At 69.2% G+C, this 56,206-nt stretch carries 54 protein-coding genes (2 of these 54 running past the window's edge); 33 read left to right on the plus strand and 21 right to left on the minus strand.

Annotation, left to right across the window (positions count from 1 at the left end; translation table 11 throughout):
* The 4 genes from HUA76_RS19980 to HUA76_RS19995 form a co-directional block, all read right to left on the minus strand.
* Positions 1-343, minus strand: partial view of an ABC transporter permease gene (locus HUA76_RS19980; protein ID WP_174461806.1) — the start only. 1,766 nt of this gene lie to the left of the window's left edge; only the first 343 of its 2,109 coding nucleotides appear in the window; the start codon lies at positions 341-343; its stop codon lies beyond the left edge, outside the window.
* A gap of 1 nt (position 344) precedes the next feature.
* On the minus strand, positions 345-1,094 hold the full coding sequence (locus HUA76_RS19985; protein ID WP_141648440.1) for an ABC transporter ATP-binding protein: 750 nt from the start codon (positions 1,092-1,094) through the stop codon (positions 345-347).
* Positions 1,091-1,591 carry a GbsR/MarR family transcriptional regulator gene (locus HUA76_RS19990; RefSeq protein ID WP_141648439.1) on the minus strand — a complete coding sequence of 167 codons (501 nt, stop codon included), beginning with the start codon at positions 1,589-1,591 and terminating at the stop codon, positions 1,091-1,093. The genes HUA76_RS19985 and HUA76_RS19990 overlap by 4 nt, the downstream gene beginning before the upstream one ends.
* A gap of 206 nt (positions 1,592-1,797) precedes the next feature.
* Entirely contained in the window at positions 1,798-2,424 is a 627-nt protein-coding gene (locus tag HUA76_RS19995) for a hypothetical protein (protein WP_174457195.1), read from the minus strand.
* A gap of 327 nt (positions 2,425-2,751) precedes the next feature.
* On the opposite strand from HUA76_RS19995, the gene HUA76_RS20000 reads away from it, so the two are divergent.
* From HUA76_RS20000 to HUA76_RS20135, 28 genes are all read left to right on the plus strand, one after another.
* Positions 2,752-2,982: a hypothetical protein gene (locus tag HUA76_RS20000; protein ID WP_371745608.1), complete on the plus strand. Its 231-nt coding sequence runs from the start codon at positions 2,752-2,754 to the stop codon at positions 2,980-2,982.
* A 132-nt stretch (positions 2,983-3,114) separates the two neighbouring features.
* The gene (locus HUA76_RS20005) at positions 3,115-3,681 is read left to right on the plus strand and encodes a hypothetical protein (protein ID WP_141649236.1); all 567 of its coding nucleotides are present in this window, start codon (positions 3,115-3,117) and stop codon (positions 3,679-3,681) included.
* Between the two features lie 90 nt (positions 3,682-3,771).
* Positions 3,772-4,206 (plus strand): tetratricopeptide repeat protein, encoded by a 435-nt coding sequence (locus tag HUA76_RS20010; RefSeq protein ID WP_141649237.1) that lies wholly within the window; start codon positions 3,772-3,774, stop codon positions 4,204-4,206.
* Positions 4,207-4,228: 22 nt separating this feature from the next.
* Positions 4,229-4,624 (plus strand): hypothetical protein, encoded by a 396-nt coding sequence (locus HUA76_RS20015; RefSeq protein ID WP_141649238.1) that lies wholly within the window; start codon positions 4,229-4,231, stop codon positions 4,622-4,624.
* 7 nt (positions 4,625-4,631) lie between these two features.
* Positions 4,632-5,468, plus strand: coding sequence for a sigma-70 family RNA polymerase sigma factor (locus tag HUA76_RS20020; protein WP_141649239.1), 837 nt, complete (start codon positions 4,632-4,634; stop codon positions 5,466-5,468).
* Positions 5,350-5,910 (plus strand): ATP-dependent helicase HrpB, encoded by a 561-nt coding sequence (locus HUA76_RS20025; protein WP_246137878.1) that lies wholly within the window; start codon positions 5,350-5,352, stop codon positions 5,908-5,910. Before HUA76_RS20020 ends, HUA76_RS20025 begins: the two co-directional genes overlap by 119 nt.
* 104 nt (positions 5,911-6,014) lie before the next feature.
* Positions 6,015-6,827, plus strand: a complete 813-nt coding sequence (locus HUA76_RS20030) for a type III secretion protein (RefSeq protein WP_174457193.1) — start codon at positions 6,015-6,017, stop codon at positions 6,825-6,827.
* A gap of 74 nt (positions 6,828-6,901) precedes the next feature.
* Entirely contained in the window at positions 6,902-8,977 is a 2,076-nt protein-coding gene (locus HUA76_RS20035) for a hypothetical protein (RefSeq protein ID WP_174461807.1), read from the plus strand.
* A 24-nt stretch (positions 8,978-9,001) separates the two neighbouring features.
* The gene (locus HUA76_RS20040; RefSeq protein ID WP_141647476.1) at positions 9,002-9,676 is read left to right on the plus strand and encodes a FliH/SctL family protein; all 675 of its coding nucleotides are present in this window, start codon (positions 9,002-9,004) and stop codon (positions 9,674-9,676) included.
* 16 nt (positions 9,677-9,692) lie between these two features.
* Positions 9,693-11,006 (plus strand): type III secretion system ATPase SctN, encoded by a 1,314-nt coding sequence (gene sctN / locus HUA76_RS20045; RefSeq protein WP_174461808.1) that lies wholly within the window; start codon positions 9,693-9,695, stop codon positions 11,004-11,006.
* Between the two features lie 46 nt (positions 11,007-11,052).
* Positions 11,053-11,541, plus strand: coding sequence for a flagellar assembly protein FliH (locus HUA76_RS20050; protein WP_141647478.1), 489 nt, complete (start codon positions 11,053-11,055; stop codon positions 11,539-11,541).
* Between the two features lie 33 nt (positions 11,542-11,574).
* A complete protein-coding gene (locus HUA76_RS20055) occupies positions 11,575-12,471 on the plus strand; it encodes a flagellar hook-length control protein FliK (protein WP_174461809.1) in 897 nt (298 codons plus the stop codon).
* The gene (gene sctQ, locus HUA76_RS20060; protein ID WP_174461810.1) at positions 12,468-13,886 is read left to right on the plus strand and encodes a type III secretion system cytoplasmic ring protein SctQ; all 1,419 of its coding nucleotides are present in this window, start codon (positions 12,468-12,470) and stop codon (positions 13,884-13,886) included. The genes HUA76_RS20055 and sctQ overlap by 4 nt, the downstream gene beginning before the upstream one ends.
* Before the next feature lie 97 nt (positions 13,887-13,983).
* Complete coding sequence (locus HUA76_RS46295; RefSeq protein ID WP_305794243.1) at positions 13,984-14,907, plus strand: flagellar biosynthetic protein FliO; 924 nt, start codon at positions 13,984-13,986, stop codon at positions 14,905-14,907.
* Between the two features lie 13 nt (positions 14,908-14,920).
* Entirely contained in the window at positions 14,921-15,748 is an 828-nt protein-coding gene (gene sctR, locus HUA76_RS20070) for a type III secretion system export apparatus subunit SctR (RefSeq protein WP_174457188.1), read from the plus strand.
* Positions 15,749-15,762: 14 nt separating this feature from the next.
* Entirely contained in the window at positions 15,763-16,026 is a 264-nt protein-coding gene (gene fliQ, locus HUA76_RS20075) for a flagellar biosynthesis protein FliQ (RefSeq protein ID WP_174457187.1), read from the plus strand.
* A complete protein-coding gene (locus HUA76_RS20080) occupies positions 16,023-16,841 on the plus strand; it encodes a flagellar biosynthetic protein FliR (protein WP_174457186.1) in 819 nt (272 codons plus the stop codon). Before fliQ ends, HUA76_RS20080 begins: the two co-directional genes overlap by 4 nt.
* 25 nt (positions 16,842-16,866) lie before the next feature.
* Positions 16,867-17,946 carry a type III secretion system export apparatus subunit SctU gene (gene sctU, locus HUA76_RS20085; protein WP_174457185.1) on the plus strand — a complete coding sequence of 360 codons (1,080 nt, stop codon included), beginning with the start codon at positions 16,867-16,869 and terminating at the stop codon, positions 17,944-17,946.
* A gap of 46 nt (positions 17,947-17,992) precedes the next feature.
* A complete protein-coding gene (locus tag HUA76_RS20090; RefSeq protein ID WP_141647468.1) occupies positions 17,993-18,274 on the plus strand; it encodes an EscU/YscU/HrcU family type III secretion system export apparatus switch protein in 282 nt (93 codons plus the stop codon).
* 53 nt (positions 18,275-18,327) lie between these two features.
* Positions 18,328-18,804, plus strand: coding sequence for a hypothetical protein (locus HUA76_RS20095; RefSeq protein ID WP_141647467.1), 477 nt, complete (start codon positions 18,328-18,330; stop codon positions 18,802-18,804).
* Between the two features lie 3 nt (positions 18,805-18,807).
* Complete coding sequence (locus tag HUA76_RS20100) at positions 18,808-19,272, plus strand: SycD/LcrH family type III secretion system chaperone (protein ID WP_141647466.1); 465 nt, start codon at positions 18,808-18,810, stop codon at positions 19,270-19,272.
* A gap of 117 nt (positions 19,273-19,389) precedes the next feature.
* A complete protein-coding gene (locus HUA76_RS20105; protein ID WP_174461811.1) occupies positions 19,390-19,989 on the plus strand; it encodes a hypothetical protein in 600 nt (199 codons plus the stop codon).
* A 157-nt stretch (positions 19,990-20,146) separates the two neighbouring features.
* A complete protein-coding gene (locus tag HUA76_RS20110) occupies positions 20,147-20,365 on the plus strand; it encodes a hypothetical protein (protein WP_141647464.1) in 219 nt (72 codons plus the stop codon).
* A gap of 165 nt (positions 20,366-20,530) precedes the next feature.
* Positions 20,531-20,980, plus strand: coding sequence for a hypothetical protein (locus HUA76_RS20115; protein WP_174461812.1), 450 nt, complete (start codon positions 20,531-20,533; stop codon positions 20,978-20,980).
* Between the two features lie 89 nt (positions 20,981-21,069).
* Complete coding sequence (locus HUA76_RS20120) at positions 21,070-21,549, plus strand: tetratricopeptide repeat protein (protein ID WP_141647462.1); 480 nt, start codon at positions 21,070-21,072, stop codon at positions 21,547-21,549.
* Positions 21,550-21,644: 95 nt separating this feature from the next.
* Positions 21,645-23,768 (plus strand): type III secretion system export apparatus subunit SctV, encoded by a 2,124-nt coding sequence (gene sctV, locus HUA76_RS20125; RefSeq protein ID WP_141647461.1) that lies wholly within the window; start codon positions 21,645-21,647, stop codon positions 23,766-23,768.
* Positions 23,769-23,924: 156 nt separating this feature from the next.
* A complete protein-coding gene (locus HUA76_RS20130) occupies positions 23,925-25,001 on the plus strand; it encodes a DUF1521 domain-containing protein (RefSeq protein WP_174457183.1) in 1,077 nt (358 codons plus the stop codon).
* A 52-nt stretch (positions 25,002-25,053) separates the two neighbouring features.
* Complete coding sequence (locus tag HUA76_RS20135; protein ID WP_246137666.1) at positions 25,054-25,578, plus strand: tetratricopeptide repeat protein; 525 nt, start codon at positions 25,054-25,056, stop codon at positions 25,576-25,578.
* A 56-nt stretch (positions 25,579-25,634) separates the two neighbouring features.
* Here HUA76_RS20135 and HUA76_RS20140 read toward each other — a convergent pair whose 3' ends face one another.
* A complete protein-coding gene (locus tag HUA76_RS20140; protein ID WP_174457182.1) occupies positions 25,635-26,678 on the minus strand; it encodes an FHA domain-containing protein in 1,044 nt (347 codons plus the stop codon).
* Positions 26,679-26,715: 37 nt separating this feature from the next.
* Entirely contained in the window at positions 26,716-27,777 is a 1,062-nt protein-coding gene (locus tag HUA76_RS20145; RefSeq protein WP_174457181.1) for a lipopolysaccharide assembly protein LapB, read from the minus strand.
* Positions 27,778-27,877: 100 nt separating this feature from the next.
* On the opposite strand from HUA76_RS20145, the gene HUA76_RS20150 reads away from it, so the two are divergent.
* Complete coding sequence (locus HUA76_RS20150) at positions 27,878-28,396, plus strand: outer membrane beta-barrel protein (RefSeq protein ID WP_141646955.1); 519 nt, start codon at positions 27,878-27,880, stop codon at positions 28,394-28,396.
* 4 nt (positions 28,397-28,400) lie between these two features.
* On the opposite strand, the gene HUA76_RS20155 is transcribed toward HUA76_RS20150, so the two are convergent.
* Positions 28,401-29,198: an RDD family protein gene (locus HUA76_RS20155; RefSeq protein ID WP_174462005.1), complete on the minus strand. Its 798-nt coding sequence runs from the start codon at positions 29,196-29,198 to the stop codon at positions 28,401-28,403.
* Positions 29,199-29,400: 202 nt separating this feature from the next.
* On the opposite strand from HUA76_RS20155, the gene HUA76_RS20160 reads away from it, so the two are divergent.
* The gene (locus tag HUA76_RS20160; protein WP_141646953.1) at positions 29,401-32,523 is read left to right on the plus strand and encodes a cyclic nucleotide-binding domain-containing protein; all 3,123 of its coding nucleotides are present in this window, start codon (positions 29,401-29,403) and stop codon (positions 32,521-32,523) included.
* A gap of 13 nt (positions 32,524-32,536) precedes the next feature.
* Here HUA76_RS20160 and HUA76_RS20165 read toward each other — a convergent pair whose 3' ends face one another.
* Entirely contained in the window at positions 32,537-34,399 is a 1,863-nt protein-coding gene (locus HUA76_RS20165; RefSeq protein ID WP_174461813.1) for a hypothetical protein, read from the minus strand.
* A gap of 44 nt (positions 34,400-34,443) precedes the next feature.
* On the opposite strand from HUA76_RS20165, the gene HUA76_RS20170 reads away from it, so the two are divergent.
* The gene (locus HUA76_RS20170) at positions 34,444-36,003 is read left to right on the plus strand and encodes a bifunctional UDP-sugar hydrolase/5'-nucleotidase (RefSeq protein ID WP_141646951.1); all 1,560 of its coding nucleotides are present in this window, start codon (positions 34,444-34,446) and stop codon (positions 36,001-36,003) included.
* Between the two features lie 78 nt (positions 36,004-36,081).
* Here HUA76_RS20170 and HUA76_RS20175 read toward each other — a convergent pair whose 3' ends face one another.
* A complete protein-coding gene (locus HUA76_RS20175; RefSeq protein ID WP_254614349.1) occupies positions 36,082-37,536 on the minus strand; it encodes a DUF1570 domain-containing protein in 1,455 nt (484 codons plus the stop codon).
* 132 nt (positions 37,537-37,668) lie between these two features.
* On the opposite strand from HUA76_RS20175, the gene HUA76_RS20180 reads away from it, so the two are divergent.
* Positions 37,669-38,685, plus strand: coding sequence for a stage II sporulation protein M (locus HUA76_RS20180; RefSeq protein ID WP_141646950.1), 1,017 nt, complete (start codon positions 37,669-37,671; stop codon positions 38,683-38,685).
* 91 nt (positions 38,686-38,776) lie between these two features.
* Positions 38,777-39,226, plus strand: coding sequence for an inorganic diphosphatase (locus HUA76_RS20185; protein WP_141646949.1), 450 nt, complete (start codon positions 38,777-38,779; stop codon positions 39,224-39,226).
* Here the strand turns inward: HUA76_RS20185 and HUA76_RS20190 are convergent.
* The 12 genes from HUA76_RS20190 to HUA76_RS20245 all read right to left on the minus strand — a co-directional run.
* Positions 39,183-39,725, minus strand: a complete 543-nt coding sequence (locus tag HUA76_RS20190) for a GNAT family N-acetyltransferase (RefSeq protein ID WP_174461814.1) — start codon at positions 39,723-39,725, stop codon at positions 39,183-39,185. The two genes, HUA76_RS20185 and HUA76_RS20190, sit on opposite strands and share 44 nt — an antisense overlap.
* An 11-nt stretch (positions 39,726-39,736) precedes the next feature.
* Positions 39,737-41,044, minus strand: a complete 1,308-nt coding sequence (locus tag HUA76_RS20195) for a DUF58 domain-containing protein (protein ID WP_174461815.1) — start codon at positions 41,042-41,044, stop codon at positions 39,737-39,739.
* The gene (locus HUA76_RS20200) at positions 41,041-42,039 is read right to left on the minus strand and encodes a MoxR family ATPase (RefSeq protein WP_174461816.1); all 999 of its coding nucleotides are present in this window, start codon (positions 42,037-42,039) and stop codon (positions 41,041-41,043) included. The genes HUA76_RS20195 and HUA76_RS20200 overlap by 4 nt, the downstream gene beginning before the upstream one ends.
* Positions 42,036-43,319 carry a DUF4350 domain-containing protein gene (locus tag HUA76_RS20205; protein ID WP_174461817.1) on the minus strand — a complete coding sequence of 428 codons (1,284 nt, stop codon included), beginning with the start codon at positions 43,317-43,319 and terminating at the stop codon, positions 42,036-42,038. Before HUA76_RS20205 ends, HUA76_RS20200 begins: the two co-directional genes overlap by 4 nt.
* Positions 43,312-45,204 (minus strand): DUF4129 domain-containing protein, encoded by a 1,893-nt coding sequence (locus HUA76_RS20210; protein WP_174457177.1) that lies wholly within the window; start codon positions 45,202-45,204, stop codon positions 43,312-43,314. Before HUA76_RS20210 ends, HUA76_RS20205 begins: the two co-directional genes overlap by 8 nt.
* A 3-nt stretch (positions 45,205-45,207) precedes the next feature.
* Positions 45,208-45,477, minus strand: a complete 270-nt coding sequence (locus tag HUA76_RS20215) for a hypothetical protein (RefSeq protein ID WP_141646943.1) — start codon at positions 45,475-45,477, stop codon at positions 45,208-45,210.
* A gap of 63 nt (positions 45,478-45,540) precedes the next feature.
* Positions 45,541-47,115, minus strand: coding sequence for a transcription termination factor Rho (gene rho, locus HUA76_RS20220; RefSeq protein ID WP_141646942.1), 1,575 nt, complete (start codon positions 47,113-47,115; stop codon positions 45,541-45,543).
* A gap of 257 nt (positions 47,116-47,372) precedes the next feature.
* A complete protein-coding gene (gene sppA, locus HUA76_RS20225) occupies positions 47,373-49,853 on the minus strand; it encodes a signal peptide peptidase SppA (protein ID WP_174461818.1) in 2,481 nt (826 codons plus the stop codon).
* A gap of 48 nt (positions 49,854-49,901) precedes the next feature.
* Positions 49,902-51,113 (minus strand): PEGA domain-containing protein, encoded by a 1,212-nt coding sequence (locus HUA76_RS20230; protein WP_174457175.1) that lies wholly within the window; start codon positions 51,111-51,113, stop codon positions 49,902-49,904.
* Positions 51,114-51,168: 55 nt separating this feature from the next.
* Positions 51,169-52,707, minus strand: a complete 1,539-nt coding sequence (locus HUA76_RS46300; protein WP_174461819.1) for a PEGA domain-containing protein — start codon at positions 52,705-52,707, stop codon at positions 51,169-51,171.
* A gap of 97 nt (positions 52,708-52,804) precedes the next feature.
* The gene (locus HUA76_RS20240) at positions 52,805-54,736 is read right to left on the minus strand and encodes a type IIA DNA topoisomerase subunit B (RefSeq protein ID WP_141643842.1); all 1,932 of its coding nucleotides are present in this window, start codon (positions 54,734-54,736) and stop codon (positions 52,805-52,807) included.
* A gap of 12 nt (positions 54,737-54,748) precedes the next feature.
* Positions 54,749-56,206: the 3' portion of a DNA topoisomerase (ATP-hydrolyzing) subunit A gene (locus tag HUA76_RS20245; protein ID WP_141643843.1), read on the minus strand. It continues 915 nt past the right edge of the window; the window shows 1,458 of its 2,373 coding nt (coding positions 916-2,373); its start codon lies off the right edge, out of view — the gene reads right to left on this strand; it ends in the stop codon at positions 54,749-54,751.

The following is a 56,206-nucleotide window of genomic DNA, read 5'->3' on the forward strand; positions in this document are numbered from 1 at the left end:
GCGCGCCGCTGGTGCCCATGGGCACCACCGTCTTCACGTTGGGGTGCTTCTCCAGGACGGGCTTGATGCGGCTGAAGTCGTCCAGCACCGCCAGGTCCGGCTCTCCGCTCATGCCGCCGTACAGGCTCAGCTCGTCCTTGGAGTCGTCCGAATAGACCTGGAGGTGGCCCGCGACGCTGCCGATGATGCTGCGGCTCATCGCGCTGTCCATGCTGTCGAGCAGCGCGCCGCCCACCACCACCAGCAACGTGCCGAAGAAGATGATGCCGCCGATGAGGATGTTGATCTTGCTGGTGAACAGGTTGCGGAAGGCCACCTGCATCAGCAACCGGAGCTGGCCCATGTCAGTGACCCTCCGCGCCCACGGCGAGGGCCCGCTTCGCCTCGGAGGGGGTCAGCCGGTCCAGGATCTTGCCGTCCGCCAGACGCACCACGGCGTTCGCGTGGTTCATCACCTTGGCGTCGTGGGTGGAGAAGATGAAGGTGGTGCCTTCCTTCTGGTTCAGCTCCTTCATCAGGTCGATGATGTGCTGGCCCGTCACCGAGTCCAGGTTGGCGGTGGGCTCGTCCGCCAGCACCAGTTGGGGCCGGGTGACGAGCGCGCGCGCCACGGCCACGCGCTGACGCTGGCCGCCGGACAGCTCGTTGGGGCGGTGCTTGGCGTGATGGGCCAGGCCCACCTGCTCCAGCAGCTGATTCACCCGCTCCTTGCGCTGGTTCTTGTCCAGCTTGCGCTGGAGCAGGAGCGGGAACTCCACGTTCTGGAAGACGCTGAGCACCGACACCAGGTTGAAGCTCTGGAAGATGAAGCCGATGGTGTGCAGGCGCAGGTGCGTGAGCTGCCGCTCCGTGAGCTGCTTGGTGTCCTGGCCGGCGACGCTGACGACACCCGACGTGGCGGTGTCCACGCAGCCGATGAGGTTGAGCAGCGTCGTCTTGCCGCTGCCGGACGGGCCGGCGATGGAGATGAACTCCCCGGGATGCACCTGGAGATCCACGCCTCGCAGCGCCGGGACGACCACCTTGCCGAGGGTGTAGTCCTTGGTCACGTTGGTGATGGAGACGATGGGAGATTGCGCGACTGCGGCGTTCATGCGGTGCGTCCTTTCGATGCCTTGGGGGTGCGGGGCGAGGGGCGGGCGCCGCGCGAGGCGCGCCACCGCTCGGCGATGCCGGCCATTTCGGCCAGGTAGAATTCACAGAAGTCCGCCGCCTCGAGCAGGTGCTGCTTGTGCGCGAGCTGCGGCGCGCGGAGGGCCTCCTGGCACACGCGGACAAACGCCTTCACGCTGTCCTCCGCGGTGCGAAGCCGGCTCTCCCAGCCGTCGTTGTTCACGACGTAGTAGTGCTGCCGGTCTCCGGGCACGCTGGCGGGCTCCACCAGTCCAATCGCCATGCTGGCGCGGATGTTGGTGGACACGGAGGCCGCGCTCACCTTGAGCACGCGGGCAATCTGCTGGAGCGACAGCGGTTGGTCCGTCAGCATCAGGAGCGCGTGGATGCGCCCGCCGATGCGCGTGCTGCCCTGCCGTTCGAAGTACAGCCCCATCGATTCGATGAAGCGCTGCTCCGCGGCGCCCAGCTCCTTCATTCCCGGCCTCCGTCTCACCCGAGGAGGCCGCGCGCGACAGACGTCCGCGAAGGGCCAGGGTGGCGCCCGGCATCTAGTTCGTTCAGACCATTCAGTCAATACTGAATGAAGTGAACGCAAGCAGGGCCCGCGACCTGTGGAGGCCGCGGGCCCTGCTCATCCCCGTCTCGGGGGAAGACGTGCGTCACGGGTACCGGTCCGTCGGCTCAGTACGTGTCGGGGCTGGTGCTCTTGTCCCCGGAGGTGCCGGTCCCCATGTCCTTGTTCTTGTCGGTCCCCATGCCGGAGCCGCCGGTGCCCGGCTCCTCCATTGGGGCGCCCGGGTCCTGGGTGCCCGTGTCCGGGGCGGGCTGGTTGATGGTCGGGTCAGGCGTCATGACGTCCGTGCCCGCGCCGCCAGTGCCCGACAGCGAGATGCTCTTGGCCATGTTCTTCGTTTCCTTCACCTCGAAGCTGGCCCGGATCTCCTGACCCTCCTTGAGGTCCTTGGCCTTCTTGAGCGTCGGGTCGGTGAACGTCGTGCTCTTGTCGATGTCGAGCGTCACCACCGCGCCCTGCGCGTCCTGGACGAAGACCTTGCTGCTCTCGGCCTTCACCACCTTGCCGCTCAGCTCCTTCTGGCCCATGGCGCTGGAGCCCATGGTGGAGCCAGAGCCCCCCATGGAGCTGTCCTGCTGCATGGAGCTGTCCTGCTGCGTGCTCCCGGTACCTGAGGTGCCCGAGCCACCCTGGGCCGCAGGGTCCTGCTGCGGCTTGGTCTTGTCATCGTTCGCCATCGCCGCGCCGGACCCCATCAGCGCCATCGCCGCGAAAACCCCAACCAGCTTCTTCATGGGAGAGTCTCCTGTGTGAGTGCGACGGAGGGGTGTGCGTGATGCAATCGGTCCCTCCGCTGTTCCAAAAGCTAGGTGCGACCGTGGAAGGGGACAGGGCTGGGGGGGCAAGGTCGGCGCGTGCCCGGCCCCTCCCCTGCCGGTGGGCCATGGGCAGGGTGGACCCGAGGGCAGGCCTCAGGCGGCTTGTGGGCGGACGGGCTTTTCCCCTAGCGTCACGCCGGCAAGCGTCCATCGGCCCCCTGGCCGCTGGCCCGACAGGAGACCCCCTCCGCGATGCCCCCGTCAGCCAAGCCCTCCGCTCCCTCCCCGTCCCAGGAGCTCCCCGTGCCCTCGTACCCCGCAATCGAGTCGCTGCTCGAGGCGACCCCCGCGGAGGACGTCCGGGCGCTGTTCGACCCGCTGAAGGACGGCCTGGCCGCCCTCAAGGGGCCCAAGGTGGACGCGGGCAAGAAGGCCCAGGCCGCGCTGACCCACGCCGAGCAGCTGCTGGAATTGTTGGTGGATACCCGCGAGCGGCTGATCGCCGAGGCGAAGGGTTCCAAGGGTCGGAAATGACGGGGTTTTCCCGTTGAGTCGCGGTTTTTCGCCACGGACAGGCAACTGGCGGAGGGCTGGGCCGATAATCAGGGAAAGAGCACTGGATCATCCGGGAGCTCTGTCTACTTCTCGCAGCGCCTGGAGGATGAAATGGCGAAGATCGACAACATGATGGGTCCCGGCGTCCGGCTCTCGACCAACGTCACGACGGCGCGCCAGACCCCGAACACGGGCTTCGGCGCTCGGCTTCAGAACGGCCTGAACAGCGCGGCGGGCGCGGTGGGCACGGGCGTCGGCGCGGTGGCCGGCATGATTCCGGGCGGTCAGATTGTGTCCGCGGCGGTCTCCTCGGTTCACACCCTGTCCAACAACGCGGGCTCTGGCAGCGCGCCCTACGCGGGCGTGATGAGCACCGCGGTCGGCATGGGCGGCGGCACGGTGGCCCCGTCGATGGGTGGCGGCGTCGCGGCCGGCATCAGCGGCGTGGCGGGTGGCGTCGGTGGTGGTGTCGCGGGTCCGGGCACGGGCGCGCTGGGCACCAGCACGTCGGACACTGTCGGCGGCAACTTCTCGCTGAACCAGATGGCGGCGGAGAACTCCAAGCTGCTGAACCTGCAGGCGGCCATCCAGCAGGAGTCGCAGACCTTCACGGCTATTTCCAACGTGATGAAGTCGCGGCACGATTGCATCAAGAACTCCATCAGCAACGTCCGCTAAGCCCTCGGGGCGTGGCGGGCGCGAGCCCGGAGGGGAGGGGAGCGGCGCCGCTTCCCTCCAACCCGGGCCAGGAAAGGAAGAGCGAAGTCCATGGCGGAGAGCGTCTCGGAGATCTCGAACAGCCTGGTCCCCTTGGGGCGCCAGCAGGCCATGGTGTTGCTGGAGGCCGGCTATCTGTGGCTGGACATGGGGCAGTTCGACAAGGCGAAGGAGATCTTCTCCGGCGCCGCGGCGCTGATGCCCAGGAGCGAGGTTCCGCAGCTGGGGCTGGGCGCGGTGGAGTTCGCGCAGGGCCGTCACGACAAGGCGTTGCAGGCCTACCGCTCCGCGCAGCGACTGGCGCCGCAGGCGTCCCTGCCGCGCGCGCATGTGGGAGAGGCGCTCCTGTTCCTCGGCAAGGTGCCGGAGGCGCTCAAGGAGCTGAAGGCCGCCATCGACCTGGAGCCCGAAGGTGACGGGGCCCGTCTTGCGCAGGCGCTCCTCCAGGCGAAGGAAGCGGGAGTCCTGCCTCCCGCGAAGAAGTAGAGGCAGAAGGGGAGCTTCGCCCATGGCTGTCGGTGGCGTTGGACGCGGTGGTGGGAAGGGGCGCGCCGGCGGCGCGAAGGGGGCGTCGTCCGCGGCGCCCACGGGTGGCACGGCCTTTGGCGCCCGGGTGGACAAGGCGGAGTCTCTCGTCGGCGTTTCGGGTCTGGTAGGCTCCAGCAACGTCCAGGGCCCCCAGGCCGCGGATCCGGTCGCCGCGCAGGCGATGGCCATCGCCCGCGGATTGAAGAACGGGGGCTTCAAGAGCAAGGAAGAGGCGACCCGGGCGTTGGTCGCCGAAGTCCTGAAGGAGAAGCTGCGCATGAAGTCCTCCTCCCTCACCACGAAGATCGCGGACGCACTGCAGGATGACCCGAGGCTGAACCAGGTACTCGAGCGGCTGTGGTCCAAGGCCGAGTGAGCAGCGCTTGCCACTGGGCGAAGACAGGAAGGCCATTCTCACCAAGTACGGCCCCTACGTTCGGTCGCTCGCGGCGACCGTGCGCAAGCAGTTCAACGCCCAGCTGGAGCTGGATGAGCTGGTGGCGTACGGACAGATTGGACTGCTGGAGGCCGCTGAACGATTCGACCCGAAGGTGGGAGCCAACTTCCTCACCTTTGCCCACTACCGCATCAAGGGCGCCATCTTCGACGGCTTGAGGAAGATGGGGGTGTTGAGGGGTTCTGACGCCCGCAACGCGTATGTGGGCGAGCGGGCGGCGGCGTATCTCGGCAATTTGTCGGACCGGGAGTCGGGCTCAAGCAACCGGGGCAGCTCATTCGACGATGATGTCAGTGACATCTCGGATGCGGTGCAGGGTCTGGCGATGGTGTTCGCCTCCAGTCTGGAGGGGGCCGACAACGGCGGGTACACCGACGAGTCGCTGCCGGTGGATGTCCGGCTGGAGCAGGAGCAGCTGAAGACGCGGGTGCGGGCGGCGATAGAGAAGCTCCCGGAGAAGGAGCGCAAGCTTCTTCAGGGGTACTACTTCCAGGGCAGGACGCTGGAAGAGGCGGGGTCGGAAATCGGGCAGTCGAAGAGCTGGGCGTCGCGGCTTCATGCGCGCGCCATCGACCGCCTCAAGGAACTCTTGAACGAGGAGGAGGAACTTCCCCCTACCTCGACGGATGCAAGGAGGCTGTCACATGGCGGGTCCGATGGCGGGCATCTCCGCGGCGCAGGTGGCGCAGCAAAAGCTGCAGGATCAGGGCGTCCAGCAGACGAACAAGGCGGGAGCGTCGAAGTTCGACGGAGTTCTCGCTGACAAGGCGCAGGGCGCCGGCCAGGTGGACGCGGCCCAGGGCGTGAACAAGGCCCAGGCGGCGCAGGCGACCCAGAAGACGGACGCCGTCCGCCAGGTGGAGACCGTCAACAAGACGGAGAAGGCGGCCCTGAACAAGGTCAGCGCCACCGCCACCCAGCCGGTCTCCGCGAAGGCCGCGGAGCCTGTCGCCGCCAAGACGGAGACGGGCAAGACGGGCAAGGCCTCCGACATGATGTCGCAGGTGATTGGCGACCTGGAGAAGGGCCAGGGCAACCTGGAGAAGATCATCTCCCAGGCCTCCAGCGGCAAGCAGTTCTCCAACGCCGAGCTGCTGTCGCTCCAGGCGTCCATGTACCAGTACACCCAGCAGTTGGACCTGACGAGCAAGGTGGTCGAGAAGGCCACCACCGGCCTCAAGGACGTCGTCAAGACGCAGGTCTGATTCAGTCCACCGTCCTCGGTGGCGCTTGGATGAAGGGCGGCCTCTCCGAGTTGGAGGGGGCGCCCTTCCGCGTTTTCCGAGGCCCTAGTAAGCTCAATGTGCCCATGATTCGCCGACCGCAAGCGTTCGCCGCCCCGCTCCTCGCCCTCGTGCTCGTGACGGGATGTCACATCGAGCTGCAACATGAGCTGAGTGAAGCGGACGCCAACGAAATCTACGTCCTGCTCAGCAAGAACGGCATCAACGCGAAGAAGGAGAAGGAGGAAGGCGGCAACGAGGTGCGGTTCATGATCACCGTGCCCAAGACGGACGCCGCGGAGGCAGCGGAGTTGCTCAAGCTCAACTCGCTGCCCAGACCCGTGGAGAAGGGGCTGTCGCACTTCGCCAAGGGAAGCATGGTGCCCACCGCCACGGAGGAGCGCGCCATGCTCCTCAAGGCCATGGCGGGCGAGGTCTCCAACGCGCTCAATCAGATTGACGGCGTGTTGGAAGCACGCGCCATCGTCAGCGTGCCGGAGAACAACGACCTGACGCAGCCGGAGAACAAGCCGCTGCCGTCCGCGTCGGTGTTCATCAAGTACCGCATCGTCGAGGGCGGCAAGGCGCCCATCGAAGTGGCCGCCGTGAAGGCCTTCGTGGCCACGGCCGTGCCGGAGATGCGGCCGGAGGCGGTGACGGTGCTGATGACCGCGGCTCAGGGCCCCAAGGCGGAGAAGACGGACGAGAACCGGCAGCAGGACGTGCTGGGCCTGCGGATGACGGCCTCCAGCGCCAGCCAGTTCAAGGTCATGCTGGGGGGCGCCTTCCTGCTCATCGTGGTGATGATGGGCGTGACGGGGTGGTCGTTCATGCGCTCCCCCGGCGGCGCGCCCGCGGCGCGTGGCACCCGTCCCCGCGTCCGTCCGCCCGAGGCCTGACGCCTTCCGCGCCCCTCCCGGTGGGGCGCCTTCTTTCTCCCAGCGGGCGTCCGTGGAAGCCCGCGAGGTGACGTTTGGACTCGTTCTTCACCTCGCTCAACAAGCGCCAGAGCATGTTGCTCCTGACCGCCGTCACCTTCGGCGGCCAGGAGAGCTTGGGGGCGATGGAGCACCTCCCGACGGAGGAAGGTGAGCTGCTGCGCCACCGCGCGCAGGAAATCCTGCAGATCCCCCGCGACAAGCGCATCCCCGCGCTGGTGCAGGAGATAAAGCGGCTGGTGAAGGACCGGCGCGGCCAGTTGTGGAGCGCGGAGCCGGAGCGCCTGGCCGCGCTGCTGCAGCGCGAGCGCGGTGCGCTGATGGAGATGGTGCTGCGCGCGCTGCCCTCCGCGATGGCGGAAGCGGTGCGGGTCCACCTGCCGCCGTCTCGCGTGAAGCTGACCCGCGAGGTCCGGCCTCAAGTATTGGACATCGTCCGGTGGAAGCTGGAGGAGGCGCTGGCTCGGGAGTCGAGCGCCTCGCAGTCCGCGGGCTTCAAGTTCTCCGACGTGCTCATGCTCCAGCAGCGAGAGCTGCTCACGGTGAGCGACAGGCTGGGCGCGCGCGTGCTCGGCCCGGCCCTGGCGGGTCTTCCCGACGCGGAGCGGGAGATGCTGCTGGAGGCCCTGCCTCCGGACCTGAAGCTCCTGGCCGGCAAGTCCGTGGCGGCCAATGCGCCGCGCAAGCTTCCCGAGGAGGACGCGCGCGCGCAGCTGGAGCTGCATGACGGACTGAAGAACCCGGCGGGCTCCATCCGCAGCGCGGGAGTCCAGCGGCTGGCGCGCGCGTGCGTGGCCCAGTCCCCTGAGTTCGCCGCGCGCATGCTGGAGAAGTACCGGGGTGAGTTCGGCAGCCTGGTGGCGAAGTGGGTGCGCGAGGAGCGCATCCGTCCCACCGCCCGCGGAGACGGTGGCCGCACCGACATCGTCATGGACCTGGAGCGGCTCGCCACCCGGGGCCTCATCGAGCGGCCCGTGCGTCTGGCGACGCCTCCGCCGCCGCGTCAGTCCGCCGTGCTTCCTCCGCCCCCTGGCGCACGCAAGGCCGCGGCCGCCGCGGCTTCCTCCGTCGCGCGTGAAGCTCCCGCTGGAGGGACCCGTGAGCCCGGCGCCGCGCCTCGAGAAGGAACAGGCGTGGCCCGTGAGCCGGCGAAGGCAGCCGCCGCCGCGCCTCGAGAGGGGACGGGCGTGGCCCGCGAGCCGGCGAAGGCCGCCGCCGCTCCTCGAGAGGGGACAGGCGTGACCCGTGAGCCCGCGAAGGCACCAGCCGCCGCGCCTCGAGAGGGGACAGGCGTGGCCCGCGAGCCGGCGAAGGCAGCCACCGCCACGCGCCGGCCTCCAGGGGCCGAGCCCGCGGCGCGGCGTGACTTCATGGCCGAACGGGCCGCGAGGAGCGCGGGCGCCATGTCCAGCCGCGAGCCGTCGCGCGTCGCGCGTCCCAAGGATGGTGCCTCGGACGGCTCCGCGGTTCATCGCATCCCTCCTCGCCGTGAGCCCACGTCCGCTGCGCCGGCCCCGGGTGCTCCGCGTCGCGAAGGCACCTCGGCGGGTGCTCGCCGAGAGCCTCCTGGCGCGCCCGTCGCTCGTCGCGAGCCAGGTGGCCCCGAATCCCGCCCCGGGCGACCGGACCCGGAGGGGGCCCGCATCGGTCCTCCTCCCTCGCGTCTGGGCCTGGGGGGACCTCGGCCCCGGCCCGCGCCTCCCGCGGGTGAGCCAGAGGCGCCTCCGGCTCGGGAGCGCTCGCGCGTGGGCCCCGCGGCGGAGGGTTCCCGCGTGCAGCGCCCGCCCGAAGAGCTGTCTCGCGCCTCTCGCGTGCAGCCCCGTCCCGACGCTGCCCCCCCGCCCCGCGAGGACCCGGAGGGCTCTCGGGTGTTCCGCTCGCGCTCCTCGGTCAGCGTCAAGGCGGTGCGCCCGGACCCGGCCCGGGAGGGTGCGAGCCCGCAGGAGAGGCCCCCTCGGGTGCTGGCCGGGCGAGCGGCTCCCGCTCCGGGCGCGCCCCCAGGGGTTCGGGAGGGCACGTCGGTGCAGCGCCGACCCCGTGGGGCGTCCGACACGGACGGCCCGGTGCCTCCTGGCTCCGGTGGGCGTGGACCGCGCGGCGGAACGCGCTAGCATCCGGCCCGCAAGGAGCGGCGCATGGCGATCGGCAAGGTGATCAAGGGTGACGGGACGGCGGAGCCGTCTCTCGTGTCGGAGCGGCCGGTGTTGCGGCCTCCGCGCGCGGGGGTGATGAACGCCGAGGTCTTCGAGGCCCGCCAGGGAGCCCAGGGCATCATCGAGGAGGCCCACCGCGAGAAGGAGCGAATCCTCGCGGAGGCCCAGCGCGAGCGCGAGGAGCTGCTCGTGAAGACGCGGGAGCAGGGGCGCCAGGAAGGGCTGGCCCAGGCCACGGAAATCATCCTCCGCGCGAAGATGCAGGCCGGGGAGCTGCTGGGCACGTACGAGAGGGACATCATCGCCCTGGGACTGCGCGTGGGTGAGAAGATCATCGGCCGGAGCCTGGAGAAGGACCCGGACCTGATGCTGGAGCTGTGCGCGTCCGCCATCGACAACCTGCGCAGCGCCCGCGCCATGACCCTGCGAGTGCACCCGAAGACCGCCGCCGTGCTGCGCGCCAAGAAGCCCATTTTGATGGAGCTCATCGGCCGCGCGGTGGATCTGGCCATCAAGGAGGACCCGGAGGTCGCTCCGGTGGGTTGCATCGTCCAGACGGAGTTCGGCACGGTGGATGCGCAGCTGCCCACGCAGCTGGAGATGCTCCAGAACGTGCTGCTGCCTGACCAGAACGGCCCGAAGGAAGGCCCGGCCTAGCCGGGACGGAACGTCCATGGCCATCGACCTTTCGCGCTATTTCGACCTCATCCAGGACGCCCAGACGGTGCGCGTCCGGGGCCGCGTCACCGAGCTGACGGGCCTCATCATCAAGGCGAGCGTCCCCAACGTCCGCGTGGGCGAGCTGGTGCTCATCAAGAGCCGCGGTCGCGGCCCCGTGAAGGCGGAGGTGGTGGGTTTCCAGGGCGACGAGGTGATGCTCATGCCCCTGGGCGAGCTGTACGGCATCGGCCCGGACAGCGAGGTCATCCCCACCGGAAAGCCCCTGAGCATCAAGTGCGGCGAGGCGCTCCTGGGGCGCGTGCTCAACGGCATCGGCGAGCCCATGGACGGCAGCGCACTGCCGGAAGAGGGCCTTATCGACTGGTCCGTGGACCGCAACTGCCCGGACCCGTTCACCCGTCAGCGAATCGAACGGCCCCTGCCCCTGGGCGTGCGCTGCATCGACGGGCTGCTCACCGTGGGCGAGGGTCAGCGCGTGGGCCTCTTCGCCGGCTCCGGCGTCGGCAAGTCCACGCTGATGGGACAGATAGCGCGCAATACCCAGGCCGACCTCTGCGTCGTCGCCCTCATCGGCGAGCGTGGTCGCGAAGTCCGCGAGTTCATCGAGGACGCCATGGGCGAGGAGGGCATGAAGCGCTCCGTTCTGGTGTGCGCCACTTCTGACCAGCCCAGCCTCGTGCGTCTGCGCGCCGCCTACGTCGCCACCGCCATCGCCGAGTACTTCCGGGAGCGCGGCGGCAATGTGCTCTTCATGCTCGACACGGTGACGCGTCTGGCGCGTGCCCAGCGTGAGATTGGCCTCGCCGTGGGTGAGCCCCCGGCCCGCCAGGGCTATCCGCCGAGCGTGTTCTCCATGCTGCCGCGCATCCTGGAGCGCACGGGCAACTCGGAGAAGGGCAAGTGCACCGCCATCTACACCTGCCTCGTGGCCGGCGGTGACATGGAGGAGCCCATCGCGGACGAGGTCCGCGGTATTCTCGACGGCCACTTCATCCTCAACCGCGCGCTGGGCGAGCGGAACCAGTGGCCCGCAATGGACGTGCTGGCGAGCCTCAGCCGTGTGATGAGCGGCATCGTCTCCAAGGAGCACAAGAAGGCGGCGGGCAAGCTGCGCGAGACGCTGGCCACGTACGAGAAGCAGCGCGACCTCATCCTGCTGGGCGCCTACCAGTACGGGACGGACCCCCGCACGGACTACGCCATCGACAAGTACGACGCCATCATCGACTTCCTCAAGCAGGACACCCACTCCAACTCTGGCTTCGAGGAGACGGTGGAGCAGTTGATCGCCCTCTTCGAGGAGTGAGGGACAGGGGTGCACCCCGGTAAATCCGGGGTAGGATGGGGTCACCATGCCCCCGTACCGGTTGCAAACCCTGCTGGACATGCGGACCCGGGCCAAGGAGGAAGCCGAACAGGCCTTCTCCGACGCCATCAAGGCCCTCGAGCGGGAAAAGGTGGAGCTCCAGCGGCTGATTGACGAGCTGGAGCGCCGCAAGCGCGAGCGCAAGGAGAAGGTGGCCGCCTACCTCAAGGAGGTCATGGCCAAGGGCGCCGGCATCAACGGCATGAACATGATGGGCCGCTTCGAGGAGCGCCTGAAGGACGAAGAGGCGCAGGTGGCGCTGGAAGTGGAGCGTCAGCGGGAAGCGGTGAAGGTGGCCGAGCGACTCGTCGAGCAGCGGCGGCGGGAGATGGCCGAGGCGGCCAAGGAGCTCAAGGCCATCGAGAAGCACAAGGAGACCTGGCAGAAGCAGGTGAAGCACGAGCGCCAGCAGCGCGAGGAGTTGAGCCAGGAGGAGATTGGCAACGCCTTGTTCCTGGCTCGGCAGCGCAAGTAACCTGCCGCCACCCCTTCCCTCGGGAACGATGTCATGAGCCGAGTCGACGACGACCGTGAAACAGCGCGCCTGGCCGAGCGCATCATGCAGGAAAAGAAGCTCGCCGAGGGCCAGGCGAAGAAGCGGACGGAGGGGGCCAGCGCCTTCCAGAAGCTGATGCAGCCCCAGGCCCAGCCCCAGGCGACGGCCCCTGCTCCCGCGCCCACGCCACAGACGCCGGGTGCCTTCGCCAAGCAGATCCTGGCCAAGGCGACGCAGGAGGGGAAGACCTTCGGGGAGCAGGCCCAGCAGCCGCAACTGGGTGGCAACCCGGCGGGTCTGGCGCAGACGCAGCGCCGGGCGGACAGCGGGGCCACGGAGGCTCGTTCCGGCTCGCGCGCCGCGGATTCCAAGGAGGACAAGCGCACGTCCGAGGGGCGCGACAAGGACATGAGCAAGGCCGAGTCCGCGCTGGGACAGGTCAGCTCGGAGAAGGGCGCGCTCATCCGGGCGGATGCCGATGCGGGCGGCGGCAAGGGCAGCGGGGGCGGCGGCAAGGACAAGAAGGAAGGCGGCGGCGCGGAGATGGCGCCGGGGTTCCGGTTCAACCCCGCGCTGATGGCGCCGGTGCCGGTGGCCAAGCCCAAGGACACCGCGGGCTCCGAGCGGCTGCGCGCCATGGCCAGCGAGATTGCCCAGAAGATCGTGGACCGCGTGCGTGTGGGCACCAACGCCGCGGGCCTCGCGGAGTTCCAGATTGATTTGCGCGGCGACGTGCTCAGCGGCCTGTCCATCAAGGTCAGCGCGCGCAACGGGAAGATCTCCGCGACCTTCAGTGGCACCAACCGTGACGTGCTGAAGATGCTCGAGGAGCACAGCGAGGGGCTTCGCACCGCGCTGGGCGGCCGTGGCCTGAAGCTCGAGACGGTGCGCTTCGAGGCGAAGACATGAGCGTGGAGCCGGAGGACGAAGGTCCCGGCGTGCATGAGCGGACGATGCTGGTGGACCTCCGCCAGCTCAAGCCGGTGCGTCCGCCGGAGAAGACCGAGCGTCCGGAGAAGGTCGAGCGTTCCGAGCGAAGCGAGCGTCCGGAGAAGGTCGACCGGGGCAGCTGGCGACCCTTCCAGTTCAAGGGCCTGGAGAAGGTGTCCAGGGCGCAAGGGCTCCTGGCGGAGCGGCTGCGCTGGCTGACGCCGAACGATGGGACCCTCGGGGCGGTGTCCGCGCGGCTCAAGGGCCTGTTCGACGCCGAGGTGCGTCTGTCCCTGGAGTCCGTACAGGTGCGGCCCATGGCGGAGCTGCGCCGGTTCCTGGGCGACCCGACGTTCCTCGCGGTGCTGGCACCGGGGGCGTTGCAGGGCAGGGCGGTGCTGGAGGTGGAGCTGTCACTGGCCCACACGGCGGTGGACCTGCTGCTGGGTGGCGCGGGCGAGACGGTGGGCCTGCGGCCGCTGACGGACATCGAAGAAGGGGTGATGGGCTACGTCATCCTGGAAGCGCTGCGGGTGCTGGTGCCCGCGCTGCAGGCCGGGGTGCCTCGCCCGAGGCTGGACGGCGTCGCGCGTGGCGTGGACGAGGTGTCCGCTCGCCTGGGCGACGACGGGCCGATGCTGGCGGTGCACCTGAATGCCACGCTGGGGCCGCACAGCGGCATGGTGCGGCTGGTGGTGCCCTCGGCGGTGTTGGAGGCGGCGGAGCCCGCGGTGGAGAGCGCCCAGCGGCGCGCTCGGGCGAAGGCGGACCTGGCGGTGCATGCGCGCCGGCTGTCCGCGGTGCGAAGCTGGCTGCGGGCGGAGATTGGCACCGCGGAGCTGACGTCCAACGACCTGGCGAGCCTGCGGGTCAAGGACGTCGTCCTGGTGGACGTGCTGTCGGCGCGGCCGGACCGGGGCGAGCCTGGAACGGCGCAGCTGCGCGTGGGCGCGGGGCGCTCGGGGCACGCGGAGGCCCAGGTATTCGTCGAGGACGGGCGCTACAAGGCCCGCATCACCGGCATCATCCCCGGGGAGTCGGGGAACCCGCGCTCGGCCACCGAGGAGGGTGGGGGGCGGGAGCAGGAAGAGGACTTCACCAACCCGGAGCTGGACGTTCCTCCGGAGCTCGAAGGGGCGCCCTTGGACGACGTGAACAAGCCGGACGGAAGCGACCTGCTCGGCGACGTACCGCTGCAGATCGCCGTGGAGCTGGCGCGCATCCCCGTCACCGCGGAGCAGGTGGTGGGCATGCGGGCCGGTCAGGTCATCGAGCTGAGCCGGGGGCCCGGCGAGCCAGTGGAGCTTTCCATCAACGGCAAAGTGGTGGCCCGAGGCGAGCTGGTGGAGATGGAGGGCCAGCTCGGCGTGCGCGTCACCACCCTGGCGAGCTGAGGACTTCATCCGCGACGGAAGCAAGCGGGCGGGAGCGGGCTGCCGGACGGGGGCCCGTGGCGGTCCTCCGGCCTTTGAACTAGCCTCGCCCCCATCCATGGCAGTCCTCCGCACCCCCCTCATGCGCCTGTCCCTGGGCGCCGCGCTGCTGCTCGCGCCCTCCACCGTGCTGGCCCAGGCGCCCTCCGCGCCCGCGCCGAGCGCCACGGCTTCGCCCGTTGCCGCCGTTCCGGCTTCGTCGCCCGAGGCCCAGAAGTCGGCCCCGCCGAGCGCCACGGCGCCCGCCGTCGTTCCGGCTTCGTCGCCCGAGGCCAAGAAGTTGGCCCCCAGTGCGACGGCGCCCGCCTCGGCGGACAATGTCCGGGTTGCGGCGCCGCCCTCCGCGCCGAGCACTCCAGTGGCCCCCGCCCAGAAAGCGGCGGTGGTGCCAGGCTCCACGGCATCAACCGTCCCTCCCGCCCCGGCGGAGGGTTCTACCGAGGCTTCCGCTTCAGCAGTGCCGGGCGCGGTGCCCGAGTCCGCGCCCACGCCAGAGGCGTCCGCCGCATTGCGTCAGAAGACTCCGGGCGCGGAGCCTCGCTGGGAGGACCCCGCGCTTGAGGGCGCCGCGGCGGCGACGGAGGCCGAGGCCGAGCCGGAGAGCATGGGGTGGATGCTCATCCGCACGCTGCTCGTGCTGGGCGCGGTGGTGGCGTCCATCTACCTCACGCTGAACGTGGGGCTGCGCCGGTTGATGGGCCTCCAGGCGGCCGCGCCGGGAAAACAGACCGTCGTCACCGTGGTGGAGCGCCTGACGCTGGACCCCAAGCGCGCGCTCTTCGTGGTGAAGGCCGCGGACGAATACCTGCTGGTGGGCGGCGGCGAGGCGGGCCTGCAGCTGCTGTCGAAGCTGGATTCGGAGGCAGTGGAGCGCATCCGCGCGCAGCGCCCGCAGACGAACGTGGTTCCCCTGAGCCCTTTCCTTCAGAAGCTCCTTTCCCGCCGCTCCGGGGGCTCGTCGTCCCAGCCCCCCGGCGCCTGATGGCACCCGTCCCGTGAACGCCCAGACTCCTGCCCGCTCCTTGCTCCCGCGCGTCTCGCCCTGGCTCTTCGCGGCCGCGGTGTCGCTGCATCCCTTCATCGCCCTCGCGCAGAAGAAGCGCCCCGGCTCCATCCCCGACTCCGTGGCCAACGAGGCGGTGAGCGCCGACACCTTCACGTCGCGTCCGCTCATCCTCATCCTCGCACTCGCGGCCATGGGCCTGGTTCCCTTCGCGCTGATGATGGTGACGAGCTTCGTGAAGATCTCCGTGGTGCTCTCCATCGTCCGCTCGGCGCTCGGCACCCAGCAGATTCCGCCCACCCAGGTCATCACCGGGCTGGCCGTCATCCTCACCGTCTACATCATGGCGCCCGTGGGCATGACGATGTACCGGGCCTCGGAGCTCAACGTCTGGGACTCCTCGGGGGCTGGCGCGTTCTCCTCGGCGAAGGTGGGCACCCTCCTGGATGGCGCTGACCGCGCCAAGGAGCCACTGCGCGACTGGCTGATGAAGAAAGTCACGCTGAAGGACCGCTCGCTCTTCTACAACCTGGCCAAGAAGATGCGCCAGGGCGAGGACCGGGACTCGGTGGACAGCAAGGACTTCATGGTCATCGTCCCGGCCTTCGTGGTGTCGGAGCTGAAGGAGGCCTTCCAGATTGGCTTCCTGCTCTTCGTCCCCTTCATCGTCATTGACATGGTGGTGGCCAACATCCTGCTCGCGCTGGGCATGCACATGCTGTCTCCCACCACCATCTCCATGCCCTTCAAGCTGCTCCTGTTCGTCCTCGTGGACGGCTGGTACCTCATCGCCAAGGGCCTGGTCGTCGGCTACTTGTAGGAAGAAGGCATCCCATGAACCAGCTCACGGCCATCACCCAGGAGGCACTGTTCCTGGTGCTCGTGGTGTCGGCCCCGCCGGTGTTGATGAGCCTCATCGTCGGCTTCATGATCTCGCTGTTCCAGGCCACCACCCAGATTCAGGAGCAGACGCTCACCTTCGCGCCCAAGGTCATCATCGTCTTCGGCGTGCTGGCCATGACGGGGCCGTGGATTGGAAGCCAGCTGGTGCGCTTCACCTTTCACGTCTTCGACCGGTTCCCCGCCCTCATCAAATGAACGCCGCGGACCTCGTGTCCGAGCTGGCTGCTCGGACCAACTTCTCCGCCGCCATCTTCACGGTCGCCCTGCTGATGTGCCGGGTGATGCCGGTGCTCATCTTCAGCCCGTTCCTCGGCGGTGAAGTGGTGCCCACGGAGATGAAGATGGGCATCGGGCTGACGCTGGCCATCGTGCTCTATCCCTCCATCGCGCACACCGTGACGACGGTTCCCCTGACGGCGCTGCCCTACATCGCGCTGATGGCCAAGGAGGTCTTCATCGGGTTCTGCATGGCGTTCATCGTCAGCAGCGTCTTCGAGGCGGCGCGCATCGCCGGCACCCTCACGGACACCATGGCGGGCAGCAACAATGCCCAGCTCTACGTGCCGCAGCTCGGCCAGCAGGTCTCGCTCTTCTCCAACCTCAAGGTGCAGCTCGCCGTGGTGTTGTTCCTCACCCTGGACGGGCACCACCTGGTCATCAGTGCCCTGGCGGAGAGCCTCGCCGTGGTGCCGCTGGATGGCTTCCCACGCTTCAGCCAGGGCTCGTGGACCTTCTTCGACCTGCTGGCGCGGGTCTTCGCGGACATGCTGAGGGTGAGCCTGGCCCTGTCCGCTCCCGCGATGCTCGCCACCTTCCTCACGGACGTGGCGCTGGGCGCCATCAACCGCGTTGCGCCGCAAATCCAGGTGTTCTTCATCTCCATGGCCATCAAGCCGCTCGTCGGTGTGCTCATCGCCTTCCTGGTGATGGGGGCGCTGCTGGCGCGCATTCAGGGCGAGCTGGCCCACATGCTGCGGGTGCTCACTGACGCCCTGCGGCTGCTGGCCTGAGCCTCTTCCCCGGGAACGCGCGCCCATGTCCGACGAGGGTGGAGACAAGACAGAAGAACCGTCGCAGAAGAAGCTCGACGACTCTCGCAAGAAGGGTCAGGTCTGGAAGAGCAAGGACCTGAGCGGCGTGGCGGTGCTCGTCGTGGGCCTGGGCGCCGTGAAGGCGACCTGGGACAACGTGGAGCATGAGATATCGAGCCTCTTCCTCTTCAGCTTCGACCAGCTGGCCAAGGGCGATGACCTGGGGGACGCCACCTGGCAGTTGATGTACCTGGGGCTGCGCGCGATGTTGCTCGTGACGCTGCCGGTGCTCGCGGGCGGGGCACTGGTGGGCGGGTTGATGGAGTTCCTGCAAGTGGGCTCCCTCTTCACGTTGGACCCGTTGATGCCCAAGCTGGACAAGCTCAACCCGCTGGGCGGGTTGAAGAACATGTTCAGCAAGAAGTCGTTGGTGGAGCTGCTCAAGAACCTCATCAAGATCTCCATCACCGCCAACGTCGTCTACGGCGTGGTGCGCGACGCCATGCCCATGGTGGTGGAGACGGTCCGCCAGGACACGCACGCCATCATGGTCATCATGGGGGAGCTGGTGACGCGTGTGGCCACCCGCGTCGCGCTGCTCTTCGTCCTCTTCGCCATCTTCGACATCTGGTGGCAGCGCAAGTCCTTCATGAAGGACTTGATGATGTCCAAGGACGAGGTGAAGAAGGAGTACAAGGAGAGCGAAGGCGACCCGCACCACAAGGCCAAGCGCAAGGAGTTCCACCAGGAGATCATGGAGGGACAGCAGATGGAGGCCGTGCGGGACGCGGACGTCATCGTCACCAACCCGGACCACGTGGCCGTCGCGCTCAAGTACGACCGGGAGAAGGACGGCGCGCCCCGGGTGCTGGCCAAGGGCATGGACCACAAGGCCGAGCGCATCAAGGGCATCGCCCGCGAACAGGATGTCCCCACGCTGCGCAACGTGCCCCTGGCCCACGCGCTCCTGCGGGTGGAGGTGGGCCACGAGGTGCCCGAGGAGCTCTACGACGCGGTCGCCGAGGTCCTCAACTTCGTCTACGACCTGAAGAACGGCGGTCCCGCCCCGGTGGCCCGCGCGTGAGCGGCCCTGGAGCGGTTATCATCGGCAGGACTTCTCGGAGCGCCCCATGAGTGACGACGCCGAAATCGCCATCGCGCTGAAGTACGACAAGGAGAAGGACACCGCCCCGCGCGTGGTGGCCAAGGGGCTGAGGCTCAAGGCGGAGAAGATTCGCGCCATCGCCAAGGAGCACAACATCCCCATCATGCGCAACGTGCCCCTGGCCAACGCCCTGTACCGGGTGGAGGTGGGACAAGAAGTGCCCGAGGAGCTCTACGACGCGGTCGCCGAGGTCCTCAACTTCATCTACGAGATCCAGCGCGAACACGCGGCCGCCGGAGGGCGGTAGGGGAGGGGGGCTGGACGGCCCCCCCCTTCCTGGAGTGAGCTTCGGAGTTCACGATGGCCAGAATCAATAATCAGCCCCCCGGACCCCAGTGGCCCTGGGGGGGACCCCGCAGCGTCCGTGAGCGCCTGGTTGACCCTTCCCAGGTCGACCGCAAGAAGCTGCGCAAGACGGGCAATCCCAAGAACCCGGCGCTCGCCTCCGCGGCGCTCCTGGACTTCATCGGTCCCGCGCACTCGTCGGAGGAGCTGCGCCTGCCCCTGCCCCCTCATCCCGGCGGGCATGACGCGGACCTGGAGGGCTTCAGCGACCGGCCCCACCTGGCCAGCGTGGCGGGGCGGGGGAGCGACGAGTCGCGCCACCTGATGGAGCGGGGGCTGACGCGCATCAACGCGTCCCCGGACCGCCTGGAGCGCCTCAAGGCGCTGCTCCAGCGAGAGTCCTCCATGCTCACCCTGGTGGACCAGGTGAACGAGGAGACCAAGGAGATCATCCGGCGCATGTGGGCCGAGCAGAAGGACGAGGGTTACTAGCGCATGCCGGAGGACCCTCAGGACGAGGCCCAGCTGGCGGCTCGGCTCCAGCGTTGGGCGGATGGCAAGTCCACGCTGCGCGAGGTGCGCGGCTATTCCAACGACGAGCTCTACGCCATCGCCAAGACGGCGTACTACTTCTTCTACCAGGGCCGCATCAACGAGGCCCGGACGCTCTTCCAGGGCCTGTACGCCGTGAATCCCACGGACGGCTACTTCGCCAAGGCGCTGGGCGTGGTGGAGATGGCCGCGGGCAACGGGACGGGCGCCCTGGCCGCCTTCGACGTCGCCGCCAAACTGTCCCCCCAGGATGCGTCCGTCTACGTCGGCCGCGCCGAGGTGAAGCTCGCCCTGGGCAAGAAGGACCAGGCCATCGAGGATCTGCGACGCGCCGCGGCAATGACACCGGTGGATGATCCGGTGGTGCGCAAGGCCGGCGCCATGCTCACGGCGCTCGGAAAGCGTTGATTCTGGCTTGTCCCGGCGTCTGGTTGTGGCCAGACGCCGGGTAGGTGAGCCCGGAACAGTCTGTTAGGCTCGCCAGGTAAACCCCAACCCCTCGTTGTGGAGAGGTGGAGTCAGTCAATGAGCACGCAGAAGGCGAAGATGGGCCCACTGCCTCCGGAACCCGCGGAGCTGGTGGAGAAGCGCGACAAGTTGCTGGCGGAACTGGAGTCGCAGTCCAAGGTGGCCCAGGGAACCTTCCTCCAGGTGGTTCGGACGATGAAGATGCTGGTGGCCTCCACGACGCCGGGCACTCCGTTCGACGAGAAGCTCTATGGCGACGTGTCGGGCGCCCTCCAGCGCTTCATGGCCGACCCCATCCTCCCCGTGCCTCCCACGCTGGGCCTCGTGGTCTCCTACCTGTCGGAGCGCCTGAGCACCTACGGGATGACCATCCAGAACGCCGTCAAGGAGGCCAACCCGGAGCTGCACGCGAAGTTCGCGTTCGCTCCCCCGGGCGCGCAGGCCCCCGCGGCCCCCGCTGCTCCGCCGGCTCCTGCCCGCACGTCGGGCGCCCCCGCCGCCAAGGACGGCTTCGAGAGCGCTTCCAACAAGCGCTCCCTGTCCCTGGACCCGGAGGCCAGCCCGCCGCCCCCGGCAGATCCGAAGAAGGAGCAGCAGCAACTCGAGTCCTTCAAGGCCTGGATGAAGAATCCCAGCCTTGGAAAGCTCAAGGGTTAGGCCCGTTTCCCGGGGGGGACCCGGGCCTCGCGAAAAGGCCGGAAATGATCCCGGTTAATTCGCAGGAAACTTCCGAGCCCCTCCCCCGATAATCTTTTTGTAGCCGCCGCTGCACTTCATCCCGCAGCAAAACCAAATCAATCACTGGAGAACGACCATGAGCATCTCTGCCAACTTCAACGCCGCTGCGAGCAGCATCCTGGCCGGTTCCAAGGCCTCCAACGCGATGATCGCCGCCGCCCCCGAGGATCAGCGTCCGTTCCTGCAGGCGCAGGAGCAGATGCAGCGTGAGGCGAAGCTGGTCGAGCTCATCTCGAACTCCATGAAGAAGATCGAGCAGATGCAGAGCGCGATCGTCGGCAACATGCGCGGCTAGTCGTAAGCCCGCAGCCTGCTGCACCCTGGCCTCGCAACAGCTCCTGGAGCTGGTGCGGGGCCAGTTCATTTCCAGGGCCCGGTGGAATCACCTCGTCGGCTTGTCCGAAACTTTCCGGCCCCGTCTCACGAGAATTCCTTCACCCCACCCCTTTTGGAGAAATCCATGGTCGCTCCTGTCAATGGCGGTTCCCGTTCCACGTCCACGGCGAAAACGAGCCAGGCGGAAGCCACGCCGTCGGATCCCAAGGCCGAGCAGGCCAAGCAGCAGGCCATCATCGACGACATCGGCAAGAAGCCGGAGACCAAGCTGACCACCGAAGACCGCGCCAAGTACGCGGACGCGGTGGGCACGAACCAGGTCCTGCAGAACCAGCCGTTCCTGAGCTTCTTCTCCAAGTCCACCACGGAGAGCCTGACCAAGAAGCTGGACGCGGACGTGGCCAAGTTCACGAAGGAGAACCCGAAGGCGTCGCTCAAGGACATCGAGTCGCACGTCAAGGACCGCTTCAAGGCCCAGATGTTCAGCGCGGTGGTGGCCCAGAAGGGCGTGGACATGGCCATCGCCAACCTGAAGAAGCAGCTGCAGAAGATTCGCGACGGCTTCGACGAGTAGTGCCTTCTCGGCGTCCCCTGACTGGTGGGCTCGCTGGAGGCGGGCTAGACTCCAGGCCGCCTCCGTATTCGCCCCGGGAATGAGTCCAGATGACGACGACCCAAGCCAAGGCGCCGGTCTCCAATAATGATGGGAAGCCGCTGTCCGGCCCGGAGTTGCTCGAGCGGGCCACTCAGGGCTTCGACCTGTTCCAGGACGGCCGCTTCCAGGAGTCCCTGGCCGTCTTCGAGCAACTCGCGGCCATGGATGGCTCCGAGGCTTACTTCCAGACAGCGCTCGGCGCCTGCCACCTGGCGCTGGAGAACCTGGACCAGGCGGAGGCCCACTTCAACCGGGCCATCGAGCTGGACCCCACGGACCTGACGCCGTTCGTCAACCGGGGAGAGGTCCACCTGCGCCAGGGCAAGGTGATGGAAGCCGCCCATGACTTCAACCACGCGGTGTCCCTGGACCCCGAGGGCAAGGACCCGCTGAGCGCGCGTGCGCGCATGCTGGCGGCCGCGGCCCTGGAGAGCGTGGAGGAGGCCCAGGGGGTCTCCGACGGCGACTCTGGTCCGGACGGGCGTTAAGCCCTCCCTTCGCATCTTCCGACGGACACCCCGCCCGGCTCGTGAGGCCCCCCTTGGGCCCGGGGCCGGGCGCGGACTAGGATGGCTCCCCGCTGATGTCCGCCTCCAATCCGAACAGCTTCCTCTCCAAGTACTCCGACATCGTCCTCGCGATTGTCGTGGTGTTCATCGTCGGGATGATGATCGTCCCGCTGCCCACGCTGCTGCTGGACGTGCTGCTGACGCTGAACATCAGCATCTCGGTGGTGCTGCTCCTGGTGTCCCTCTACGTGCCAGCGGCGCTGCACCTGTCGGTGTTCCCGACGCTGCTGCTCATCACCACGATGTTCCGGCTGTCGCTGACCATCTCCACCACACGTCTCATCCTGCTCACGGGCGACCCGGGAGAAGTGGTGGTGGCGTTCGGCAACTTCGTGGTGCAGGGCAACTTCGTCGTCGGCGCCATCCTCTTCATCATCCTCGTCATCGTGAACTTCATCGTCATCTCCAAGGGCTCGGAGCGTGTCGCCGAAGTGGCCGCGCGCTTCACCCTGGACGCGATGCCGGGCAAGCAGATGTCCATCGACGCGGACCTCCGCGCGGGCTCCATCGACCAGGACCAGGGCAAGAAGAAGCGCCGTGACTTGGAGCGTGAGAGCCAGCTGTTCGGCGCCATGGACGGCGCCATGAAGTTCGTGAAGGGCGACGCCATCGCCAGCATCATCATCACTGTCGTCAACATCGTCGGTGGCCTCATCATCGGCGTGACGCAGAAGGGGATGACGGCCGCGGACGCGGCGCAGAAGTACACGCTGCTCACCATCGGTGACGGCCTCGTCGGCATGATTCCCGCCATCCTCGTCTCCACCTGCGCCGGCATCATCGTGACGCGCGTCGGTGGTGATGAAGAGGGCGCGCACCTGGGCAAGGACATTGGCACGCAGCTCACCGCGTACCCGAAGGCCATCGCCATCGCCGCGGGCATGCTCATCGTCCTGGGGCTCGTCCCGGGTCTGCCCAAGATTCCCTTCTTCCTGCTGGGCGCGGGCGCGGGCTTCGGCGCGTGGACGATGCTCAAGAAGAAGCGCGAGTCGGAGATGGTGGAGGAGGCCGGTCCGGCCATGGAGTCGGACCTGGGCACGCCGATGTCCTCGGAGCCCGCGCCCAAGGAGCCGATGAATCCGGACTCCGAGCTCTTCATCCCCGTCGTCACGCCCATCGTCCTGGAGGTCTCCGACGCGCTGGTGCCGTACGTGGACTCGCGCCAGGACAACGGGAAGTTCCTCTTCGAACTCATCCCGTTCATGCGCGACGGCCTCTTCATCGAGCTCGGCGTGCGCTTCCCGGGCGTGCGCGCGCGCGGCAACTCGTCGCTGCCGCCGGGCGCCTACCAGGTGCAGATCAACGAGGTGCCCGTCGTCACCGGCCAGGCCACGCTGGGCCACGTGCTCGTCAACGACACGGTGGACCGCCTGCGCCTGATGAACATCCAGGGCTTCGAGGCCATCAACCCCGCCACCCGCCAGCCGGCCGCGTGGGTGCCCGAGCAGCACCGCGACACCCTGGAGGCCGCGGGCCTGACGACGTGGGACGTGCCCGGCTACATCATCCTGCACGTGGCCGCGGTGCTGAGGCGCAACGCGCGGGAGTTCGTCGGCGTGCAGGAGACGCAGACGATGCTGGAGCAGTTGGAGAAGGCGTTCCCCGCCATCGTCAAGGAGGTCATCCCCAAGGTCGTCAACGTGCTGAAGTTGACCGACATCCTCCAGCGGCTCGTGGAGGAGGAGATCTCCATCCGTGACTTGCGCGGCATCCTCCAGGCCCTGGCGGAGTACGGGCAGGTGGAGGCGGACAACGTCATGCTCACCGAGCACGTCCGCGCCTCGCAGCGCCGCTACATCTCCCACAAGTACGCGCGCGGCAGCGGCACCCTCGTGGTGTACCTGTTGGATCCGAACATCGAGGAGGCCATCCGCGGCTCCATCAAGCGGACCTCCGCGGGTGCGCACCTGGCGCTCGAGCCGGAGCTGGCACAGGAAATCGTCCAGGCCGTCCGCTCCGAGTGCGGCCACCTGCCGCCCAGCGCCCAGCGCCCTGTCATCCTCACCGCCATGGATATCCGGCGCTACGTCCGCAAGCTGCTGGAGTACGAGTTCAACCCCTCGTTCTCCGTCCTCAGCTACCAGGAGCTGTCCCCCGAGCTGAACATCCAGCCGGTGGCTCGCATCTCCACCCGGTAGCCGCGTTGACCCGGGGTCGGTCCTCGCCGACCCGTCACCGTTCTGATCGGAATCCTTGCGCTTCAACGCAACTTCCGACGCACGCTGTCGAGAATGGAAGTACGGCGGGAATGCGCGCTTCCGGGCGTGGGATTCCCCGAGATTCGGGAGGAAGTCATGACGAGTGTCACCCAAGCCGGCAACGCTCCCCGTACCACCAGCACTGGCAACACGAAGGTCGGGCTGAGTGAGACGGAGCTGACGAAGAACCTCGGGCTCATCGAGAACACGGTGGAGCGCGCCCTCTCGGAGATCGAGTCGGCGGTGAAGCAGCTCAAGCAGCTGGACGAGAACTCGTTCGCGGCCGGGGCTCCCCGTCCTGGCGACACGGCCTCGACGGCGGGCACGGGCGGCGCCTTCCCCACGGAGAAGCCGGTCCTCACCGAGGACACCTTCCGTCCCCCCGACAAGCTGAAGGTGGACGACAAGGGCACCATCACCACGCCGGGCGGCTACAAGATTGAGCAGCTGGGCCAGTTCGAGTGGAAGATCTCCGGCCCGGACGGCAAGAACACCCGCATCTGGGGTGACCCGCACGTCGACGAGAGCGACGGCGGCAAGTTCGACTTCAAGCGCAACACCACGTTCAAGCTGCCGGACGGCACGGAGATCAACTGCTCCACCGTGCCCTGGGGCAACGCGGGCATGACGGTGACGGGCAAGCTGGACATCACCAACGGCGCGGACCACATCGCCGTGACGGACATCGACAAGGGCAAGGGCAAGGTCGGTGAGCTGACGAAGGACGGCTACGAGACGACGGTCGCCTTCCAGTGGGACGACGCGTTCAAGAACAACAGCAGGGACTTGCTCGTCATGGGCAAGGACTCCGACGACTGGGCGAACGTGGGCAAGGAAGTCATCGGCGACGAGGGTGGCGGCGCCACCTTCAAGCACGGCAAGGATTTGGAGTTCCAGTACAAGGAGACTCCGTCCCTGCTGACGATGCTGCCCGAGCCGGCCAAGGAGAAGAAGGACGCCAAGACGGCGGACGTGTCCAAGCAGCGTGACGCGCTGATGCAGCAGATCTCCGACCACGTCAGCCGCGCCATCTCCGAGCTGGGCAAGTCCAAGGAGTCCGAGAAGGACCAGCCCATCGAGGACCGCTTCAAGTCGGTCACCAAGATGTTCAAGGCCTTGGATGAGATCAACTCGCTGAATGATATGATCAAGCCTCGGAACGTCTTCTTCTGACCTTGACCCGCAGGTAGAGGGGCCCACGCGTGGGGCCCCTCGCGAGGTGGCCGTGAGCAGCAAACCGGAGAGCGAAGCCCCGTCGGATGTTCGGATTCCGAAGGCCCTGACGGAGAAGCTCGTCCGCGGGGAGCTGCAGTTGGGCCAGTTCCTCGGGATGACGCGCGAGCGGCTCTTCGACTACGCCGGCATGGGCCACAGCATGCTGCAGGCCGGCCGCACCCGCCTCGCCCTGGAGATCTTCCAGGGCCTGGTGACGGCGGCGCCCCGTGAGCCCGCCTTCCTTACCCAGCTGGGCGCTACCTACCTGACGCTGGAGCGCACCGACGAGGCGTTCGACGCCTTCCAGCGCGCGCTCGCGGTGGAGCGCTCCAACGTGGACGCGCTGGTGGGCCGCGGTGAGCTGCTGCTGCGCCGGGGCAACATCCCCGACGGGCTCAAGGACCTGAGCCGCGCGATTGAACTGGACCCGAGGCTCCAGAAGCGCTCCACCCAGCGCGCGCGGAGCACGTTGCTCGCCCTCAAGTCGCAGGCGGAGCAGATCAAGGGACGCCCGGCGTCCTCGCAGAAGAAGTAGCGGTCGGCAGCGGAGCAGCGTGGGGCGCCTTCACCTGGCGCTCCCTGTCCGCGCGCTCAGGCGCCAGCGACCACGGCGATGAGCAGCACCAGGAACACCAACCCCACCAGACCCATGACGACGAGCGGGACGAGCTTCTGCTTGTCCTTGAGCGCGGCCAGGGCTCCACCCGGCGCCACCTCGTCGGGGAGGGACGTCTCGGCGGAGGGCTGGATGGGCTCCTCCGGCTCCGGAGGGACGGGTTCCGGCTCGGGCTCCGGGGGCGCGGGTTCGGGCTCTGGAGGCGCGGGCTCCGGCTCTGGCTCCGGGGGCTTCACTTCCTTGCGCACCGGGGCGGGACGCTGGGGCGACGGGGGCGGGGCCTTCTTGATGTCCGTGGCGAGCTGGACCTGCTCCTCGGCGGGCTCGCTCGGGTCCACGTAGAGGAAGCGCGTGCCGCCGACCTCCAGTTCGTCGTTGTCCTTGAGGGCCCTGCGGTTCACCCGCTTCTTGTTGACCTTGATGCCGTTGCGGCTGCCCAGGTCCTCGACGTGGGTGCCGGACCAGTCGCGGCGAATCTTGGCGTGCTTGCGGGAGGTGAGGTCGTCCTTGAGGACGATGTCCGCCTCCTTCTCGTCACGGCCGATGACGAGCTCCTTCGCGTCGGCGATTTCGATGCGCTCGCCTTCGCGCGGGCCGTTCATGATGCGCAGGTAGCGCTCCTCGGCGCTGGACAGCCCCCGCATCACGTCCTTCAGGTTGCCCCGGGCGATGAAGGACGTCTTCTCCGAGTTGACGTCGCCGTTGAGCTCCGTGACGCGATCAAACTTCACGTCGTACTGGGCGATGGCGATGACGTCGCCGTTGCGCAAGAGGCGCTTCTCACCCTTGGGCAGGGGCTTGCCGTTGATCTGCGTGCCGTAGGCGCTGCCCAGGTCCTCGAGGAAGAAGAGGTTGCCCTCCTGGACGATGCGCGCGTGGTTGCGCGACACCGCCTGCTGGGCGAGCACCACCTGGCAGGACTTGTCCCGTCCCAGGGTGATGACCGAGTCGCCGAGGACGAGCTCAGTGCCCTGGGCTCCGGCCTCGCTGCGCTGCGTGACGGTGAGACGGACGCTCATCGAGGGGGTGGTGGTACGTGCGGGAAACGGCGGGGCATCAGAACGTCGCGTTGCTCAGGTACTTCTCGCACGCCTGATACTCGGTGGGGAACTCTTCCGACGTCGCGTACTTCAGGAAGTTCTTGCAGGCGATTTCCGCGTGCTCGTGCTTGTTGGCGTCCTGGAAGAGCTCGAAGAGCCCGTAGTGGCAGGGGGCGAACTTCGACTCCAGCTTCACGCACTTCTTGTAAGTGGTCTCCTCCTCGGCCAACAGCCCCTTCTCCCGGAACTGGCGGGCCAGCATGAACAGGGCAGGGGCGGAGTTCTCCGCCTGCTGTGTGTCCTTGACCTCCTTGAAGGCCGCGTCCGTGAGCGCCGCCTTGCGCTGGGCCAGCGCGAGGTTGTTGGTGCAGTTGGTCGCCTTGGGGTTCAACTGGGCGCAGTTGGAGAAGGCCTCGCGCGCATCCGCGTAGCGGCTCAGCTCCATCAGCGTGTTGCCGTAGTCATGCCACGCGTCGGGGTTGTTCGGATCCAACGCCACCGACTGCGCCATGGCCTCCGCCGCATCCTCGAACTGGTCCTCCCCGAAGGCGATGATGCCCAGCGTGTGGTGGGCCGCCGCGAGGTTGGGGTTCACGGCGAGCAGGGTGCGCAGCTCCTTCTTGGCCTCCGTGAACTTGCGCATCTTCATCAGCGTGTACGCCAGGTTGTAGCGCGTATCCAGGTTATCCGGATTTACCTTGAGGGCGCGGCGGAAGTTGTCGTGCGCCTTTCCGTAGGCGCCTTCCTCGTTATAGATGGCGCCGAGGTTCTGGTAGGCCTGGAGGTGCTCCTGGTTGTAGCGGAGCGCCTTGATGAAGTGCTTCTTGGCCTCGTCGTTGTTGCCGTTGGCCATGGCGATGAGACCCTTGTTGACCCACAGGTCGGCGTACTGGGGGGAGAACTCCAGGCCCAGGTCGCAGTACACGTCCGCGCGGACCAGGTCGCCGTTGTGCAGTTCCTGGGTGCACAGCTCGTTGTTGATGAGGGCGCGCTCATGGGGCGGCGGCGTGGTGAGGCAGCCGGCGAGCGGGAGCGTGAGGACCAGGGAAAGCGCGGAGGCGAGGCGGGCAAGACGCATGGCCGGCCGAGTGTAGGAGAGCGCCCCCTCCCGTGCAACGCCCCGGCGGGGCTGAATCCGGGCTGATTTCCGGGGGTTGCACCGGTTAGAGTGGACGCCCATGCGTACCTTGCTCTGCACTCTCACCTTCACCCTGGCCCTGCTTGGGGCCGCCCCGGCTCACGCCCAGTTCGCCAATCGCAGTCTCGGGTTGTCGCTGGGGTACATGGATTTCAACCGCACCAACGGGTTGGATGACGCGTTCTTCGTGGGCATCGACGCCAGCCTCTACATCGAGAACGGCTTCGAGGTGGTGTCCCTGTCGAAGATCGCCTTCCCGCGCGACTCGACGGACCCCAACAACAAGCGCGTGGTGGGCCTGGCCCCGTCGCTGGGCCTGCGCTACCTCCTGCTGGAGGAGAGCATCCGCCCCTACGTCGGCTCCGACATCAGCTACCTCGTGGTCTTCAAGGAGAGCACGAGCAACTTCGTGGGCATCGGTCCCAACGTGGGCGTGGACTTCTTCACGTCCGACTCGGTGAGCGTGGGGTTGCGGGCGCAGTACAACTTCTACATCGCCCTCAACGAGAAGACGCAGACTTCGCTGACGCTGTCCGCGGGCATCTCCGCGTACTTCTAGCGACTCACCCCAGGGCCCGGGCGCGCGGGGGTTGGGCGCCGCGCGGGGCCTTGGAGGGGAGCAGGGCGGCGGCCACCAGCAAGGTCCACTTCTCGTCGGAGAGGTGGTCTGGCTTCTCCATGGCCAGCGCGTCCTGCAGTCGGGCGCCCAGCGCGGCGAACAGGCGCAGCCGGGCCTCCATCCGGAGCTCCTCGCGGCGCAGGGCGGCGGTGAGCACCAGCTCCCGCTCCTCCGTGGACAGCCGCTTCACGCGCGAGACGAAGAGGGGGTCCGCCAGCAGGCCCTCCTCGCCGGAGGCGTTGATGGCGGAGGGCACCTTCAGCCGCCGCTCGCGCACGACGATGGTGCCGGCCAGCATGTCCCCCAGCCGCTGCTGGGAGCCGGACACGAGCGCGGCCACCCCACCCACGAGGTAGAAGAAGGGGAGCCGGTCCACCGGACGCGCCAGGTTGCGAAGGGCCGCGTGATAGAAGCCGATGCGCACGCCGCTCTCCTGGATGACTCGCAGGGAGAGCGCGCGCTTGCCCACCGTCTGACCGCTCCAGGCCGTCTCCAGGGTGATGCCGTAGCCCCAGTCGACCAGGAAGTAGACGACGATGCCCAGCGCGCTGGCCACGCCGGGAAACACCGACATGATCAAGCCCAGCCCCATCATCACCGCCAGGCTGACGGTGAGGACGATGACCGCGTCGAGCAGCCACGCCAGGAAGCGTGAATACAGCCCCGCGAGAGTGAAGCGGAACTCCACGTACTCCGGTGTGAGCACCGTGTGGGTGCCGTCCAGCAGGGTGTCTGTGGCCATCGTCACCGGCGCAGTGTAGCCGCGTCCCCGCACCGGCGGGGGTCCTCCGAGGTTGCTCCGGGTAAGTCCCGCTGACACCTCCCGCTTCATGCCAGCCCGAACACCAGGCAGGAGGGAGCCAAGGGGGGCGCAGGCGGGCGGCCGACTGTGTTATTCATGGCTGTCGGGGTGGTGGGGTAGCCTCCCCGCCCCTCGCGAATCCGTGGCCCCCTCCGACACATCCTCTTGGAACCGCCGATTGTGGCCGGCGGCTGCCTTCCAGTTCGCGCTCATCGCCGGGGTGACGCAGCTGAAGACGGCGGCCAACGCGCTGGTCCTGTCGCGCTTCGAGTCGCAGGCGTTGCCCTACCTGTACCTGCTGGGGGCCCTCATCACCGCCGCGCTGACGGTGCTGCCGCGCTTCAAGCCGAACTCGCCGCTGGACTCGCCGGGCGTGCTGACGGGGCTGGGTGGGGTGATTGCGCTGGGGCTGGCCGCGGCGCTGTCCGCGGGGCAGCGCACCCCGGCGCTGGCGCTGTACCTGTTCGCGGACACCTTCTCCACGTTCGTGTCCTTCCGGTTCTGGTCGCGGATGGCGTCGGCCTTCGATGCGCGGGAGGCCCGGCGGGCCTTCACGGCGCTCAATGGCTTCGCCATGGGCGGCGGCATTGTTGGCGGCCTGCTGGTGCAGGGGCTGGCGGAGCCGCTGGGCACACCCGCCATCGTGGTGAGCGGCGCGCTGGGCCTGCTGGCCGCGGGCGCCATCTTCCACCACCTGTATCGCGGCGTGCCTCCGCCTCCACCGCGTGGCCGTCCGGCCCCCACGTCGTTCATGGCGTTCAGCTACCTGGCGGAGAGCCCGTACGCGCAGGTGCTCGCGGCGCTGGGCATCTCCTTCGCGGTGCTGTCGTCCTTCGTGGACTACCTCTTCCGCCTGCGCCTGGAGGGCACGCTGAGCGAGGACGCGCTGACCGCGCTCTTCGGCTCCCTGCAGCTGTGGATTGGCATGTTCTGCGTGGCCTTCCAGCTGCTCCTCACGCAGCCGCTGCTGCGACGGCTGGGGCTCCTGCGCTACGTGGCACTGGTGCCGTTGGTGCTCGCGCCGCTGGCCGGGGCGACGCTCCTCACGCCCAGCCTGGCGCCCGTGCATCTGCTGCGACTGGTGGAGACGGCCGTGAGCTACTCCATCCTCCCGGTGGGCATCCAGCTGCTGTACGCGGCGGTGCCGGATGATCAGCGCGAGGGCCTGCGTGTCGCGGTGGACGGCCTGCTCCGCAAGAGCGGCGTGGTGGTGGCCGGTCTGCTGCTCATCGGCGCGGGGCGCGCGGCCACGGGCGCGACGATGGCGTTGGCGGTGATGGGCATGTGCCTGGGGCTCGTGCTGCTGTTGGTACGACTCAGGCCGGCGTATGTGGCGGCCCTGGGCGAGCAGGTGGGCGCGGCCGAGGACGAAGAAGTCGCGCTGGATGGCGAGGAGGAGCAGCGCCTGCTGGCGGAGGCCCTGTCCGCGCCCACGCCGGACCGCGTGCTGCGCGCGGTGGACCTGATGGCGCAGGCCGAAGTCCCGCTGCGACAGCACCTGCCCGCGCTGCTGCGCCATCCGCACGAGCGAGTGCTTGAGCGGGGCGTGGCCCTGGCGCTGGAGCTGGATGCGCGGGAGCTGGCGCCGGTGCTGGAGCGACTGGTGGAGGAGGGGCCCCGACGCCCTCGCGACCAGGCTGTCTGGGCCCTGGCCCGCCTGTCTCCGGAGCGGGCCGAGCGGCTGTTGCCGGCGTTGCTCAACCACCCGGACGTGGGACTGCGGTGCGCGGCCATCGGCGCGCTGGTGAAGACCACGGGGAGCTCGGTGGCGCTGGCCTCGCTCCAGGAGTTGCTCGCGCGAGGCGAGGGCGCGCCCGTGGTGGAGCGTCGCGAGGTGGCGAAGCTGCTGGGGCGGCTCCAGGACACGCGCTTCACCGATGCGCTGGCGCGCTACCTCGATGATGGGGACAGCACGGTGCGCCGCGTGACGCTGGCCGCGGTGGGGGAGGGTGGCTATGTGGACCTGGCCCCTCGGCTGTTGCCGTTCCTCACCTGGCGCGAGGAGCGCAAGACGGCTCGTGAAGCCCTGGTCGCGCTGGGCGACGTGGTGACTCCGCTGGTCGAGGAGCACCTCAACAACAAGAAGGCGCCCCTGGCGATGCGGCTGCAACTGCCTCGCGTGCTGCGCGGCATCGGTACGCCGGCGGCGCTGGATGCGCTGCTGTTCTCCAACGTGCGCGACGATGCGTCGCTGCACTTCCGCATCGGCGCGCAGTTGTCGCGGCTGCGAGATGAACACCCCGAGCACCCGGTGGACGTGGACCGCGTGCGCGAGGCCCTGGTCCGGCGACGCGACGTGTATCGGGCGCTGGTGGGGGCCTATCGCGACGTGCGCGCGGCGCTGGGTGACGGCTCGCTGCTCACCCGCGCGGTGGGCGACCGGTTGGACCAGGCGCTCGAACTCTCGTTCTTCCTGCTGGGGCTCCTGGACTCGTCGCATCGCATGCGCGGCATCCACTACAACCTGGTGGGACAGGATGCGCGTCGACGCGCGCTGGCGCTGGAGCTGCTGGACAACCTGCTCTCGGAAGAGGACCGCGAGCTGGTGATGGAGCAGGTGGAGGCGCACCATCGGGAGTTGCCGCCGGGGGCCTCGGGCCGGTTGTGGCGCAGGCTGGCGGCGTTGGTGCAGAGCGAGGATGTGGTGCTGCGCGCGTGCGCTCGACATATCGCGCGGGTGAATGGGCTGGATGTGCTCCCGCAGGAGGGTGAGTTGAGCGACCGGATTGTCCAACGGATGTTCGCCCTGGAGGGCGTGAGCGTCTTCTCGCAGAGCGACGTGGACGACATCGCGGCCATCGCCGCCGTGGCTCGCGAGGGCGCCTTCCGCGCGGGTGAGCGCATCTACGCGCAGGGCGACCCGGGCGACGCGCTCTACGTCATCGTCGAGGGCGCCATCGACGCGTTCCACGACGGCGAGCATGTGCTGCGCTTCCAGGGCAAGCAGGCCTTTGGAGAGGTGAGCCTGCTGGACGGCGCGCCGCGTCCCACGGACATGGTGGCAGCGGTGGACACGCGCGTGCTCATCATCGACCGGCGAGACTTCCTGGACCTGCTCGCGGACCGGCCCGAATTGCTCACGGGCTTCTTCCGCGCGGTGAGCCTCCAGCTCCAGGCACTCATCGCGCTGCCCGACTCGCGCGAGACGGGCGAGCGACTGGAGATGACGGCGCCGCTGCCTCCCGTGGCTCCTCCGCTGCCCACGGGCCCCGCTCCCGACTCCCCCGAGCCGACCGAGAAGCGCACGCGCGGCGGCGACGCCTGAGCGTCGCGCGGGGTCAGATCGAGCGGATGGTTTCCTCCAGCGGTCCGGGGACGCGGGGGCTCGAACCCGTGCCCTGTCCTTCACGGGCGCGTCTGGCGCTCTCCTCCCGGAGGATGTGCGCGGACGCCACGGGGATGAGGGGGCGCACGAAGAACTTCAGCGGTGCGAACGAACCCACGAAGCGCACCACCGTCAGTCCCGCATAGGCCCACGGATGGCGCTCCACCGTGGCCACCGGCACGAAGACCTCCGTCGAGCGCCGGGTCCACATCGCGCCATAGCGTTGCAGCACATTCCACCGAAGCCCGGGCACGCGGGTGGTGAGGAAGGTCCACGCGCGCAGGAACCAGGGAGGCCGCTGGCCCGCCATCGGCTCCCAGGCCTGGGCGCTCTTGGCCGCGGTGAACACCATCAGCCACCACGCGCCCCACAACGAGGTGATGGTGGTGATCAGCGGACTGCTGAGCCCCAGGCAGAAGAAGGGCGAGACAACGAAGGCCGCCGCCGGCACGCCGACCGCGAACAGAATCATCGCCCTGACCCGGCGCCGCACCTTCTTGCGCATCCACTGCACGTTGAGGCGGATGTGCGGCGTGATGGCGTCGTCTTCCGGCTCCACGCGCGTCAGGAGGCTCGCCTCCCGGGAGATGACGTCGTGGTAGTCGCGCGACAACGCGATGATGACCCACTGGGCAAGCTGCATCGCCGCGAACAACGCTATCCAGAAGGGGATGCCGACCACGGAGAAGCCCTTGAACGTCGGCCCCGTGGAGCCCTTGTCTTCAGCTTCAGGATGACGCTGGCGCGGCGACTTCCCGGGCTCGGACTTGACCTTGCCCGCCTTCGCGGAATCGCCCTCGGGCTTCTTGGGCCTGGGCTGCACGCTGGACGCATCGGAAGACGCACTGGAGACGGCTTCGGCCACCAGGGCCATCACCGCGTCAGAGACCGCCGTGCCCGCGTCCGGGTTGTTCGCGGCGGCCTCGATGTCGCGAAGCCGTCGCTCGATGTTCATCGCGAGGCGGGCTTCCGGGTCCTCTTCGTCCGCGGTGGCCTGCGACGGTTCCCGTGGGCTTTTGTCTTTGTCGGAAGTCGGAGCCGCGTCCGTGTTCTTGCCCTGGACGGTGGGTTCCCGTTCCCTGGCAGGCGCGGCCGAGACGTCGGCGGCAAGCTCCGAGGGCGTCTCGCCGTCCTTCGCGTCTCGTTCCGGAGGACCGGCTTCGTTCGTGTCCACCTTCCCGGCCTGAACCTGGGGGGCTTCGTCGGCGCCCGGCGCGAGGGCGACGGCATCCGGGTCGGCGGGGTCCTCGGCCTCGCTCGCTTCTTCGTCCTGGGCGTCTGAATCCAGCTCCGCCGCCGCCGTGGCGCGAGCCGTGTCCGCCGGGGCCTCGCCGTTCCGACGCTGCTTGCGAAGCTCGCGGGCGGCCGCCCGTTCCGCCTTCCTCGCGTTCTGCTCGGCCACCACCGACGCGACCTTCTTGAGCGCCGACGACACCTCGGCGGCGACGGCTTCGTCCTGGGAATCCTCCACCGCATTGGCGGCCTTGTTCGCCGAGCCCATGCACGTCAGGGACAGCGCCAGGGCGACCACAGTCTGCATCAGCCCCACGCGCAGGTACTGACGGCGCGCCACCGGGTCTCCCAGCAGGGCCCGGGCAATATGAAACGGAAGGCTCAGTCCATGGATGAACTGTCTCAGCCGGCCCCGAGGAACGACCTCCGAGCCCTGTTCCTGGAAGTGCACGGCGCCTTTTTGCAGTTCTTCCCAGAAATGCTGGGCCAGCACGCGGCCAGTCTGGTTCTTTCCGCTCGCGGCGTCCTGCTGCTGCTCCCCTCGTGGTGAGGGTGGGCCCTTGGGGTCCTGTTCATCTGACACGCCAGTCACCGTATCACGTCCCGAGTTGTGCTAAACGGCGCGCTGTGAGCTCGAACCCCTGCTACCGCCCCCGTCCCTCCCGCCAGTCGCGCCTTTCCGGCGTGCTGGTTCTCGCGCTCGGCGCCCTGGCCGGCTGCGAGAAGAGCAGTCCTCCCCCTTCCGCCCCCGTCGCCGAGCAGCCTGCTCCCGCGCCGGCGAAGCCCGCGGTGCCCAGTGAGGTGACGTTGCTCGTCACCGGTGGCACCTTCGGCCAGCTTCAGCCGGTCGATGGCAAGGGTGGCGCCGCCGAGTTGCTTGGTCACTGGGTCAATGACGAGAAGCACTGTCCCGGCCCCATCAAGGATGGCCAGGCGACCTGCGCCGACTCCGGCACCCTGGCGCTCGCCACGGGCGACCACTGGAACGGGCCGGCCCTGTCGTCCTTCTTCCTGGGGGCCCCCACCGCCGAGGTCATGGGCCGCATGGGTTATGCCGCCTCCGCCATGGGCAACCATGAGCTGGCGTTCGGCAAGGACGTCTTCCTCAAGAACCGCGCCTCCGGTGGCTTCCCGTTCCTCGCCGCCAACCTCCGCGTGAAGGACCCGGCGCTCGCGGGCGACCTGTCCCTGCCCGCGTTCCAGGTGTTCGAGCGTCGGGGCCTGAAGGTTGGCGTCGTGGGTCTCGCCTCGGAGAAGACGGTGCGCACGGCGATGGCTGGCCGCGCCGAGGGCCTGGAAGTCACGGGCTACGAGGAGGCACTCAACAGCGCCATCCCCGAGGCCCGCAAGGCCGGCGCCGACACCGTCGTCGTCGTGGCCGACACGTGCGTCACGGAGCTGCAGCCCATCGTGGCCAAGCACCCCGAATGGAAGCTGTCCGTCGTCGCCGGTGGCCGCTGCCCGCAGCAGGTCTACTCGAAGGAGAACGGCGTCATCTTCGCGTCGCTGGACCGTGGATTCGCCAAGTACCTGCGCGCGCAGATTTCGTTCGACCCGGCCAAGCCCGCCGGCGAGAAGGTCACGAACATCGAGGGCAAGCTCGTCGACGTGGCCGGTGGCACGCCGGACGCGGAGACCGCGCAGTTGGTCGCCAAGTGGAAGGCGCAGCTCGACGAGGTGCTGGGCCAGCAGATTGGCTTCACGAAGACGGGCATCACCCAGGCCTCTCCGCAGATGGCGAAGTGGATTGGCGGCGCGGTGCGCGAGTCGCTCGGTACGGACGGGGCCATCCTCAACAAGGGCGGCATCCGTGGCGACCTGCCGGCCGGTCCGGTGACGCGCGGCAGCATCTACTCGGTGATGCCGTTCGAGAACTCGCTGCTCGTCGTGAAGCTCAAGGGCGAGGACCTGGCCAAGCAGCTGGCCAACCCCAACGCCCTGGTCTCCGGCTTCACCGCGGCCGGGAAGAACAAGTTCAAGGACGCCAAGGGCAAGGCCCTGGACCCGGCGAAGGAGTACTCCGTCGCCACGGTGGAGTACCTGTACTTCGGTGGTGACGGCTTCGAGTTCGAGAAGCTCGCCCCCGAGCCCACCGAGACGGGCATGGCCTGGCAGACGCCGGTGGTGGATTGGACCAAGCAGCTGGAGTCCAGCGAGAAGAAGCCGCTGGAGAAGCAGCTGAAGTAACCCGCGCTCACGCGTGAGGTTCTCGAGGCGCCGGTCGGGCCCCCTTCCAGGGCTCACCGGCGCTTCGTCGTTCCGGCGCTACTCGCCTCCGGACGGAGACGTCGACGCGGCGGGAGAGGCTCCACACACCGCCTCGTAGCGAGCCAGGGTGTCGTGCACCGTCTGGCGCAGCCGCTCCGGCGTGCCTTCGTAGAGCACCTCCACCGCGAGCTGCTGCGTGGCGAGCGCCTCCTGGCAGCGGCCCAACTGGAAGAGGATGGTGGAGTAGGTGTCGAGCACGCTGGCGTTACCGGGCGCCAGCGCGACGGCCCGCTGCGCCGCCCCCAGCCCCTTCTCCGGCTGCGCGGTACGTGCGTAGTAGCGGGCCAGTCCGTTCTGCGTGCCCACGCTGTCGGGCACCAGCTCCGCGGCGCGCAGGCGGGCGGCTTCCTGCTCCTCGGTGGCGTAGCCCGCGGCATCCAGCGCCTGGGCGAGCGCGTCCCACGCGAGGCCGCTCTCCGGCCTGCGGCTCACCAGGTCCCGCGCGAAGCCGAGCTGCTGGTCCGGGTCCCCCATGGAGCGGATGCGCAGGAGCGCCACCGTGAGGTTGCCCGGGTCCTCCTTCAGCGCCTGCGCCATTTCCCACTCGGCTTTTTCCTGGCGAGCGTCGGCGGGCGCGGCGCCGGGTGTCAGGAGGATGAGGCGCGCGCGGACCGCGTGCACCTCAGCGGGGTCCAGGAGTCGGGTGTGGATGTCGCTCGACACGGGCAACAGCGGCGCGGTGATGCGCGGGTAGTGGACGTGTCGTCCGCCGTGAGCGTAGGCGTGGACCTGGCCCGCGATATCCTTCACGCCCCGGAAGGACTCGTCCCAGGCGCTCCTTGGCTCCTCGCCGCGCATGAGGCGCTTCTGGAAGCGCTCGAAGCGCTCGGAGTGCTGGCTGATGAAGAAGTGAACCCAGAGCCACGCGGAGGCGTAGTACTGCCGCGACTCCGCGCTGCTCATCAGCCCCCGCCGGTCCCACTCCCACAGCTCGTCGAGCGTGCGCCAGCCACTGCGTTTGACGTGGTCGAGGAACGGCGCGTGGAGCGCTCCGAGGATGACCTCCCGTCGCTCCGGCCTCAGGGTGATGGTCTCCAGATAGGTCGCCAGCCCCTCGGACAGCCAGCGCGGCTGTCGCACCAGGGCGAACTGCGAGAGGTAGTGCGTCAGCTCGTGCGCCTGCGTGGAGATGTCCGCGGCGTCCTCGCTGAGCGCGTAGCTGTTTCCCGCCATCACCAGCAGCGGGCCCTCGGACGTGGTCGCGGAGAAGCCCTCGATGCCGACGTTGGTGAACTCCGACAGCTCCCGGCGGTTGCGCAGGACGATGACCTCCACCGTTCCCGGCGGGTCGAAGCTGCCGCCCCACGCCTGGAGCAATCCCTGCCGCAGCATCTCCAACTCGCGCGCCGCGTCCTCGGCCGTGTCCGTGTCCAGGTCGGTGCGGATGCTGAAGTGGGGGCTGCGCACTTCCACCCAGGGACGGCCGCCCTCCAGGGGACACAGCGCTCGCATGGAGCTGCATCCCGATAAACAGGCCAAGAGCCATCCCAGGAACGCCAGCCGACACGTCATACCCCTGTTTTCCCACAACCGGCGCCCGTAGGGCAGGGTGGGCGTACGGCCCTCCTGGGCTAGACTGTCGTCATGGAGATGGCGGAGTTCATCGAGTCGCGTCGACCTCGGTGGGAGAAGCTCGAGAAGCTTTTGGACCAGTCCGAGGTCCGCGGCCTGCGCGGCCTGAGCCTCGATGACGCGCGAACGCTCGGAAAGCTCTACCGCGCCGTGTCGAGCGACCTGCTCTGGGTGAGGGCCCGCAGCGGCTCGGCGGACGTCAGCGCGTACCTGAATGACCTGGTGGGGCGGGCCTATGCGCTCACCTATCCGGGGCGCCGCCCCCGGTTGGCGGACGTCTGGGGTTTCGTGGCGCGAGGCTTTCCCGCGCTCCTGCGCCGCGAGTGGCGCATGTACGTGGCGGCGGTGCTGCTCTTCCTGGCCGGCGTGGGCTTCGGCTACCTGGGGATGATGGTGGACCCGGACGCGGCGCACTACCTGGTGCCCGCCGAGCACCTGGACATGGACCCCGTGCAGCGCGCCGCCAACGAGGCCGCGGGTGACGGAATGTCGGCGGGCCAGCAGGCGCACTTCTCCTCGTTCCTCTTCACCCACAACATCCAGGTGGCCTTCCTGTGCTTCGCGCTGGGCGTGACGCTGGGGCTGGGCACCGCGGTGATGTTGTTCGTCAACGGCCTGTTCCTGGGCGCGCTCGCGCACGTGTACGCGGCGAAGGGGATGGCCGGCTGGTTCTGGGCCTGGATTCTCCCCCACGGCATCCCTGAGATAACGGCCATCTGCATCGCGGGCGCGGCGGGCCTCGTCATCGCGCGCGGCCTGGTGGCCCCCAAGGGACTGCCGCGAGGGCAGGCCCTGCGCGCCGAGGCCGTGACGGCGGTGAAGCTCCTGTTCGGGACGCTGGTGCTGTTCGTCCTCGCGGGCTTCATCGAGGGCACGGTGTCGCAGATTCATCCGCCCAAGCTGTCGGTGGCCTTCAAAGTCACGTTCGCGCTCGTGGTGGGCAGTGGCGTCTATTCGTACCTGCTGTCGGACTGGCTGCGAGGCTCGCGCTCCGACGACGCGCGGCTGGACGCTCCTCGGGCGTCCTGACGGGCTCCCCGACTCGCGGCGCGCGTCTGTCGCTCGACAGGGGAGGGCGAGGCTCCACGCGCCCTGTCCCCGCCCGTGCTACACGGGACTCGTGTCCGAGCCGCTGCTCCTGCCCCTGCTTCCGCGCGAACCCGAGGTCGTCATCGAGTGCCCGCGCTTCTCGTTCGTGAAGCGACGCGCGGACGGCTCGGTGGACTTCGTGGCGCCGCTGCCGTGTCCGTACAACTACGGCAGCATCCCCGGGCTGATGTCGGACGATGGAGACCCGCTCGACGCGGTGGTGCTGGGCGCTCGGTTGCCTCGAGGCCAGCGCGTGCGTGTGCCCGTGGTGGCGGTGCTGGGCTTCATCGATTCGGGGCGCGGTGACCCGAAGGTGATTTGCAGCCTGGGCGAGTTGAGCGACACGGAGCGGCTCGGTCTGGAGTCGTTCTTCCGCGTCTACGCCTTCTTCAAGCGCGGCCTGCACCTGGTGCGGGGCAACGTGACGGACACGCGCTTCACGGGGTGGCTGCCGGTGACGTCAGCGTCTTTCGCATCCTGAGCACGCGGTAGTTCAGCTCGCCCTGCCGCATCGGGCCCACCCACTCCTCGTCCTCGAAGCCCATGCGGCGCCAGAAGCGCAGCGCCGCGGTGTTCGGCTCGGAGACTCCGACGCGCAGCACGTGCATGCCCTCGGAGCGCAGCCAGTTCTCGTAGCCGTGGAACAGCGCCGCGCCGAGCCCCAGCCCGCGCACGTGGGGCGCGAGCAACATCAGTCCCAGGTACGCCTCCCCGGGCTTTCGATAGCCCTGGAGTCCTTCGAGGACGCCCACCCACTGGCCCGAGGTGTCGCGCACCGCGATGAGATGGCCCGCCTCGGAGGGCACTCCAGGAGGGCGTTCGAGGGGAAGCTGCCGTCCCTCGTCCGGGCGCGCGGGGCGGCCGAAGCACAACTGGAAGAAGTCCTCGCAGTGTTCCAGGAGCGGCTGGAACCGCTCGGCTTCGGGGTCCTCGATTCGCTCGGCGGTGAAGGAGCCCTGGGCCTGGAAGAGGGGGCGCATGGTGCCAGCCGCTACAGCACGCCCCGGGCCTTGATGTCGAGGTATCGGTTGACGGCCGCGAGGCTCAAGTCATCCGGTTGAACATCCAGCATCTGCACGCCGCCCTGACTCACTCGCGCCTTGAGCACCTCGCGGTCCGCGAGCAGCTCCGAGGCGACCGCGTGCTGGAAGGACTCCTCCGGCCCGGGCGGTGGCGTGCGCAGGAGCTTCTGGAGCGCGGTGTCCTTCACCGACAGGCAGAGGGGCACATGGCGCCGCGCGAGCCGGTGCAGCGGGGCCACCATGGTGGAGGCCTGCTCCTCGTCGAGGAAGTCGGTGAAGACGCACAGCAGGCTGCGCCGGGTGAGGCGGACGTTCAGCTCCTTGAAGAGGGCCAGGTAGTCCACGTACGTGAGGCTGGGTGTCGTGGAGTACAGCGCATCGACCATCTTCCGGTACTGGCCGCGCCCGGCCGCTGGGGGCAGATAGGTCTTCACTCCGTCCGCGAAGACGGCCAGGCCCACCCGGTCTCCGTTGCGCACGGCGACGAAGGCCAGGAAGAGCGCGGCGTTCACCGCGTGGTCCAGCTTGGTGAGGCCGTCCACCTGCGCGGCCATGGAGCGACCCGCGTCCACGCAGATGAGGATGGACTGTGAGCGCTCCGACTCCAGCACGCGCGTCACCGGCCTGCCCCGGCGGGCCGTGGCCTTCCAGTCCACGTCGCGCGCGCTGTCTCCTTGGGCATAGTCGCGCAGGCGGGCGAACTCGCTGCCTCGTCCATCCCGGCGCAACTGGCGCAGGCCCAGGTTCACCAGGTCCAACGCGGCCCCGGACAGCAACAGCCGGTTGGCGCCACGCAGGTCCGGGTACACGGAGATGGCTTGCGCGGCGGGGAACACGCGCTCATGGGACACGAGGCCCAGCGGGCCCTGGACTCGCGCGTACACGTCCCCGAAGTCGAAGCGCCCGCGCTTCGCCGGCGTCACCCGGTACACCCAGCGCGTCTCGCTGTCCGCTTGGAGTTCCAGCGGGGCTTCCTCGGGCGTGGCGGTGAAGGACTCCGGCACGCCGTCCTTGAGGCGCACGCGCACCGTGCGACCGCCTCGGTGCACCACGCGCAGCTCGACCTTGTTGGGCACGCCGACGTTGAGCCGCTGCGGCAGCACGCGCCGCACCTCCAGCTTCGCCGAGCGGGCGCTGAAGAAGTCCAGCAGGGCCAGCGCCAGGGCCAGCGCATCCAGGGCGACCACGGCGCCGCCCAGGCCGGGAAAGAAACCCGCGGCCATCATGGGCAGGGCCAGGAGCGCGAGCAGCCCCCAGAGGCGCCCGGTGGGAATCACCGGGGGACCTCCACGGCCTGCACCACCTCGCGCAGCACGTCCGACGGCGTGGCGCCATCCAGCTCCGCGTCCGGCGATAGCAGCAGGCGGTGCTTCAGCACGGGGCCGGCGAGGAAGCGCACGTCATCCGGCGTGACGAAGTTGCGTCCGCGCAGGGCCGCAAGGGCCTTGGCCGCGAGCAGCAGATGCACACCCGCGCGAGGACCCGCGCCCAGCCGGATGCGACCGGAGGCGCGCGTCGCCGACACCAGCTTGCGGATGTAGCTGAGCACCGGCGGCTCCACGTTGACCTCGTTGAGCGCGGCACGCGCGGCCAGCAGGCCCTCTTTCGTCACCGCGGCGCTCACGCCCGCGCGCGCCAGGTCTCCCGAGTCGAAGCCCCGGTGCACCGACGCCAGAATCGCGTCCTCTTCCTCCGGTGCGGGGTAGCCCACGTCGATCTTCAGGAGGAAGCGGTCCAACTGCGCCTCGGGCAACGGGTACGTGCCCTCCGACTCCACCGGGTTCTGCGTGGCGAACACCGTGAAGAGGGGCGACAGCGGCAGGTTGCGGCCCTCCAGCGACACGCCGCGCTCCTGCATGGCCTCCAGCAGTGCGGACTGCGTCTTGGCCGGGGCGCGGTTGATTTCGTCCGTCAGCAGCAGGTCCGTGAAGATGGGACCCCGCACCAGCACGAAGCCCTGCGTCTTCAGGTCGAACACGCTGGTGCCCAGGATGTCCGCCGGCATCAGGTCCGGGGTGAACTGGATGCGCTTGAAGTCGGAGCTGATGCTCCGGGCCAGCGCCTTGGCCATCAGCGTCTTGGCCACGCCGGGCACACCCTCCAGCAGCACGTGGCCGCCAGCGATGAGGCCGCAGAGCATCAGCTCCAGCACCTCGTCCTGGCCCACGACGGCCTTGCGCACCTCGCGCAGCACGCCCTCGCGGATGGCGTGGGCGGCCTGCACGGCGGAGCCAGTGGGCACGAGGGTGGAGGCGGAGTCATTCGCGTTCATGGGGTTCCGGGAGTGCTGCGCCGGGCGGAGCCGGCGGAGTGAAGGCGTTGGCGCAGGCCCGCCGCACGGGCCGCGAGTTGCTGGAGGTCGGAGTCGTTGGCCGCGGTCTCGGCGCGGGCGGCCACGTCATTCAGGCCGCGCGCCAGGTCCTCGCGTCCGCGCTCCTTCAGCGCGTCCGAGACGGCGGTGTGCGCGGCGTGCGCGGGCAGCCCCGCATGCAGGGCCAGCTCCTGGGTGAGTCCACGCGAGACGAGCTTCGCGGCGAAGGCGTGGTGGCGCCCCTCGCGATACAGCCGCGCCATGGCGAACAGGGCATCGGTGGCGCCCACGCGAGCGGACTCGGGAGGAGGACGCGGGGGGCCAAAGCGCTTGAGCGCCACGGACCACAGCGCCACGCCGACGAGCAGTTGGAGCACCGCGAACTGCAGCCCGTAGCGCCGCGCGAAGTCCACCACCGAGCGCTCGTTGGTGAAGCCGTGATGGAACTCGTCGAACTCGTAGGGGCCCGGCCCCAGCGCGCGCAGGGAGGACAGCCAGAACTGCGCGTTGTCCGCGCGCGCCAGCGCCCCATTCATGGCCAGCTCCGGCGCGCCCACCACCAGCACCCGGCCCTGGCCGTGAGGCACCACCGCCGCCACCATGCGTCCCAGCCGCTCGTCCTCGAGCACGGGGACGGCGTTCTCCGGCAGCTCCAGATAGGCCTGCACCTTCACCTCCACCCGCTCCACGCCCAGCGTGTACGGGGAGGGGAAGGGCGGCACCAGCGTGCGCATGGGCAGCGTCGTGTCCGCCTTGGTGAGCTTCACCCCCAGGGCATCCAGCAGCGGGTTCTCCCGCGAGCCCCAGGGGACGTAGACCACCGTGCCGCCCGCCACCACGCGCTCCAGGAGCTCCGTCACCTCGCGGTCGTCCAGGTGGCTGGCGCGAAAGGCATTGAAGCCGACGCGCGGCACGTGCTCGTCGCCCAGGCCCGCATCGGGCTCGGCGGCGAGCTGCGTCTGCTCCAGGTCATCCTCGCGCGAGCCCTCCACCTCCACAGCCAGCAGCACCGGCGTCGAGGTGTCCGCGCCGGTGATGCGCAGGTCCGCCATGCGGCGGGTCACCGGCAGGCCGCTCTCCTCGGCCAGCAGGAACAGGGCGCGCGCGCCGTCTTCGTGCGCGCGATAGGTGGACAGGGTGTCGGCGAACTCGCCGCGCTTCGCGCCCTTCACGAGCAGCGAGCCGAGCACCGCGGTGAGCACCAGCCCGCCCACCACCAGCAAGGGAAAGCGGTCACGCACCGGCGGCCTCCAACGTGGCGGGCGCGGCCAGCATGGGCGCGGTGAGCGAGCGGAACTCCTGGTAGCCCGACTGGCCCACCGGGGTGTTGCCGTACCAGGCGAAGTCGAAGCGCAGCGTCAGCTCGCGGAAGCGGGGCTTCCACTCGGTGCGCCCCTTGAACTGGCTCAGGTAGTCCCAGTTCGACAGCGTCACGTCGTAGAGAATGGCGCCGTCGCGATGAAGCCGGGACAGCAGCGCCAGGTAGAGGCTGCGCACCGCCTCACGGTACTCCCCGCGCGCCGCCAGCTCGTCCGCCAACTGGGCCCAGCCCTCCGGCGGGCGTGACAGCGCGTGCGCCGGGTCTCCCGCGAGCGTCGTGGCATCCAGCGTGGAGACCTCCAGGCCCGCCTCCCGGTGGCTCGGACGGGATTTGCGCAGGGCCCGCATCAGCACCACGCCCAACACCACCACCGTGAGCGCCACCAGCATCACCACCAGGACATTGGCCACGGCGCCGCCGGTGACGGCGGGGGGCGCGACGTCCACCGGGGCGGGGGCCTCGTCGCGCTTGAAGAATTCCTTGAGCCACTCGCCCAGCTTGTCGATGAAGCGGCGCCACCAGCCCGGAGGCTCCGGGGGCGGCGTGGGCTCCTTGGTCTCTTCGTCTCGGGGCGGCGCCACGGCGAACTCCGGCCGCGCGAGGATGTCGCGTGCCCGCGCCGAGGCGACACGTGCGTCCGCCTTCTCCTGCGCCTCCACCGTCGACGTGGCATGCGTCAGGCCCCGCTCCAGCGCGGCCAGGGCCGACTCGCAGTCCTCGTTGTCGTACGCCTGCCGCTCCACCGCGCGCACCAGCCGGTCCAGCTTGCCGCGCTCACCGGGGCCCAGGGCGCCCATGCGCTCGAAGCGAGGGTCGCTGGCGGTGTCCTCGCCCTCGCAGGCCTGTGCCACCTGGCCCAGCCGCCGCGCCGCATCGCGCCCGGAGGTGACGGGAGGACGCGGCGCCACTTCGTCCGCCCGGGCGGGGCTTCCGACGAGCAGTCCCAGTCCCAGCGCCACCGCGAGCACGGCCGCGCTGCGCGGGCCGAGCGGCTTGCCGGAGTCTCGCGTCGGGAGCTGCTGCGCGGCCGCCATCAGGTCGAGCCCCTCCTGCCTCACCCGGCCATCCACCAGCAGCAGCGTGGCGGTGGCGGCGCGCACCGGCTCGAAGAGGGCGAACGTCGTGGCCACGAGGAACAGGAGCCAGGGCGCGTTGTCCAGCGAGGCGAAGCGCTCCGCGAAGGTCAGGTCGATGCCCAGGAGCTTCCGGGCCAGCATCAGCAGGAAGTTGAACGCGATGTGCAGGTTGAAGAAGACCAGGACCTGCACGCTCATGAGGATGCGGACCATCGTCGCGGTGCCACGCGCCGGGCCCAACAGCCGCGAGCAGTGCCCATACAGCCCCAGCACGCTCCCCCGGCCCTGCATCACCGCCGCGTAGCCCACGCTCGCCGAGGAGAACACGACGTAGGCCACGCCCAGGCCGAACAACAGGGCCATGCCGTCGAAGACGAAGAGGTAGCCCACCGCGACGCAGAGCGAGGGCAGGCGCCCCAACGCGGCCTTCAGCGAGTCCCACGTCGAGGGCTCGCCTTGACCCTCCAGGAGCCGGGCCTGGATGTGGTGACACGCGGCGCCCTGGCACACGCCTCGGAGGAACCACGCCAGCGTGAGCGCCAGCGTGGGCAGCACCAGCGGGCGTCCCAGTCGCACCGCCTCCGCCAGGTACAGCATGGCGGCGACGACGGCCGCGCCGCCGGGCAGGGTGAGGGCCCAGACGCCCGTGCTCCGGGCGCACAGGCGCAGCGCCGCGTCCATCAGCGAGACGGCGTTGCGCGGGCGCAGCTCGAGCGCGGAGACGGCCATGGGCTAGCTCGCCACCACGGAGGCGACCAGATAGATGCCGCCCCAGACGAGGAAGAGCCCCACCAGCGCGAGCATCCCGTTGCCCACCGTCCACTCACGCCGCTCACCCGGGCCCTCCAGCGCCTTGAGGCGCCGGCCCAGACAGCTCGCGCAGCGGTTGATGCCCTCGAACTGCGTGGTGCATTCCCGGCAGATGACCCGCCGGCACTCCACGCAGATACCGAGGCCGGCGCGCTCCGGGTGGTAGTGGCAGCGGCCCGAGCCCTGAATCATGCCGCCACCTTACGCAAACCCGGGCCCGCCACACCACCCCCGCGCGCTGTCTCGGAGCTCGGCTTAGAGCTCGTCCAGGAACTCGTCGTTGTAGGTGTACCGCGACAGCCGCTTGACGAGCGCTTCCATGGCCTCCACCGGCTTCACCGCGTGGAGCATCTGCCGCAGCTTCTTCACCTTCTCGTACTCGCGCAGGGTGAAGAGCTTCTCCTCCTTGCGCGTGCCGGACTGGGCGATGTTCACCGCGGGGAAGACGCGCTTCTCCGCGAGCAGGCGGTCAAGCGTGACTTCCGAGTTACCGGTGCCCTTGAACTCCTCGAAGATGACCTCGTCCATGCGGCTGCCGGTGTCGATGAGCGCCGTGCCGATGATGGTCAGCGAGCCCGCCTCTTCCGTGGCGCGCGCGGCGCCGAAGATGCGCTTGGGGCGCTCCAGCGCGCGGCTGTCCACGCCGCCGGACATGGTGCGGCCGGAGTTGTCGATCTCCTTGTTGTAGGCGCGCGCCAGACGGGTGATGGAGTCCAGGAGGATGACCACGTCCTTGCCGTTCTCCACCAGCCGGCGGGCGCGCTCCAGCGCCAGCTCCGCCACCTTGAGGTGGTCGGCGGTGGGCCGGTCCGAGCTGGAGGCGACGACCTCCGCCTTGATGCTGCGGCGCATGTCCGTCACTTCCTCAGGCCGCTCGTCGATGAGCAGCACCATGACGTGCGCCTCCGGGTGATTGGAGATGACGGCCTGGGCGATGCGCTGGAGCATGATCGTCTTGCCCGTCTTCGGCGGGGCGACGATGAGCGCGCGCTGGCCCTTGCCGATGGGAGACACGAGGTCCAACACCCGCGTCACCATCTCCTTGTGGCCGCACTCCAGCTTGAGCCGCTCGGTGGGGTCCACCGACGTCAGGTCCGCGAAGTGCGGCAGCCGGGGCGCGCCTTCCAGCGGGCGGCCGTCCACCGTGTCGACCTTCTGGATGATGCCCTTGTGGCCGCGCATCTGCGCGAAGGCCGTCAGGTACTGGCCCTGTCGCAGGCGCAGCTTCTGCACCAGGTTCTTGGGCAGCTCCGGGTCGTCCGGCGCCGCCAGGAGGTTTCGCTTCACCTGCCGCAGGAAGGCGTTGGGGCCCTTGGCCTCCGTGTCCAGCACGCCCTCCACGGGCGCCAGGTTCGACTGCTGCGCCGCCTGGCCCTGCTGACCACCGCCGTGGTGCTGGCGCGAGTGCTGCTGGCCGCCACCGTGGCCGCCGCCCTGCGGCTGCTGCTGACCCTGCTGGGGCTGCTGCGGGCCCTGCTGCTGCTGGGCCTGACGCTGCTTGTGCTGCTCCAGCTCCTGCGGCGTCAGGAAGACCTGGACCTGCTGCCCGTCCGGGCCCGGCTGCATCCGGTACGCCTGACCATCCGGCGTGAAGAGCACCTGCGCGCCACGACGACGACGGCGCCGACGACGGCGGCGTCCACCGGGCTGGCCGGGTTGTCCGCCGGGGCCACCACTGGCCGAGGCGCCACCGCCTTCGCCCTCGTCTCCACCCTCGTCGTCGCCTTCATCGCCGCCATCGTCGTCCGCTTCGGGAGGAGGGACAGGACGGGCGGCCGCGGGCGGCGGCGGGGTATCACGTGGATCGCGGTTATCGGAGTTTTCGCTCATGAGGTTTCCAGACCGTGTGCGCCCCACACGGGCCATCCCGAGGGGAGGGCGGGGGGACGCAGGGTGACTCAGGCTGTGGGACAGGGAGCCGGGCGCGGGGCCCTGAGACACGGAAGGCCGAACCGCCGGTCCCTGGAGCACCCTGGCGGCCCGAAAGCCGACCAGCGTGCATGAGGAACACTAACAGAGGACGCCCGGCGCGCTCCCGGTTTTTTCGCCCGGTGTTGGCGGGCGGACCCCGCCCCACCATGGCGTCGTCAGCGAACGGTGAGGGTGAAGGGCATCATCGCCTTCATCCCCGGGCGCAGGAGCTCCAGGTTCACCCCCGCGTCGCGCGCCAGCTGTCGCAAGGCCGCGGGGAAGGACTCGGAAGGCGCCGGGAGCAGGGCGAGGGCCGCTTGCACGCCCGGCTCCCCGCCCATGCTGGAGAAGAAGCCGCGCGCCTCGCCCATCAGCACCAGGTCCAGCTCCTCGGCCTGGGGGACGCCCGCGTGTTTGCGAGCGGACTCCACCGCGTCATGCAGGCCGCCCAGCCGGTCCACCAGTCCCCGCGCGAGCGCGTCCGTGCCGCTCCACACCCGGCCTCGGGCGATGGCGTCCACCTCCGCCTTGTCCTTCTTGCGCGCGCGGGCCACCTCGGTGATGAACATGTCGTAGGACGCGTCCACCCACTGCTGCACCGCCGTCTGCTGCTCCGGCGTCCAGGGCTGCCAGGTGTCGAAGACGTCCGCCATGGGAGAGCGGCTCAGCGTCTCCTGGCTGATGCCCAGCTTGTCCCCGAGCAGGCCCTGTAGCGCGGGCTTGATGTAGAAGACGCCGATGCTGCCGGTAATCGTCGTGGGCAGCGCCAGCATCTCCGTGGCGCCCATGGCCGCGTAGTATCCGCCGGACGCCGCCATGTCGCCCATGGAGGCGATGACGGGCTTCACCTTCGCCGCGTCCAGCACCGCCTGGTACATGAGATAGGAGGCCAGCACCTCGCCACCGCCCGAGTCCACGCGCAGGACGATGGCGACGACGGACGGGTCCGACTTCGCCGACTCCAGCGCGCGCACCACCGTCTCCGCGCCGGCGATGCGGCTGAAGCCCAGCGGGTCCTCGCGGCTCTTGCCTCCGGCGATGGTGCCCAGCACCGGCACCACGGCGATGCGGCGACGCTTGCCCCAGCGGTCCTCGCGCTCGTCGCGAGGCGCGTACGCCGCGCTGAAGCGGGCCCGAGGCGCCATCTCCCGCACCTTCCCGTCCAGCTCCGCGGGGTGGATGATGGCGTCCACGAAGCCCAGCTCCTGGGCCCGCTTCGGCGTGGGCAGGCCGGCGGCCCACAGCTCGCGCAGCTTCTCCACCGGCACCTTGCGCGACTCCGTCACCGCGCGCTCGTACCAGCTCACCTCGTTGTCCAGGTACGCGCCCACCGCCTCGCGCGACGCGTCGCTCGGCTCGCTGAGGGTGAGCTGCTCGGGGGCCGTCTTGTACTTGCCCACGCGCGCCACGTCCCACTTCACCCCGAGCTTGTCCATCGTCCCGCCGAAGGTCTGCAGGTGCGCGGCCAGGCCGTTGATGTGCAGGAAGGACTCCGGCACCGCATAGATGCGCTCCGCCGCCGTCGCCACGAAGTAGCCCATGTCATCCACTGACAGCAGCACCGCCATCACCCGTTTGCCGGACGCGCGCAGCCGCAGCACCGCCTGTCGCAGCTCCTCCGCCTTGCCCCAGTCCACCCCCGGCAGGCCCTCCAACTTCAGCACCACGCCCGACAACCGCTCGTCCTTCGCGGCCAGGTCCAGCCAGCGCGACAGCCGCAGGAACGGGTCCGCCTCGCTCACGCCGAGCACCGCCAGGAGCGGACTGCCTCCGCTGGCCAGCACGTCGTTCAAGTCGAGCATCGTGACGACGCCCCCGGGCGGACGCAGCGAGCGATAGCTCTCCGAAGACAGGCGCACACCCAGGACATGGTCCGTGCCGTCCTCGCCGCCACCCGCCGCGTACGTGACGCCGATGTGGCCGGTGTCCACCGTCGCCGCCAACTGGAGCGCCAGCGGTACGCCGCTGACGAAGCCGTGCGACACGCCTCCGCCCAGCCGCAGCCCCGGAATCACCTCCGCCTGGAGCGTGTACGTCGCCTGCCCCTCGCGGAAGGCCCCCTCGGAGAAGAGCCAGTCGATGCCCAGCGTGAAGCGCTCGTCCAGCGGGCGCAGGCCCAGGCCGAAGTCGTACTTGCGTTTGACCTCCAGGCTCCCCTCGGTGGGCGCGTTGAGGTCCTTCACCACCGCCGCCAGCGACAGGGCGCGCACGGGGCGGGCGGTGAGGCCCACGTCGAACGTGTCCAGCGCGTCGATGTCGTCATCGTCGGAGCTGAAGCCGTGCCAGGAGCCGCCCAGTTGCAGCGTGGGCGAGCCGAGCGACAGGCCCAGCGACGTACGCCGGTAGTCCGGCTCGTGCCGCCCGCGAATCCACTCCATGGATGCGCCCAGGCCCACGCCCACGAGCTGCGCGCCCAGGAAGACGCCGTCCGCGACGCTGTCGCGCTCCAGGTTGCGCTCGTGCAGGTAGAACAGCTGCCCGGAGCGGACGAAGCCCAGCCCGGCCGGGTTGAGCGACAGGGCGGTGGCCTCGTCCACCAGGGCCGCGCCGGTGGGCGGCAGCGTCATCCCCCGCGTGGGGACGGGGGCCTGGACGATGGTGCTCGTCTGAGCGAGCGCGAGCGACGGGAGCAGCAGCAGGAGGGCGAGCAGGCGCATACGCGCCAGGACTCTAGGCCGCGCCCGCCCGAGGACAAGCGCCGCGTGTCACCAGTCCTCGGTTCCGGACACCCCGTCGAGCGGGTCATCCACCTTCTTCTTCTTTTTCTCCTCGGAGCGGGTGCGTCCGCCGCGGTCCTCCGCGCCCCAGTCCTCGGTGCCGCCCCGGTTGTCGAGCGGGTCGGAGCTGCGCACCACCTTCTCGCCGCCACCCTCGCTGGTGTTCACCATCTGATTCACCATGCGCTCCATCTCCTGCTTGAGCTGACCGAACTCGTCGCCCTGGAGCACCACGCGGCGGCTTCCGAGCTTCTTGCCGTTGCGCAAGTCGTAGTAGCCCAGGATGAGCTCGGAGCCCTCGCCCGAGGCCTTCACCGTGCCCACCATGGCGCGCTCCAGGCCCATGGACTTGCCCAGGCCCGCCACGCCGTTGGCCTGGGGGATGCCACGCGACACTTCGCTGGCCACGCGGTCCAGCTGCGCGTCGTAGGCCTTGTACGAGGCGGTGGGCACCAGCTCCGTGCTCACCTCCACGTCGTCCGGCGTCACCTCCATGAGCTGGCCGAACTGGCGGAAGCCCGGCCGTTCGATGCGCAACAGATGCTTGCCCACCGCCAGCGCGGGAATCGTCACCGGCGTGTGGCCGGCCAGTTCACCATCCACGTAGACACGGGCGCCGGCGGGCCGCGACTTCACCGTGGCGCTGCCGCGCAGCTGGGACGTGCGGCCGGTGGCCACCTGCACGCGCAGGGCGATGAAGTCCCGGCTGAAGCGCTTGGGGTTGAGTTCGAAGGTCGGCGACACGGCGATGAGGTCGATGAGGACGAGCTTCGCCTCCTCCACGTCGCCGCGCAGGTGCAGGAGCGCCGCGTACAGCGCCAGCGACTCGCACAGGGGCGAGCAACCCCTCATGGACGACGGCGCGCCGTTGAGCTCCTTGAGGGTGGCGCGGACCTTCGCCTCCGCCTCGTCGTACTCCTTCTTGTCGAAGGCGGCGGCGCTCTCCGAGTAGCCCTTGCGGGCACGCTCGAGCGCGGACTGGGCGGCGGGGTCTCCGGGCAGGCCGAAGAGCTCCTCGGGTTTGCGCACGGTGAAGCCGGAGAAGTTCCCCAGCGCCTCGTTCATGTAGCCCTCCATCTGGACCGCGGTGGCCTCGGAGGCCGGGTCCATGGGGACGAGGAGGCTGGAGACACGCCGGGCCGGGGCGGGGGACGCCGCCAGGGCGAGCGAGGGAAGCAGGGCGAGGACGAGGGCTCTCATGGGGTAACCTCTGAAACGAGCGACGCGAGCGGCGAACCGTCATTCAACCCGTGGCTCAGAAGCCTGTTCCTCCGGTGATGGGATTGAAGGGACGGCCCTTGTCCTGGGTCGCCACGAAGACGGCGCCCGCCGTCACCGCCGCCACGCCACCGACGGCGGCCCAGAACCACGGCCGCTTCAGCAGGGACACGCCCGTGCCACCGCTCTCCGCGACGCGGGGCGACATGGCGCCGTGGATGAAGTCGCGGACCTGCTGCGCGGCCGCCTCGGGGCCCCGCTTGCGGTCCTTGCCCGACAGGTCGATTTCCACGCCGCGCAGCCGGGCCTGGGTGCGCACGTCCCAGACCTGGAGCTCCGCCTGGAGGCGGCCCTTCTTGTCCTGGGACACCGCGGCCAGCACCAGGTAGCGGGCATCCAGGCGCTCGGCGATGGCGCCCGTCTCGGGAGGCAGCGTCTCGCTGTCGAAGGCCTCTTGCGAGCCGGCGCGCACGGCGGCCTCGCGGATGGCGGACAGGCCCGGCCCGGGCACAAGCGTCGCCTTCACCTCGGCGCTCCCGGTGGACTTCACCTCCGCGTACTGGGCGAAGGACGTGTAGCCCGGCAGCGTCACGATGACGGCGTGGTGGCCGGCGGGGACGGACACGCCCTTGAGCGGCGTGACGCCGAGCTCCTGGCCGCGCACGTGGACCTGCGCGCCCGCGGGCTGGGACTCCACGGCGAGGGTGCCAGCGGGCCGCGCGCTCACTTCGGCGCGCGCCTCGTCGAAGGCCTTCTGCACGTCCTGACCGAAGAGCGCCTTGTCCGGGCGGGTTGCGGGCTCGGCCACCACGGAGCGGATGAAGGACTCCTTCGCGCCGGCCGCGTCGCCGTTGAGCATCCGGGCCGCGCCGAGGAACAGGAACGCCTCACCCAGCCGCTCCGGCCGCAGCTCACCAGGGGCCTGCTCGTACGCCTCGGCGGCCGCGCGGAACTTCGCCTCGGCGACCTCCGGGTCCAGGTTGTCGTAGGCGGCCCGGCCGTCCTCGAACAGCCCGTCGGCCTTCGTCAGCGGCGTCGGCTCCGGGGGCGGGAAGGCCGCGCCCAGGTCCACGAACTGCACGTCTCCGCCGCGCTGCAGGTGACGCGTCAGTTCCGTCTCCAGCTTCAGCGCCGCGGCGGACGCGGCCGAGGCTCGGGCGACGGAGAAGAGCGCCACGGGGCCGGTGGACACGGCGGGCGTGGCGGCCAGCGACGGCCTCGTGCTGGGCTTCTCCGGCTCGGTGGCGCTCGGAGGGGGCGGTGTCACCGGCGTGGCCACCGCGGCGGGCGGAGGCTTCGCGGCGGGCGCCTCGGGCTTGTCGGTGGGGTGCGGCTTCGAGTCCGGCTCTCCGAAGACCATGGGCTCCGGGGACGCGACGTCGTTCGTGTCCGCCGTGTCCGTGTCCTCCACGGGCGGGGCTTTCTTCACGTCCCTGCCCGCGGGCTTCTTCTTCTTCACCACCTTGGTGGGCACGGCCTTCTTGCGCGCGGACTTCTTGCGCGTCGTCTGGGCATGGGCGGGAAGGACGGCCAGCAGCAGGGTGAGGAGCAGGGCGATTCGGCGGAACGTAGTCACGGCGCCGGATGCTAGCCGAGCGAGGGGAGCCCCGTCACGGCCCTCCGCCCCGGGGGCAATCCGGGGCGGGGGGGACCCGCGGCAGGATGACGGATGGCTAGACGTCCAGCGCTTCGACCTCGCCCGCGCGCTCCATGATGAACCGGAACCGGGCACTCACGTCCTTGCCCATCAGGTCATTGATGACGCGGTCCGTCTCGATGGGGTTGTCGATCGTGACTCGCAGGCTCATCCGGTTTTTCTGGTCCAGCGTCGTCTCCTTGAGCTCGTCGGCGGTCATCTCACCGAGGCCCTTGAAGCGCATGATGTTGGGCTTGGCGTTGCCCTTCACCTTCTCGCGGATGATTCGGTCGCGGTCCGCCTCGTCCAGCGCCCAGTACGTCTCCTTGCCGATGTCCACGCGGAACAGCGGAGGCTGGGCGATGTGGATGGCGCCGCTCTCGATGAGCGGGCGCAGGTGCCGGTAGAAGAACGTCAGCAGCAGCGTGGCGATGTGGTGCCCGTCGCTGTCGGCGTCCATCAGCAGGAAGACGCGGCCGTAGCGCAGCTTGGTGATGTCGAAGTCCGCGCCGATGCCGCAGCCCAGGGCGCTGACGATGTCCTGGAGCTCCTTGTTGCCCGCGACCTTGTCGGTGGACGCCTGCTCCGCGTTGAGCACCTTGCCCCGCAAGGGGAGGATGGCCTGGGTGCGCCGGTCGCGGCCCTGCTTGGCGGAACCACCTGCCGAGTCACCTTCGACGAGGAACAGCTCGCTCAGGTTGGGGTCCGTGGACGAGCAGTCCGCCAGCTTGCCCGGCAGGTTGAGCCGGTGGCTGACGGCCGTCTTGCGGCTGACGGCCAGGGACGCGGCGCGACTGGCCTCGCGAGCGCGGGCCGCCAGGATGATGCGGCCGACGACGGCCTCGGCGATGCTCTTGTTGTCGTTGAGCCACTTCTCCAGCGCCGGGCGCAGCACGCCGTCCACCTGCGCCGTCACCTCGGGGTTGTTGAGGCGCGACTTCGTCTGGCCCTGGAACTGGGGCTCCACCACGTACACGGACAGGATGGCCGTGATTCCCTCGCGGATGTCCTCCGCGGTGAGCGTCACGCCCTTGGGCGTCAGGTCGTGCGTCTCGATGTAGTTGCGCACCGCCTTGACGATGGCGCCCTTGAGGCCCGCCTCGTGCGTGCCGCCCATGGGGGTGGGCACGCCGTTGACGTAGGAGCGGATGTGCTCGTCCGTGGCCTCCGTCCACCCCAGCGACGCCTCCAGCCGCACCCCGTTGTCGCGCGAGTGGTAGAAGTTGGTGCTGCCCACCGGTACCAGCGGCTTCTGCCGCTCCGTCACCACCTTGGTGAGGTACTCGGCGATGCCGCCGTCGTGCTTGTACGTCACCGACGTGGCGGGGCTGGCCGTCTCATCCTTCCAGATGACGATCATGCCCTTGTGCAGGTAGCTCTTGGCCTCCAGCCGCTCGCGCACCAGCTCCGCGTCGAACTTCAGCTTCTCGCCAAAGATTTCGGGGTCCGGCTCGAAGGTGATCGACGTGCCCGTGCCGCGCGCGCCGCCGTCCGCCTTCAGGGGGCTGGTGGGCTTGCCTCGCGCGTACGTCTGGATGTGGCGCTTGCCGTCGCGTTTGATCTCCACCGTCAGCTTGCGGGAGAGCGCGTTCACCACGGAGCTGCCCACGCCGTGCAGACCGCCCGAGTGGGTGTAGTTGCCCTGCTCGAACTTGCCGCCCGAGTGCAGCGTCGTGAGGATGACCTCCACGGCGGGCTTCTTGAGCTTGGGCATGATGTCCACGGGGATGCCGCGCCCGTTGTCCACCACGGTGATGCTGCGGCCATCCTTGTGGAGCGTCACTTCGACGGTGGTGGCGTGGCTGTTGATGACCTCGTCCACCGAGTTGTCGAGGATCTCCCACAACAGGTGGTGATACCCGGTGCCGTCCGTCCCGCCGATGTACATGGCCGGGCGCTTGCGCACCGGATCCAGGCCCTCGAGGACCTGGATGTCGGCGCCTGTATAGCTTTCCTTCTTCGTCGCCATGGCGTCCTCTGGCTAGTCCTTCTTCTCGGGCAACGGGATGAAGACGACGGGCCGGGCCACGTCCTCCACCGCGTCGCGCTTGGACATCTCGTGGCCCTTGCCGCCGCGGCCCGTCACCCCGTACTTCGCGGGGGCGAGCTGCAGCTTGCGGCCCTTCTGCGTCTCGAAATCCAGCTTCGCGTCCTTCTGGTTCGGCGCGGTGACGAGGAAGTCGACCACCTGGTCGTCCGCGTCCACCTTGATGACGGTGACGCCCTTGCCAGGGCCGGCCAGTTCGTTGATCTCCGCCGCCTTGCACACCAGCGCGTTGGTCTTCTTGGTGAGCACCGCGAGCAGGTCCTTCTCACCCACGGCCTGCACGCCGATGATCTCATCGCCCTCGCCCGTCTTGGCGTAGCGACGTCCGGCGCGCGTGGAGACCTCCAGGTGCGGCTCCAGGAGGAAGCGCATGCCCATGCCCTGCTTCGTCACGCCCAGGAGCTTCTGCGGACTCGCCAGCCGCGTGTCGAGCGAGAGGGCGGCGACCACGCGCTCGCCGTCGTCGAACTTGAACAGCTTCTGGACGGGGTCGCCGTAGCCGGTGGAGGCGGGGATGTCGTTGAAGCGGGTGACGTAGGCGGTGCCGAAGTTGCTGAACAGGACGAGGTTCGCCTTCAGGCTGCCGGCGAGCACGGCCATGACGGCGTCGCCCTCGCGCAGGCGGGTGGAGGACGGGTCCTTCACCTCGCGCACGCGCTTGACCCAGCCGTCGCGGGTGATGACCACATGGGCATCCTCGTCCGCGATGAACGCGTCGGCGTTGAACTCCACTTCCTCGGAGCCCGCGCCACCAATCTTGGTTCGGCGCTTGTCGTTGTAGAGCCCCTTGATTTCGGCGAGCTCGTCCTTGACGGTGCCCCAGACCTTCTTCTTGTCCTTGAGGATGCCCTCGATGCGTTTGATCTCCGCGCGCTTCTCCTTGAGCTCCTTCTGGACGACCAGGATCTCCAGGCGGGCGAGCTTGTAGAGCTTCATCTCCAGGATGGCGTCCACCTGGAGCTCATCCAGCTTGAAGCGCACCATCAACTTCTGGGCGGCGTCCTGCTTGCCCTCGGACTGGCGGATGATGCGGATGATCTCGTCCAGCGCGTCGTAGGCCTTCTCGAAGCCCTCGAGCAGGTGGACGCGCTTCTGCAGCTCGCCCAGCTCGTGCTGGTAGCGCCGCGTGACGATGCCGAAGCGGAAGTCGAGGAAGAACTGGAGGATGCTCTTGAGGTCCAGCCGGCGCGGCGTGCCGACCTCGGGGTTGTCGTCGCTGGGGACGAGGCAGGTGAGGTTGACGCCGAACGTCGTCTGCAGCGGCGTGTGCTTGTAGAGGTACGCCATCACCAGGTCGGCGTTGGCGTCCTTCTTCAGCTCCAGGACGATGCGCACGTCCTTGGTGGACTCGTCGCGCACGTCGACGATGAGCGGCAGCTTCCGCTCGCGCAC

Source organism: Myxococcus sp. CA056 (genome assembly GCF_013336715.1).
GTDB lineage: Bacteria > Myxococcota > Myxococcia > Myxococcales > Myxococcaceae > Myxococcus > Myxococcus llanfairpwllgwyngyllgogerychwyrndrobwllllantysiliogogogochensis.

Bases quoted from the DNA above. Each gene is read 5' to 3' on its own strand.
- HUA76_RS19985 (WP_141648440.1), bottom strand. From the start codon at position 1,094: ATGAACGCCGCAGTCGCGCAATCTCCCATCGTCTCCATCACCAACGTG.
- HUA76_RS19990 (WP_141648439.1), bottom strand. From the start codon at position 1,591: ATGAAGGAGCTGGGCGCCGCGGAGCAGCGCTTCATCGAATCGATGGGG.
- HUA76_RS19995 (WP_174457195.1), bottom strand. From the start codon at position 2,424: ATGAAGAAGCTGGTTGGGGTTTTCGCGGCGATGGCGCTGATGGGGTCC.
- HUA76_RS20005 (WP_141649236.1), top strand. From the start codon at position 3,115: ATGGCGAAGATCGACAACATGATGGGTCCCGGCGTCCGGCTCTCGACC.
- HUA76_RS20010 (WP_141649237.1), top strand. From the start codon at position 3,772: ATGGCGGAGAGCGTCTCGGAGATCTCGAACAGCCTGGTCCCCTTGGGG.
- HUA76_RS20015 (WP_141649238.1), top strand. From the start codon at position 4,229: ATGGCTGTCGGTGGCGTTGGACGCGGTGGTGGGAAGGGGCGCGCCGGC.
- HUA76_RS20025 (WP_246137878.1), top strand. From the start codon at position 5,350: ATGGCGGGTCCGATGGCGGGCATCTCCGCGGCGCAGGTGGCGCAGCAA.
- HUA76_RS20030 (WP_174457193.1), top strand. From the start codon at position 6,015: ATGATTCGCCGACCGCAAGCGTTCGCCGCCCCGCTCCTCGCCCTCGTG.
- HUA76_RS20040 (WP_141647476.1), top strand. From the start codon at position 9,002: ATGGCGATCGGCAAGGTGATCAAGGGTGACGGGACGGCGGAGCCGTCT.
- sctN (WP_174461808.1), top strand. From the start codon at position 9,693: ATGGCCATCGACCTTTCGCGCTATTTCGACCTCATCCAGGACGCCCAG.
- HUA76_RS20050 (WP_141647478.1), top strand. From the start codon at position 11,053: ATGCCCCCGTACCGGTTGCAAACCCTGCTGGACATGCGGACCCGGGCC.
- HUA76_RS20055 (WP_174461809.1), top strand. From the start codon at position 11,575: ATGAGCCGAGTCGACGACGACCGTGAAACAGCGCGCCTGGCCGAGCGC.
- sctQ (WP_174461810.1), top strand. From the start codon at position 12,468: ATGAGCGTGGAGCCGGAGGACGAAGGTCCCGGCGTGCATGAGCGGACG.
- HUA76_RS46295 (WP_305794243.1), top strand. From the start codon at position 13,984: ATGGCAGTCCTCCGCACCCCCCTCATGCGCCTGTCCCTGGGCGCCGCG.
- fliQ (WP_174457187.1), top strand. From the start codon at position 15,763: ATGAACCAGCTCACGGCCATCACCCAGGAGGCACTGTTCCTGGTGCTC.
- HUA76_RS20080 (WP_174457186.1), top strand. From the start codon at position 16,023: ATGAACGCCGCGGACCTCGTGTCCGAGCTGGCTGCTCGGACCAACTTC.
- sctU (WP_174457185.1), top strand. From the start codon at position 16,867: ATGTCCGACGAGGGTGGAGACAAGACAGAAGAACCGTCGCAGAAGAAG.
- HUA76_RS20090 (WP_141647468.1), top strand. From the start codon at position 17,993: ATGAGTGACGACGCCGAAATCGCCATCGCGCTGAAGTACGACAAGGAG.
- HUA76_RS20095 (WP_141647467.1), top strand. From the start codon at position 18,328: ATGGCCAGAATCAATAATCAGCCCCCCGGACCCCAGTGGCCCTGGGGG.
- HUA76_RS20100 (WP_141647466.1), top strand. From the start codon at position 18,808: ATGCCGGAGGACCCTCAGGACGAGGCCCAGCTGGCGGCTCGGCTCCAG.
- HUA76_RS20105 (WP_174461811.1), top strand. From the start codon at position 19,390: ATGAGCACGCAGAAGGCGAAGATGGGCCCACTGCCTCCGGAACCCGCG.
- HUA76_RS20110 (WP_141647464.1), top strand. From the start codon at position 20,147: ATGAGCATCTCTGCCAACTTCAACGCCGCTGCGAGCAGCATCCTGGCC.
- HUA76_RS20115 (WP_174461812.1), top strand. From the start codon at position 20,531: ATGGTCGCTCCTGTCAATGGCGGTTCCCGTTCCACGTCCACGGCGAAA.
- HUA76_RS20120 (WP_141647462.1), top strand. From the start codon at position 21,070: ATGACGACGACCCAAGCCAAGGCGCCGGTCTCCAATAATGATGGGAAG.
- sctV (WP_141647461.1), top strand. From the start codon at position 21,645: ATGTCCGCCTCCAATCCGAACAGCTTCCTCTCCAAGTACTCCGACATC.
- HUA76_RS20130 (WP_174457183.1), top strand. From the start codon at position 23,925: ATGACGAGTGTCACCCAAGCCGGCAACGCTCCCCGTACCACCAGCACT.
- HUA76_RS20140 (WP_174457182.1), bottom strand. From the start codon at position 26,678: ATGAGCGTCCGTCTCACCGTCACGCAGCGCAGCGAGGCCGGAGCCCAG.
- HUA76_RS20145 (WP_174457181.1), bottom strand. From the start codon at position 27,777: ATGCGTCTTGCCCGCCTCGCCTCCGCGCTTTCCCTGGTCCTCACGCTC.
- HUA76_RS20150 (WP_141646955.1), top strand. From the start codon at position 27,878: ATGCGTACCTTGCTCTGCACTCTCACCTTCACCCTGGCCCTGCTTGGG.
- HUA76_RS20155 (WP_174462005.1), bottom strand. From the start codon at position 29,198: ATGGCCACAGACACCCTGCTGGACGGCACCCACACGGTGCTCACACCG.
- HUA76_RS20175 (WP_254614349.1), bottom strand. From the start codon at position 37,536: ATGCGAGCGCTGTGTCCCCTGGAGGGCGGCCGTCCCTGGGTGGAAGTG.
- HUA76_RS20180 (WP_141646950.1), top strand. From the start codon at position 37,669: ATGGAGATGGCGGAGTTCATCGAGTCGCGTCGACCTCGGTGGGAGAAG.
- HUA76_RS20190 (WP_174461814.1), bottom strand. From the start codon at position 39,725: ATGCGCCCCCTCTTCCAGGCCCAGGGCTCCTTCACCGCCGAGCGAATC.
- HUA76_RS20200 (WP_174461816.1), bottom strand. From the start codon at position 42,039: ATGAACGCGAATGACTCCGCCTCCACCCTCGTGCCCACTGGCTCCGCC.
- HUA76_RS20210 (WP_174457177.1), bottom strand. From the start codon at position 45,204: ATGGCCGTCTCCGCGCTCGAGCTGCGCCCGCGCAACGCCGTCTCGCTG.
- HUA76_RS20215 (WP_141646943.1), bottom strand. From the start codon at position 45,477: ATGATTCAGGGCTCGGGCCGCTGCCACTACCACCCGGAGCGCGCCGGC.
- rho (WP_141646942.1), bottom strand. From the start codon at position 47,115: ATGAGCGAAAACTCCGATAACCGCGATCCACGTGATACCCCGCCGCCG.
- sppA (WP_174461818.1), bottom strand. From the start codon at position 49,853: ATGCGCCTGCTCGCCCTCCTGCTGCTGCTCCCGTCGCTCGCGCTCGCT.
- HUA76_RS20230 (WP_174457175.1), bottom strand. From the start codon at position 51,113: ATGAGAGCCCTCGTCCTCGCCCTGCTTCCCTCGCTCGCCCTGGCGGCG.
- HUA76_RS20240 (WP_141643842.1), bottom strand. From the start codon at position 54,736: ATGGCGACGAAGAAGGAAAGCTATACAGGCGCCGACATCCAGGTCCTC.